This window comes from Micromonospora sp. NPDC051196 (assembly GCF_040682415.1).
Lineage (GTDB): Bacteria > Actinomycetota > Actinomycetes > Mycobacteriales > Micromonosporaceae > Micromonospora.
In genome coordinates this window covers 115344-172656 of the sequence record NZ_JBFBAY010000008.1, presented here as the reverse complement: position 1 = coordinate 172656, position 57313 = coordinate 115344, and the positions used below count along the sequence as shown (strand labels likewise).

At 71.4% G+C, this 57313-nt stretch carries 52 protein-coding genes (1 of these 52 running past the window's edge); 17 read left to right on the top strand and 35 right to left on the bottom strand.

What is annotated here, in order from left to right; translation table 11 throughout:
• Window positions 1-92: 92 nt before the first annotated feature.
• The 9 genes from AB0M35_RS17680 to AB0M35_RS17640 all read right to left on the bottom strand — a co-directional run bounded on the left by AB0M35_RS17680 (window position 93) and on the right by AB0M35_RS17640 (window position 9143).
• The gene (locus tag AB0M35_RS17680) at window positions 93-443 is read right to left on the bottom strand and encodes an Lsr2 family protein (protein ID WP_363746468.1); all 351 of its coding nucleotides are present in this window, start codon (window positions 441-443) and stop codon (window positions 93-95) included.
• 115 nt (window positions 444-558) lie between these two features.
• Entirely contained in the window at window positions 559-2067 is a 1509-nt protein-coding gene (gene lysS, locus AB0M35_RS17675; protein ID WP_363746466.1) for a lysine--tRNA ligase, read from the bottom strand.
• A 275-nt stretch (window positions 2068-2342) separates the two neighbouring features.
• Entirely contained in the window at window positions 2343-3101 is a 759-nt protein-coding gene (locus AB0M35_RS17670) for a type III pantothenate kinase (RefSeq protein ID WP_203223101.1), read from the bottom strand.
• Window positions 3102-3111: 10 nt separating this feature from the next.
• Window positions 3112-4032: a carboxylating nicotinate-nucleotide diphosphorylase gene (gene nadC, locus AB0M35_RS17665; protein ID WP_363746720.1), complete on the bottom strand. Its 921-nt coding sequence runs from the start codon at window positions 4030-4032 to the stop codon at window positions 3112-3114.
• A gap of 26 nt (window positions 4033-4058) precedes the next feature.
• Window positions 4059-5753, bottom strand: a complete 1695-nt coding sequence (locus AB0M35_RS17660) for an L-aspartate oxidase (protein ID WP_363746464.1) — start codon at window positions 5751-5753, stop codon at window positions 4059-4061.
• A gap of 61 nt (window positions 5754-5814) precedes the next feature.
• Window positions 5815-6711 (bottom strand): septum formation family protein, encoded by an 897-nt coding sequence (locus AB0M35_RS17655; RefSeq protein WP_363746462.1) that lies wholly within the window; start codon window positions 6709-6711, stop codon window positions 5815-5817.
• Between the two features lie 157 nt (window positions 6712-6868).
• Entirely contained in the window at window positions 6869-7288 is a 420-nt protein-coding gene (gene panD, locus AB0M35_RS17650) for an aspartate 1-decarboxylase (RefSeq protein WP_363746460.1), read from the bottom strand.
• A gap of 29 nt (window positions 7289-7317) precedes the next feature.
• Window positions 7318-8166, bottom strand: a complete 849-nt coding sequence (panC, locus tag AB0M35_RS17645; RefSeq protein WP_363746458.1) for a pantoate--beta-alanine ligase — start codon at window positions 8164-8166, stop codon at window positions 7318-7320.
• A gap of 20 nt (window positions 8167-8186) precedes the next feature.
• The gene (locus AB0M35_RS17640; protein ID WP_363746456.1) at window positions 8187-9143 is read right to left on the bottom strand and encodes a Rossmann-like and DUF2520 domain-containing protein; all 957 of its coding nucleotides are present in this window, start codon (window positions 9141-9143) and stop codon (window positions 8187-8189) included.
• 138 nt (window positions 9144-9281) lie between these two features.
• Between AB0M35_RS17640 and AB0M35_RS17635 the strand changes: the two genes are divergently transcribed.
• Both AB0M35_RS17635 and AB0M35_RS17630 read left to right on the top strand, forming a co-directional pair.
• On the top strand, window positions 9282-10574 hold the full coding sequence (locus tag AB0M35_RS17635) for an SAM-dependent methyltransferase (RefSeq protein WP_363746454.1): 1293 nt from the start codon (window positions 9282-9284) through the stop codon (window positions 10572-10574).
• Window positions 10543-11724 (top strand): NADH-quinone oxidoreductase subunit D, encoded by a 1182-nt coding sequence (locus AB0M35_RS17630; protein WP_363746452.1) that lies wholly within the window; start codon window positions 10543-10545, stop codon window positions 11722-11724. Before AB0M35_RS17635 ends, AB0M35_RS17630 begins: the two co-directional genes overlap by 32 nt.
• 60 nt (window positions 11725-11784) lie before the next feature.
• On the opposite strand, the gene AB0M35_RS17625 is transcribed toward AB0M35_RS17630, so the two are convergent.
• The 4 genes from AB0M35_RS17625 to AB0M35_RS17610 form a co-directional block, all read right to left on the bottom strand.
• Window positions 11785-13425, bottom strand: a complete 1641-nt coding sequence (locus AB0M35_RS17625) for a hypothetical protein (RefSeq protein WP_363746450.1) — start codon at window positions 13423-13425, stop codon at window positions 11785-11787.
• A gap of 145 nt (window positions 13426-13570) precedes the next feature.
• Complete coding sequence (locus tag AB0M35_RS17620; RefSeq protein WP_363746448.1) at window positions 13571-14572, bottom strand: glycine betaine ABC transporter substrate-binding protein; 1002 nt, start codon at window positions 14570-14572, stop codon at window positions 13571-13573.
• 260 nt (window positions 14573-14832) lie between these two features.
• Window positions 14833-15555 carry an ABC transporter permease gene (locus AB0M35_RS17615; RefSeq protein WP_363746446.1) on the bottom strand — a complete coding sequence of 241 codons (723 nt, stop codon included), beginning with the start codon at window positions 15553-15555 and terminating at the stop codon, window positions 14833-14835.
• A 37-nt stretch (window positions 15556-15592) separates the two neighbouring features.
• Window positions 15593-16279, bottom strand: a complete 687-nt coding sequence (locus tag AB0M35_RS17610) for an ABC transporter permease (RefSeq protein WP_363746444.1) — start codon at window positions 16277-16279, stop codon at window positions 15593-15595.
• A 2-nt stretch (window positions 16280-16281) separates the two neighbouring features.
• Here AB0M35_RS17610 and AB0M35_RS17605 point away from each other — a divergent pair, with 2 nt between their 5' ends.
• Entirely contained in the window at window positions 16282-17277 is a 996-nt protein-coding gene (locus tag AB0M35_RS17605) for an ATP-binding cassette domain-containing protein (RefSeq protein WP_363746442.1), read from the top strand.
• A 56-nt stretch (window positions 17278-17333) separates the two neighbouring features.
• Here the strand turns inward: AB0M35_RS17605 and AB0M35_RS17600 are convergent, their stop codons facing one another.
• The 7 genes from AB0M35_RS17600 to folP form a co-directional block, all read right to left on the bottom strand.
• Window positions 17334-17825 (bottom strand): hypothetical protein, encoded by a 492-nt coding sequence (locus AB0M35_RS17600; protein WP_102655978.1) that lies wholly within the window; start codon window positions 17823-17825, stop codon window positions 17334-17336.
• A 128-nt stretch (window positions 17826-17953) separates the two neighbouring features.
• A complete protein-coding gene (locus tag AB0M35_RS17595; RefSeq protein ID WP_363746440.1) occupies window positions 17954-18259 on the bottom strand; it encodes a hypothetical protein in 306 nt (101 codons plus the stop codon).
• Window positions 18260-18319: 60 nt separating this feature from the next.
• Window positions 18320-19537, bottom strand: coding sequence for an ABC transporter permease (locus AB0M35_RS17590; protein ID WP_363746438.1), 1218 nt, complete (start codon window positions 19535-19537; stop codon window positions 18320-18322).
• Between the two features lie 131 nt (window positions 19538-19668).
• Entirely contained in the window at window positions 19669-20187 is a 519-nt protein-coding gene (locus AB0M35_RS17585) for a DUF3180 domain-containing protein (protein WP_363746436.1), read from the bottom strand.
• 73 nt (window positions 20188-20260) lie between these two features.
• The gene (gene folK, locus AB0M35_RS17580; protein ID WP_363746434.1) at window positions 20261-20788 is read right to left on the bottom strand and encodes a 2-amino-4-hydroxy-6-hydroxymethyldihydropteridine diphosphokinase; all 528 of its coding nucleotides are present in this window, start codon (window positions 20786-20788) and stop codon (window positions 20261-20263) included.
• Complete coding sequence (folB, locus tag AB0M35_RS17575) at window positions 20785-21144, bottom strand: dihydroneopterin aldolase (protein ID WP_363746432.1); 360 nt, start codon at window positions 21142-21144, stop codon at window positions 20785-20787. Before folB ends, folK begins: the two co-directional genes overlap by 4 nt.
• Entirely contained in the window at window positions 21141-22058 is a 918-nt protein-coding gene (gene folP, locus AB0M35_RS17570; RefSeq protein WP_363746430.1) for a dihydropteroate synthase, read from the bottom strand. The genes folB and folP overlap by 4 nt, the downstream gene beginning before the upstream one ends.
• A gap of 343 nt (window positions 22059-22401) precedes the next feature.
• Between folP and AB0M35_RS17565 the strand changes: the two genes are divergently transcribed.
• The 7 genes from AB0M35_RS17565 to AB0M35_RS17535 all read left to right on the top strand — a co-directional run bounded on the left by AB0M35_RS17565 (window position 22402) and on the right by AB0M35_RS17535 (window position 30794).
• A complete protein-coding gene (locus tag AB0M35_RS17565; RefSeq protein WP_327023762.1) occupies window positions 22402-22719 on the top strand; it encodes a hypothetical protein in 318 nt (105 codons plus the stop codon).
• Window positions 22720-22732: 13 nt separating this feature from the next.
• Window positions 22733-23095: a hypothetical protein gene (locus AB0M35_RS17560; protein ID WP_013736278.1), complete on the top strand. Its 363-nt coding sequence runs from the start codon at window positions 22733-22735 to the stop codon at window positions 23093-23095.
• Window positions 23096-23216: 121 nt separating this feature from the next.
• A complete protein-coding gene (locus AB0M35_RS17555) occupies window positions 23217-26510 on the top strand; it encodes an ATP-binding protein (protein ID WP_363746428.1) in 3294 nt (1097 codons plus the stop codon).
• A 1-nt stretch (window position 26511) separates the two neighbouring features.
• Window positions 26512-28464 (top strand): MFS transporter, encoded by a 1953-nt coding sequence (locus AB0M35_RS17550; protein ID WP_363746426.1) that lies wholly within the window; start codon window positions 26512-26514, stop codon window positions 28462-28464.
• The gene (locus AB0M35_RS17545; protein ID WP_363746424.1) at window positions 28461-29018 is read left to right on the top strand and encodes a hypothetical protein; all 558 of its coding nucleotides are present in this window, start codon (window positions 28461-28463) and stop codon (window positions 29016-29018) included. Before AB0M35_RS17550 ends, AB0M35_RS17545 begins: the two co-directional genes overlap by 4 nt.
• Entirely contained in the window at window positions 29015-30184 is a 1170-nt protein-coding gene (locus AB0M35_RS17540) for a M23 family metallopeptidase (protein ID WP_363746422.1), read from the top strand. The genes AB0M35_RS17545 and AB0M35_RS17540 overlap by 4 nt, the downstream gene beginning before the upstream one ends.
• Before the next feature lie 13 nt (window positions 30185-30197).
• Window positions 30198-30794 carry a hypothetical protein gene (locus AB0M35_RS17535; protein WP_363746420.1) on the top strand — a complete coding sequence of 199 codons (597 nt, stop codon included), beginning with the start codon at window positions 30198-30200 and terminating at the stop codon, window positions 30792-30794.
• A 1-nt stretch (window position 30795) separates the two neighbouring features.
• Here AB0M35_RS17535 and AB0M35_RS17530 read toward each other — a convergent pair whose 3' ends face one another.
• Window positions 30796-31353, bottom strand: a complete 558-nt coding sequence (locus tag AB0M35_RS17530; protein ID WP_363746719.1) for a hypothetical protein — start codon at window positions 31351-31353, stop codon at window positions 30796-30798.
• Between the two features lie 199 nt (window positions 31354-31552).
• Between AB0M35_RS17530 and AB0M35_RS17525 the strand changes: the two genes are divergently transcribed.
• Both AB0M35_RS17525 and AB0M35_RS17520 read left to right on the top strand, forming a co-directional pair.
• Window positions 31553-34108 (top strand): FtsK/SpoIIIE domain-containing protein, encoded by a 2556-nt coding sequence (locus tag AB0M35_RS17525; protein ID WP_363746418.1) that lies wholly within the window; start codon window positions 31553-31555, stop codon window positions 34106-34108.
• Entirely contained in the window at window positions 34105-34824 is a 720-nt protein-coding gene (locus AB0M35_RS17520) for a hypothetical protein (RefSeq protein WP_363746417.1), read from the top strand. The genes AB0M35_RS17525 and AB0M35_RS17520 overlap by 4 nt, the downstream gene beginning before the upstream one ends.
• A 54-nt stretch (window positions 34825-34878) precedes the next feature.
• Here the strand turns inward: AB0M35_RS17520 and folE are convergent, their stop codons facing one another.
• The 4 genes from folE to AB0M35_RS17500 all read right to left on the bottom strand — a co-directional run bounded on the left by folE (window position 34879) and on the right by AB0M35_RS17500 (window position 38749).
• Window positions 34879-35538 (bottom strand): GTP cyclohydrolase I FolE, encoded by a 660-nt coding sequence (gene folE / locus AB0M35_RS17515; protein ID WP_363746718.1) that lies wholly within the window; start codon window positions 35536-35538, stop codon window positions 34879-34881.
• A 38-nt stretch (window positions 35539-35576) separates the two neighbouring features.
• The gene (gene ftsH / locus AB0M35_RS17510; RefSeq protein ID WP_363746415.1) at window positions 35577-37592 is read right to left on the bottom strand and encodes an ATP-dependent zinc metalloprotease FtsH; all 2016 of its coding nucleotides are present in this window, start codon (window positions 37590-37592) and stop codon (window positions 35577-35579) included.
• A gap of 344 nt (window positions 37593-37936) precedes the next feature.
• Window positions 37937-38512 carry a hypoxanthine phosphoribosyltransferase gene (hpt, locus tag AB0M35_RS17505; RefSeq protein WP_363746413.1) on the bottom strand — a complete coding sequence of 192 codons (576 nt, stop codon included), beginning with the start codon at window positions 38510-38512 and terminating at the stop codon, window positions 37937-37939.
• Window positions 38513-38611: 99 nt separating this feature from the next.
• A complete protein-coding gene (locus AB0M35_RS17500) occupies window positions 38612-38749 on the bottom strand; it encodes a hypothetical protein (protein WP_363746411.1) in 138 nt (45 codons plus the stop codon).
• Window positions 38750-38901: 152 nt separating this feature from the next.
• On the opposite strand from AB0M35_RS17500, the gene AB0M35_RS17495 reads away from it, so the two are divergent.
• Entirely contained in the window at window positions 38902-39864 is a 963-nt protein-coding gene (locus AB0M35_RS17495) for a helix-turn-helix domain-containing protein (RefSeq protein WP_363746409.1), read from the top strand.
• Between the two features lie 2 nt (window positions 39865-39866).
• Here the strand turns inward: AB0M35_RS17495 and tilS are convergent, their stop codons facing one another.
• Genes tilS through dacB form a run of 3 tightly spaced genes read right to left on the bottom strand, consistent with a single transcriptional unit; the run spans window position 39867 to window position 43724 of the window.
• Window positions 39867-40856, bottom strand: coding sequence for a tRNA lysidine(34) synthetase TilS (gene tilS, locus AB0M35_RS17490; protein WP_363746407.1), 990 nt, complete (start codon window positions 40854-40856; stop codon window positions 39867-39869).
• 10 nt (window positions 40857-40866) lie between these two features.
• Window positions 40867-41934 (bottom strand): zinc-dependent metalloprotease, encoded by a 1068-nt coding sequence (locus AB0M35_RS17485; RefSeq protein WP_363746405.1) that lies wholly within the window; start codon window positions 41932-41934, stop codon window positions 40867-40869.
• Between the two features lie 56 nt (window positions 41935-41990).
• The gene (gene dacB, locus AB0M35_RS17480) at window positions 41991-43724 is read right to left on the bottom strand and encodes a D-alanyl-D-alanine carboxypeptidase/D-alanyl-D-alanine-endopeptidase (protein ID WP_363746403.1); all 1734 of its coding nucleotides are present in this window, start codon (window positions 43722-43724) and stop codon (window positions 41991-41993) included.
• A gap of 152 nt (window positions 43725-43876) precedes the next feature.
• On the opposite strand from dacB, the gene AB0M35_RS17475 reads away from it, so the two are divergent.
• The gene (locus AB0M35_RS17475; RefSeq protein ID WP_013736295.1) at window positions 43877-44383 is read left to right on the top strand and encodes an inorganic diphosphatase; all 507 of its coding nucleotides are present in this window, start codon (window positions 43877-43879) and stop codon (window positions 44381-44383) included.
• A gap of 28 nt (window positions 44384-44411) precedes the next feature.
• Here AB0M35_RS17475 and eccD read toward each other — a convergent pair whose 3' ends face one another.
• Window positions 44412-45809, bottom strand: a complete 1398-nt coding sequence (eccD, locus tag AB0M35_RS17470) for a type VII secretion integral membrane protein EccD (RefSeq protein ID WP_363746401.1) — start codon at window positions 45807-45809, stop codon at window positions 44412-44414.
• A gap of 100 nt (window positions 45810-45909) precedes the next feature.
• Between eccD and eccCa the strand changes: the two genes are divergently transcribed.
• The 3 genes from eccCa (at window position 45910) to AB0M35_RS17455 (ending at window position 52087) form a co-directional block, all read left to right on the top strand.
• Entirely contained in the window at window positions 45910-49860 is a 3951-nt protein-coding gene (gene eccCa / locus AB0M35_RS17465) for a type VII secretion protein EccCa (RefSeq protein ID WP_363746399.1), read from the top strand.
• Between the two features lie 142 nt (window positions 49861-50002).
• A complete protein-coding gene (mycP, locus tag AB0M35_RS17460; protein ID WP_363746716.1) occupies window positions 50003-51256 on the top strand; it encodes a type VII secretion-associated serine protease mycosin in 1254 nt (417 codons plus the stop codon).
• A gap of 144 nt (window positions 51257-51400) precedes the next feature.
• Window positions 51401-52087 (top strand): phosphatase PAP2 family protein, encoded by a 687-nt coding sequence (locus AB0M35_RS17455; protein ID WP_363746714.1) that lies wholly within the window; start codon window positions 51401-51403, stop codon window positions 52085-52087.
• A gap of 3 nt (window positions 52088-52090) precedes the next feature.
• Here AB0M35_RS17455 and AB0M35_RS17450 read toward each other — a convergent pair whose 3' ends face one another.
• From AB0M35_RS17450 to AB0M35_RS17425, 6 genes are all read right to left on the bottom strand, one after another.
• Entirely contained in the window at window positions 52091-53269 is a 1179-nt protein-coding gene (locus tag AB0M35_RS17450) for a MarP family serine protease (RefSeq protein ID WP_363746397.1), read from the bottom strand.
• A 63-nt stretch (window positions 53270-53332) separates the two neighbouring features.
• Window positions 53333-54049, bottom strand: coding sequence for a CoA pyrophosphatase (locus AB0M35_RS17445; protein WP_363746395.1), 717 nt, complete (start codon window positions 54047-54049; stop codon window positions 53333-53335).
• Window positions 54050-54062: 13 nt separating this feature from the next.
• A complete protein-coding gene (locus tag AB0M35_RS17440) occupies window positions 54063-54698 on the bottom strand; it encodes a TlpA disulfide reductase family protein (protein WP_363746393.1) in 636 nt (211 codons plus the stop codon).
• Window positions 54695-55504: an endonuclease III gene (nth, locus tag AB0M35_RS17435; protein ID WP_363746713.1), complete on the bottom strand. Its 810-nt coding sequence runs from the start codon at window positions 55502-55504 to the stop codon at window positions 54695-54697. Before nth ends, AB0M35_RS17440 begins: the two co-directional genes overlap by 4 nt.
• Window positions 55505-55532: 28 nt before the next feature.
• Window positions 55533-56681 (bottom strand): CapA family protein, encoded by a 1149-nt coding sequence (locus AB0M35_RS17430; protein WP_363746391.1) that lies wholly within the window; start codon window positions 56679-56681, stop codon window positions 55533-55535.
• A gap of 58 nt (window positions 56682-56739) precedes the next feature.
• Window positions 56740-57313, bottom strand: partial view of an adenosylcobinamide amidohydrolase gene (locus AB0M35_RS17425; protein WP_363746389.1) — the 3' portion only. It continues 89 nt past the right edge of the window; only the last 574 of its 663 coding nucleotides appear in the window; its start codon lies beyond the right edge, outside the window — the gene reads right to left on this strand; it ends in the stop codon at window positions 56740-56742.

The following is a 57313-nucleotide window of genomic DNA, read 5'->3' as shown; positions in this document are numbered from 1 at the left end:
CACAGCGACCGGCAGCACCCGCCTGAAGACGCCGACGCCGGCCCGGAGGCTTCTCCGGGCCGGCGTCGGCCGATGACCTTCGCAGGGTCGTCTCAGTGCCCCGCCTTGGCGTGGTACTCGTCGACGATCTCCTGCGGGATCCGACCCCGGTCGGAGATGTCCTTGCCGGCCTTGCGAGCCCAGGCCCGGATGGCCTTGTTCTGCTCGCGGTCGGCGGTCGCGCCACCCCGACCACGGGCGGCACGCCCACCGACGACCACACCGCCACGACCCACCTTGGTGCCGTGGGCGATGTACTGCGAGAATGCATCACGCAATTTGTCGGCGTTGGAACTCGACAGGTCGATCTCGTACTGAACACCGTCGAGCGCGAACTTGACGGTCTCGTCCGCGTCCCCGCCGTCCAGGTCATCGACCAGCTTGTGAATGATCTGCTTGGCCACGTCCCACATTCCTTTCGAGCAGGGCTGATACTGCCATCTGCGAGAGCAACAATAACCCGTGAGATGCTTGTCGCGTCAATAGGATGCGGTAACGAGTCGGCGAGTTTCGAAGTGACTACTCGGGGCGAACCAACGGGAACAGGATGGTTTCCCGAATTCCCAGGCCGGTCAGCGCCATCAGGAGCCGATCGATTCCCATTCCCATGCCGCCGGCCGGTGGCATTCCGTACTCCATCGCCCGGAGAAAGTCCTCGTCCAGCCGCATCGCCTCGTCGTCCCCCCGAGCGGCCAGTTGCGCCTGGGCGAGCAGTCGTTCCCGCTGCACCACCGGGTCCACCAACTCCGAGTAAGCGGTGGCCAACTCGAACCCGAACACATACAGGTCCCACTTCTCCGCGACGCCCGGCTCACTGCGGTGTCCCCGGGTGAGCGGGCTGGTCTCCTCCGGGTAGTCGCGCACGAAGGTGGGCGCCTGAAGCCCCGGCACGACCAGTTCCTCGAACAGCTCCTCGGCCAACTTGCCGGGCCCCCACTTGGGGTCGACGCTCACGCCGACCTTGTCCGCATACTCGACGAGACGGGCTCGTTCGGTGCGGACGGTAACCTCCTCGCCGAGCGCCTCGGAAAGCACACCGAAGAGACTTACCGAACGCCACTCGCCGCCGAGGTCGAACTCCTGACCGTCGGCGTGCGTCACCACGGTCGAGCCGGTCGCCGTGACCGCTGCCTGCTGTACGAGATTTCGGGTCAACTCGGCCATCGTGTTGTAGTCGCCGTACGCCTGGTACGCCTCGAGCATCGCGAACTCCGGCGAGTGCGAAGAGTCGATGCCCTCATTACGGAAGTTACGGTTGATCTCGAACACTCGCTCGACACCACCCACCACGGCGCGCTTGAGAAACAGTTCCGGCGCGATTCGTAGATACAGGTCGGTGTCTAGCGCATTGCTGTGGGTCACGAAAGGCCGGGCTGCCGCACCACCGTGCAGCAACTGCAGCATCGGCGTCTCCACCTCGATGAATCCCTGACCGTGCAGGAAATCCCGCAGGCTACGCACGGCGGCCGCCCGGGTACGCACCATCTGGCGTGCCTGGGGACGGACGATCAGGTCGACGTAACGCTGCCGAACCCGGGCTTCCTCGCTGAGCGGCTTGTGTGCCACCGGCAGTGGGCGCAGCGCCTTGGCGGTGACCGCCCACTGCTCGGCGAGCACCGAAAGCTCACCCCGGCGGCTGGTGATCACCTCGCCGGTGATGCCCACGAGGTCACCGAGGTCGATCAGGCGCTTCCAGTCGTCCAGTCGCTCCGCACCGACCCGGTCCAGCGACAGCATGGCCTGCAGTTCCGTGCCATCCCCGTCCCGCAGGGTGGCGAAGCAGAGCTTGCCCGTGTTCCGTACGAAAATCACCCGGCCGGTGACCGAGACCCGGTCGCCGGTCGCGGTGTCGGTGGGCAGTTCCGCGTAGCGCTCCCGCACCTCGGCCAGCGTGCTGGTACGCGGGAAGCTGACCGGGTACGGCTCGACGCCGTCGGCGAGCATCCGCTCCCGCTTCTCCCGGCGGACCTTCATTTGCTCGGGAAGGTCGTCGGCGGGGTCGACTGGTACGGGGCTCTGCTGGGTCACGGCACGCTTCCTCAGAGGGAGAATTCGGGCGGGGTCAAGCCCAGAGCGTACTCAAGCCCCCGATCGCCCGTTACCGGATAGCCCGCCCCCATGACCCACCCCACCAGCACCCCCAAGACCCCAACACGCAAGGAACGGACGAACCGCCCTCACGACGGGTTTCCGGGCAGCCCGACCGGCGCAGGGATCAAGCCTGACCGCCCGGAGCCGGTCGGGCTGCCCGGAAACCCCACCGCGACAACCTCCCCGGAAACCCCCAAGCGCAACCAAACGAATCAGACGTTCCGCTCATAAACCATGCGCAACCCCATCAACGTGATCATCGGCTCGTGATGCGTGATCGTCCGGCACTCGTTGAGCACCAGCGGCGCCAGCCCACCCGTGGCGATGACCGCCTTCAGCTCGCCCATCTCCTCGGCCATCCGCTCGACGATCCGGTCCACCTGACCGGCGAAGCCGAAGTAGAGCCCCGCCTGGAGGCATTCCACGGTGTTCTTGCCGATCACCGAGCGCGGTTTGGTCGCCTCGACCTTGCGTAGCTGGGCGGCGCGGGCCGCCAGCGCGTCGAAGGAGATCTCGATGCCGGGCGCGAACGCGCCGCCGAGGAATTCCCCGCGACCACTGATCACGTCGAAGTTGGTGGTGGTACCGAAGTCGACCACGATCGACGGGCCACCGTAGAGGCTGTACGCGGCCAGCGTGTTGACCACCCGGTCGGAGCCGACCTCCTTCGGGTTGTCGATGGCCAGTTGCACGCCGGTGCGCACCCCCGGCTCCACGATCACGCTCGGCAGCTCCCCGTAGTAGCGGGTCAGCATGGTCCGCAGCGAGCGCAGCGCGGCCGGTACGGTCGAGCAGGCCGCCACACCGGTGATCTCCACGGCGTCCCCGGCGAGCAGTCCCCGGAACATCAGGCCCAGCTCGTCGGCGGTCGAGCGGGCGTCGGTCTTGATCCGCCAGGAGTGCACCAACTGGTCGCCGTCGAAGGTCGCCAGCACGGTGTTGGTGTTCCCGATGTCGATGCAGAGCAGCACGCCACGCAGCCTAGACGGCCGTCCCCGCCGGGCTCACTTTCGTACGCAGGTCCAGGGCGATGTCCAGGATCGGCGAGGAGTGGGTGAGCGCACCGACGGAGAGGAAGTCCACGCCGGTCGCCCCGACCTCGGCGGCGTCGGCGAGGGTCAGTCCGCCGGTCGCCTCCAGCTCGGCCCGGTCACCGACAACCGCCACCACCTCGGTGAGCAGCTGCGGGGACATGTTGTCCAGCAGCAGGAAGCGCGCACCGGCCTCGATCGCCTCCACCGCCTCGGCGAGGGTGTCCACCTCCACCTGCACCGGTACGTCCGGGAAGGCCTCGCGTACCCGCCGGTAGGCGGCGGTGATCCCGCCGGCGGCGTACTTGTGGTTGTCCTTGATCATGGCGACGTCGTGCAGGCCCATCCGCTTGTTCGTGCCGCCGCCGGCGCGGACCGCGTACTTCTCCAGGACCCGCAGGCCAGGCGTGGTCTTGCGGGTGTCGAGGACCATCGCCTTGCTGCCGGCCAGCGCGTCCGCCCAGGCTCGGGTGTGGGTGGCCACCCCGGACATCCGGCTGAGCAAGTTGAGTGCGGTGCGTTCGCCGGTGAGCAGCACCCGGGTGGGGCCGGTCACCGTGGCCAGCACGTCGCCGCGGGCCACCCGCGCACCGTCGCGGGCCACCACCGACACCTCGACGGTACGGCCGGCGCCGGTCAGTTCTGCGGCCAGCTCGAAGACGGCGGCGGCCACGGCCAGCCCGGCCACCACTCCGTCGGCCCGAGCCACCACGTCGGCAGTGTCGGTCTGCGTCGCCGGGATGGTCGCCACGCTGGTGACGTCGAGCAGGTCCGGCCCGAGGTCCTCGACCAGCGCGGTCTCGACGATCCTGCGCACCTGATCCGGCTCCAGCCCGGCCGCGCGCAGCAATCCCTCGGTCGCGGTGCTCATGCCGGCCCGTCCCGCCGTCAACTCGCTCATCGCGTTTCCTCCCACCGCATGGTCAACTGGTTCTCCGCTGCGATCGCGCCGACCAGGTGGCCGTGCCACCGCTCGTCGGCCACCGGATGGTCCTCCCGCCAGTGACAGCCCCGCGTCTCCTGCCGGGCGTACGCGGCGGCGACCAGCATGGTCGCCACCGTGAGCAGGTTCGTCGCCTCCCAGTCGGCGGTACGGGGCGTACCGCGACCCACGCCCAGCTCGACCAGTTCGGCAGCGGTCCCGGCGAGCGTGGCGGACGAGCGGAGCACGCCCGCGCCCCGGGTCATCGCCCGTTGCAGGACGGGTGTGGCCGCAGCCGGCAGCACCCAGCCGGCGCCCCCGCGCCAGGCCCCGGTGTCGGCCGGTCGGGCCTGCTCGGGCAGTCCGGCGGCGATGTGGTCGGCGATCCGCCGGGAGAAGACCAGCCCTTCCAGCAGAGAGTTGCTGGCCAGCCGATTCGCGCCGTGCACACCGGTGCAGGCGACCTCGCCGCAGGCGTACAGGCCGGGGATCGAGGTGCGGCCGTGCAGATCGGTACGGACCCCGCCGGAAGCGTAGTGCGCGGCCGGCGCCACCGGGATCAGGTCGTTGCCCGGGTCCACCCCGATGGCCCGGCACGACGCCACGATGGTGGGGAACCGGCGGGCCAGGAAGTCGCCACCGAGATGGCGGGCATCGAGGTAGACGTGGTCGTCACCGGTGGCCAGCAGCACCCGGTGGATGCCCTTGGCGACCACGTCCCGGGGGGCCAGCTCCGCCAGTTCGTGCTGACCGAGCATGAACCGCTTGCCGTCGGCGTCCACCAGATGCGCCCCCTCGCCCCGCAGCGCCTCGGAGACCAGCGGCTGCTGGGCGTGGCCTGCGCCGGGCATCCGAGCGTGCTCCGGCACGATCAGCGCGGTCGGGTGGAACTGGACGAACTCCACGTCGGTGACGGCGGCACCGGCCCGCATCGCCAGGGCCACTCCGTCACCGGTGGAGACCGCAGGGTTGGTGGTCGCCGCGAAAACCTGGCCCAGCCCGCCGGTGGCCAGCACCACGGCCCGGCTCAGGATGGCGCCCACGCCGTCCTCACTGCCCTCACCGAGCACGTGCAGGGTGATGCCGCACGCCCTACCGAGCTCGTCGGAGCCGTCACCGGGGGCGCGGAGCAGATCCAACACCAGCGCGTGCTCGACCAGCCGGATCCACGGGTCACGACGGACGGCCTCGTGCAGGGCCCGCTGGACCTCGGCGCCGGTCGCGTCGCCGCCGGCGTGCACGATGCGGTCCGCCCGGTGCCCGCCTTCCCGGGTGAGCATCAACGAGCCGTCCGGGTTGCGGTCGAACGCGGCGCCGATCCGCATGAGTTCCCGCAGCCGAGTCGGCCCCTCCTCCACCAGTACTCGCACCGCCGCCGGATCGCACAGCTCCACGCCAGCGATCTCGGTGTCGGAGGCGTGCATCGCCGGGGTGTCCGCCGGGTCGAGCACCGCCGCGATGCCGCCCTGGGCCCAGCGCGTCGAGCCCTCGTCGATGTTCACCTTGGTGACCACGGTGACGTGCAGGCCGGCCTCGCGCAGGTGCAGCGCGGCGGTCAGCCCGGCCACCCCGGAGCCGACCACGATCACGTCGGTGGTCTCCACCCAGCCCGGCGCCGGAGCGGACAGCAGGCGGGGCAGGGCCGGCAGGCCGACGGTCGGTAACTCCATGCCCTCAGTCAACCCGAACGTCACTCGGCTCGGGCGGCGGGGGCGCGACGAGTGGTTCCCGCTACTTCGTCCGAACCGGTAGGCCCGCCGGGCCGACCCCCTTGAGCGAGCCGGTCACCTTCCGGTCGCTCAGCCAGAGATAGCAACGCACGCCCCGGTCGCCGACCCGCCACCGCCCGGCGCTGGGCGGGCGAACCACCAGGTCACTGCGGAAGACCAGGTCGCTGTCGTCCGGTAGACCGGTGTACCGGGCGAGCACCGTACGGCAGCCGGCGTAGAACGGCGCCCACTGCGCGCTGCGCGTCGGGTACGGGCGATCGGGTGCCTGCCACACCCCGGCGAACTCGGCGTCGTGGCGCTCGGCACAGTCCACCGGCACCAGAGCCTGCACCACCCCGGACCGGTCGGTACGCGCCTGCTGACAGCCCAACCAGAGCGGTGACGGTGGCCGCAGGGCGTTGCGCAGCGAGCCGCTGCGGGTCACCACCTTGGCTCCCGCCTCGGCGGTGGTCACCTCCATCAGGTCGCAGCGGTACCAACGCGACCCGGCGGCCCAGCCCGCCCCGGAGGGGACCGCGACCGCCAGCCGTAGCCGGCCGGCCCGCCAGTTCTCCCCGACGTAACCCGTGGTCCGTTGGTCGCAGTCGGCGAAGGCGGTACGCAACTCGGGTGAGGCGATCGGCGGTGGCTCACTGCGTCCGCCGGGAAAGGCGCCGACGTGCACGGTCTCCACCCGGTGCGGCTCGGCGCAGTCCACCGGTGCGTACGCCGCCAACGGGACCGCGTCGGCGAAGTCCGCCTCGTGGCAGACCTCGGCGGCCGGTGTGAACGCGCCGGGCGCGGCCAGAGCCGCCCAGTCGTCGGTCAGGTCACCGTCGAGCCCGTGCGGCGCGCCGCAGCCCACCAGCAACACCGCGACGGCGAAGGCCGCGGTAAGGGTTCTCGTCGCACGCTGCATGACGCCGCCTCCCCCAGCCAGCGGCCGTCCCCCGACGGCGCCAACAGCGTAACCAGAAATGACCTTCCGGTGACAGACCGGATTCCAGGCGTAGTCGGGCGTCAGGTGTCAACAGGGGGCCCTTTTACCTCACGAGGCGATAAGAAGGGGCCCTTCCTTACACCGACAGCGGGTTGGGGACGGGGGTGCCGGCGGTGCCGGGGGCGGCGGTCGACGGGTCGGCGCCCAGGTCGACGACCTTGTTGTCGGCGTCCACGTGCACCACCCGGGGGCGGTACGTGCGAGCCTCGGCGTCGTCCAACTGCCCGTACGAGATCAGGATGACCAGGTCACCCGGGTGCACCAGGTGTGCTGCGGCGCCGTTGATGCCGATCACGCCGCTGCCCCGCCGACCCGGGATCACGTACGTCTCCAGCCGGGCGCCGTTGGTGATGTCCACGATCGCCACCTGTTCGCCGGGCAGCAGGTCGGCGGCGTCCAGAAGATCCTCGTCGACGGTCACCGACCCGACGTAGTGCAGATCCGCCTGGGTCACCGTGGCCCGGTGGATCTTGGACTTGAGCATGGTGCGGTACATCGGTACGCCTTTCGCGCAGATGTGTCTGGTCAGGACGCCGGGTGCAGCAGGACGGGCGCGTTGTCGATCAGCCGGGTCTGGCCCACCCAGGCGGCGACGAGCAGCCGGGCCGGTCCCTGGACCGGCCCCGGCTCCAGTTCGGGGTCGGTGAGGACCAGGTAGTCAAGCCGGGCACCGGGTTCACCGGCACCGAAGGCAGCGTGCGCGGCGGTCAGCACCTCCCCGGCGTCGCGGCCCGCCTCGGCGGCCTCGGCACCGGCCCGCAGCGCCCGCGACAGATTGAGCGCCACCTGCCGATCGGTGGTGGAGAGGTAACGATTGCGGCTGGACAGCGCCAACCCGTCGGGCTCCCGGACGGTGGGTACGCCGACCACCTCGACCGGTACGTCCAGGTCCCGGCACATCCGCCGGACCAGCGTCAACTGCTGGTAGTCCTTCTCACCGAAGAAGGTCAGGTGCGGGCGGGTGAGCTGGAGCAGCTTCAGCACCACGGTGAGCACGCCGTGGAAGAAGCCCGGCCGGCTCAACCCCTCCAGGTCCTCGCCGAGTGGGCCCGGACTGACCCGCACCTGCGACGCGCCGCCGGGATACATGTCCGGTACCGCCGGGGCGAAGACCAGGTCGGCGCCGGCCCGTCGGCACACCTCAAGATCAGCATCGAGGGTCCGGGGATAGCGGTCGAAGTCCTCGTTCGGGCCGAACTGCAACGGGTTCACGAAGATCGTCACGATCACGTGATCGGCGCGCTCCCGGGCCGCCCGCAGCAGCGACTCGTGCCCCTCGTGCAGCGCACCCATGGTCATCACCACCCCCACCGTTCCGGTGAGGTCGGCTCGGGCCTCGGCCAACTCGGCGCGGGTGTGCACAAGCTTCGTCACGTGATCCATCGTCGTCCCACTCACGCCGCCACCCCACTCTGATCCCGGTCGAGTACCCCGAGCAGCGGCTCGGCATCCACCGGCCGCAGTCGGCCGGCGGCCATCGCCCGGTCGGCGGTACGCCGGGCCAGCGCCAGGTAGGCGGCGACCGACTCGGGTGCGGTGGCCGCCAACTGCGCCAGATGCCGGGCGACCGTGCCCGCGTCGCCCCGGGCCACCGGCCCGGTCAGCGCGTCGTCCCCCAGTCGCAGGGCGTTCTCCAGCGCAGCCCGCAGCAGCGGGGCGAGCACCTTCTCGGGCTGGGCCACACCGGCGTCACGCAGCCGGTCGGCCGCCTCGTTGACCAGTGTCACCAGGTGGTTCGCGCCGTGCGCCAGCGCCGCGTGATAGAGCGGCCGGTCGGACTCGCCGATCCACTCGGGTACCCCGCCGAGATCCGCCACCAGCCGGGCGGCCAGCGGGCGCAACTCGGTCGGCGCCGTCACCCCGTACGAGATGCCCGGCAGCCGGCCGAGGTCGTCGGGCGCACCCGTGAAGGTCATCGCCGGGTGCAGCGCCAACGGGTGGGCGCCGGCTGCGGCGGCCGGCGCCAGCACCCCCAGGCCGTGCGCGCCGGAGGTGTGCGCGACCACCTGGCCGGCCCGCAACACACCCTCGGCGGCGAGGCCGGCGACCACCCCGGCCAGGGCATCATCGGGTACGGCGATCAACAGCAGGTCGGTGGCCGCCCGGGCGACCTCGGCGGCCCGGCGGCGGGAGACGGTGGGGAGCAACAACGCCACCCGGGCTCGGGAGGCCCCGGAGCTACCGGTGGTGGCGACCACCCGATGGCCGGCGGCGGCGAGCGCGGCGCCCAGCGTGGCGCCGACCCGTCCGGCGCCGATCACGCCGACGGTGAGCACAGCAGGGGTGGTGACGAACGGCACGGTCGCGGGCTGCCGACGGGCAGCCGGGCGCGTGCGCAGCGGTGCGCTCATGTCACGATCCAGTCCTCGAGATGGGTACCGGTCGAGGCAAGTATGCGTCGCGGACACGGATCCGAAACAAGGATGTGTGAAATCGTTCACCGCCGTTGAATCGGTGCGGTGGGAACGCCGAAAGCGAGGACCGAGCTGATGGCAATGCGCTGGCATCAGGCCATGGAGCAGGCGCTCTACGGCGCGGACGGCTTCTTCGTCTCCGGTGCCGGTCCGGCGGCGCACTTCCGCACCAGCGTGCACGCCTCCCCGGTCTTCACTGACGCGCTGCTCCGGTTGATCCACCACCTCGACGGGGTTCTCGGATTCCCTGATCGCTTCGACGTGGTGGACGTGGGAGCGGGGCGGGGGGAGTTGGTTCGGGCGCTGTCCGTGGGGGTTTCCGGGGAGCCCGCCCGCTCCGGGCGGTCAGGCTTGATCCCTGCGCGGGCGGGCTCCCCGGAAACCCCGACCACCACGGCCACCGACCGGCCGTCGCCCGTCAACCCGTTGAAGATCACGACGGGGTACGGCGGCGACAGCTGCGCGTCGGGTCTCACCGTGGGTGGGTCGGTGCCGTTGGCCGAGCGAGTACGGTTCACTGCCGTCGAGTTGGCTCCGCGCCCCGACGACCTTCCCGAACAGATCACCTGGACCGACCGGATTCCTTCCGGCCTCACGGGTCTGCTCCTGGCCACCGAGTGGCTCGACAACGTTCCGCTGGACCTTGCCGTGCACACCGGAAACGGCTGGCACTACCTTCTCGTCGACCCCACCTCCGGCGAGGAGACGATCGGCACTCCGCTCAGCCGAGCGGACCTCGACTGGCTGTCCACCTGGTGGCCCAGTCCTCTCGACAGCTCGACCGGGTCGGGTTTCCGGGCAACCTCCACGGACCGCACCCCAACTGCACGAGCGGAGATCGGCAGGACCAGGGATGAAGCCTGGGCGGACGCGGTCAGCCACGTCGAACGAGGGCTGGCGTTGGCGGTGGACTACGGGCATCTACGGGCGGGGCGACCCGTCGACGGGACGTTGACCGGGTACCGGGGTGGGCGGCAGGTGCCGCCGGTGCCGGACGGTTCCTGCGATGTCACCGCACACGTGGCCATGGACTCGGTCGCCTCCGCCGGTGAGCGGGTCGCCCGGTGTGCGTACCTCCTGGGGTCGCAGCGCGACGGGCTGCGAGCGCTCGGGGCCGACGGCGGGCGACCACCGTTGAGCCTGGCCGCCAGCGACCCGGCCGGGTACGTGCGGGCGTTGGCCACGGCGTCGGCGGCGGCCGAGCTGACCGATCCGGCCGGGCTCGGCGGGCACTGGTGGCTGTGGCAGCCGGTCGGCCTGCCCGCCGACCGCCTGCCCCGGCCCGGGCCTGAACGATCGACGGGCTGCGCCATCGCGACCGGTCGGTCATGGCACGATGGCGGGCATGACCACGGGCGACCTGCGTGAGCTGACCGTCGGCACCGGCGCCGGGCTGGTGGCGGGCACCGGCGGGGAGCAGCTCGGCACGGACATGGTGCTCAACATCGGGCCACAGCACCCGTCCACGCACGGCGTTCTGCGGCTGAAGCTGGTCCTGGACGGCGAGCGGGTGGTCGCCGCAGAGCCGATCGTCGGGTACATGCACCGGGGTGCCGAGAAGCTGTTCGAGGTACGCGACTACCGACAGATCATCGTGCTGGCCAACCGGCACGACTGGCTCTCGGCGTTCGCCAACGAGCTGGGCGTGGTGCTGGCCGTGGAACGGCTGATGGGCATGGAGGTGCCGGAGCGGGCGACCTGGCTGCGGATGGCCCTGGCCGAGCTGAACCGGGTGCTCAACCACCTGATGTTCCTCGGCTCGTACCCGTTGGAGATCGGCGCGATCACGCCGATGTTCTACGCCTTCCGGGAGCGGGAGACGTTGCAGGCCGTGATGGAGGAGGTTTCCGGCGGGCGGATCCACTACATGTTCAACCGGGTCGGTGGGTTGAAGGAGGAGGTCCCGTCCGGGTGGACCGGCCGGGCCCGCGCCGCCATCGGTGAGGTACGCCGCCGGATGCCCGACCTGGACAATCTGATCCGACGCAACGAGATCTTCCTGGCCCGTACGGTCGGTGTCGGGGTGCTCTCCGCCGCCGACGCCGCCGCCTTCGGCGCCTCCGGCCCGGTCGCCCGAGCCTCCGGTCTGGACCTGGACCTGCGCCGCGACGAGCCGTACCTCGCCTATGACCAGCTCGACGTGCCGGTGGTCACCCGCACCACCGGCGACTGTCACGCCCGCTTCGAGGTGCTGCTCGACCAGGTGTACGCCTCACTGGAACTGGCCGAGCAGTGCCTGGACCGGGTCGACCGGCTCACCGGGCCGATCAACACCCGGCTGCCGAAGGTGCTCAAGGCGCCCGAGGGGCACACGTACGCCTGGACGGAGAACCCGCTCGGCATCAACGGCTACTACCTGGTGTCCCGGGGTGAGAAGACCCCCTGGCGGCTCAAGCTGCGCACCGCGTCGTACGCGAACGTGCAGGCGCTGGCCACCCTGCTGCCCGGCTGTCTGGTGCCGGATCTGATCGCCATCCTCGGCTCGATGTTCTTCGTGGTCGGCGACATCGACAAGTGATCCGGCCGTTGTGACCTCCCGCCCTGCCCGGCGGTCATGCCGGATGGCGTGGAGACCCGATCAGCGCCAGCGGTTGTTCGGGTCCTGGACCGGCTGACCGTAGCCGGTGTCCTCGGCCCGGTGGCGTCGGCCGTACGGCTCCGGCTCGGGTTGGTGACCGTGAGCCGGCTGCGGCTGATATCCCCGAGCCGGCTCGGGCTGGTATCCGCGAGCGGGCTCGGGCTGGTATCCGCGAACCGCCTCGGGTGGGTATCCGCGGACGGGCTCGGGTTGGTGTTCGCGCTGTCGCGGTGGTCGCCATTCCTCTGGCATCGGCACGCCGCCAGCAGGCAGGGCCGTGCGTCCCTCCGAGTCGCCCCGGCCTTCCCGCCATCCCTCGTCACCGCCCGCTGCACGACGTGGCTCGTCGCGGCGCACACTGGCCCAGCGGTCCGCCATCCGGTACTCGGTGCCGGAGTGGTCCGCGTTCACCTCGGCGTGCCGTTCACCGACCCGCAACTCGCGTCCCCGGTCGTCGTCGCGTACGGCGGCCCAGCGGTCTCCGGCACGCAACTGCGCCCAGTACTCGCCAGTGTCGTCCGCTCGCTGCGACCGGCCGGGTGTCACCTCGGCGGAGGATTCCCACTGCTGTCCACCGTCACCCCAACTCCGCTCGTCGCGCGACGCCCCCCAGTCGCGCTCGTCCCGGCGCCCCGGACGCTCGTCCCGGTATCCGGAACCGTCGTCGCGGTACCCGGATCCGTCACGGTAGGCGGAACGGTCGTCACGGTAGGCGGGCGGCTCCTCACGCGGCGCGGGCCGATCATCGCGGTCTCCGCCACGCGGTCGTTCCCCCTGATGCGCCGACCATGGCGCGGCATAGCCGCCATAGCGGGGTCCGGACTCGCCCACCCCACCACCGTCCACGATGGTGTGTCGGGTGGTGACGTGCACGGTTTCGGTGTGGCGGACCACCCCGAGCGGCCGGGAAGCCTCCTGGTCGGGACGGGCAGCAGCACCGCCGTAGACCCCGGCGGAGCCCGCCGCCGGACGTTCGGGGTACGCGCCAGCAGACCGTTCAACGGGGTACGCGCCAGCCGGTCGCTCGGCGGGGTACGCACCAGCCGGTCGCTCGGTGCCGTAACCGGTACCTGCCTCGTCCTCATCGGACCAGCCGGCCGATCCGACGCCGTGGCTTGCCGGCTGGGCCGAGCCGTAGACCCCGCCGGGACCGGCGGACCGCTCTTCCGGGGAAGCCGGGGCGGGCCGTTCCCCGATCGGGGCTCGTGCCTCGGGTTCCGCCGCCGCCACCCGGGCCCGGCCGCCGCCGACCGGTTCCCCACCACCGACTGAGGCACCCGCAGCGTCCGCCGTCCGGCGCAACCCGGCCAGCGCCTGCTGGACCCGTTGGACCTCGTTCAGTGCCTGGTTGCCACGCTGCGCGGCGGCCACGATCTCGGTACGCAGTTCCCGCCGCAGTTCGTCGATCTCCGCGCGCAGTTCCTCGGCGTGCTGCTGACCATCACCCTCGGTGCGTAGCGTGATGGAGAGCCCGATCAGGACCACCGCCAGGATGGCCAGCACCGCGGCGAACCGCAGTGGACCGTTGCCGTCGGCAACCAGCAGGATCAGCGCCGCGACCGGGGCCAGCGCCACCCCACCCCAGAAAAGGGCGGTGAGTAGTTGCTTGCTGCGCGGATCGGTGGGCACCGGGGCGGGCATGGGTCCGCAGCCTACCGAGAGTTGCGTTACCTGGGAACGGCGCAGTGGAAGCTGTTGATGGTCAAGTTCGGCGGCAGTCACCGGCTGCCCCGGGACCAGCAACGACATGGCGCCCCCGGCCAGTTCGGCCGAGGGCGCCGTCGACTCAGTTCGTCGCGTAGGCCGCGTCGGTGGAGAAGACCAGGCCGACACTGATGGTGCCGTTGCGCAACCCGGTCTTGGTCAGCGGTCCGCCCTGGTCCAGAGAGGAGAACGAGCCGACCGAAAGACCGTAGGTCTGCTCCAGACCCGGCTTGCAGAACGGACGCTCCTGGCACTCCGGCGGGCCACCCAGCACCGTGGCGGTACCCGAGCACTTCTCGGCGAACTCGGACAGCGTCCGTACGCCGTACTTCTCGGCGAATTCCTTGGTCACCGCGAAGGCGTTCTGGTTCTGCGCCTGTGCCGGCTGACCGAAGCTGAGCCCCACCTGCTCGCCCAGACCGCGCAGGGCGGTGACGGTCTTCTCCACGTCGGGCGAGGAGACGGGCTCGCTGCCACCGCCGGTCTTGCCCTTGAGGAACTCGGCCATCGTCGCCGCGTACTCCGGGACGACCTGGATCTCACCCTTTTCCAGCGCCGGCTCGTACAGTTCCCGGTTGCCGATCTGCTGGACGGTCACCTGGTAACCGGCCGCAGTCAACTGGATCTTGTAGAGCTCGGCGATGATCTCGCTTTCGGTGAAGTTGCCCGCGCCCACCGTGACCCGCCCGCCCGGGCCCTTCTCGACACCGTCGGCGAGCCCGTTGGCGGAACTGAACTCCTGCGCCGCCGCCTGCGCGCTCTTGCGGTCCACGTCGACCGCCTTGTTGAGCTGCACCAGTTTCGGGGTGTCGAGCACCGCCGAGACCTTGTCGAGCGCCGCGACGAGTTGCGGGGTGGCCACCTTGGTGTTGATCGCGGGGATGATGTTGTCGGCGTTCTGCAGGGCCTTGTCGTCCGTCAGCGCGATCAACTGCTCCCCGGCGACCGGGGCGCAACCCTCGCTGGCGGCCGACTGCTGCGGCGCCTCGGTGCCGGACGAGCCGGCCTCGCCGCAGCCCGCCAGCACACCTGCCGCAGCGACGGCACCGATGACGGCGATGGACAGTCTTCTACCTGCGCGCATGAACCCGCCTTCCGTGTCCCGGCGCGGCCCGATCGGGCCGGCCGCGTGTCCGACGGGCGGCGATCTGGCGGCGGGTCATCCCGCCGATCCCGCCCTCCGGCCGCCCGCTGATCCACCCAACATCGTGCCGAGCGCCACCGACAACTTCTGCGCGTGTTCGTCACCGGAACGTCACCATCGGTCGGCAGTGCGGCGGCACCGTGCCACCCGCGGCACCGTCGAGACGCGCTGCCGGCCCGGCCGACACTGCGCAGACCAGTTCAGGAACCGGTCACCGCGTCCGCGGCCCGGCGCGCCGCACCGCGCCGGGCGCGGCGCAACGGACGTGGGGTGACCAGCCGCTCGACGAGCCCGAAGATCAGCTCCACGCTGACCGCGAGCCCGGCGACCAGCAGGCCACCGGCAAGGATCTGGCCGCCGCCCACCGCGATGCTGAGCCCGAATCCCAGTCGGATGATCTCGCCCAGCCCGCCGCCGTTTACGAAGGTCGCCAGGGCTGCCGTGGCGACCACCTGGACTGCGGCGGTCCGGAAGCCGGCGGCCAGGTACGGGATCGCCAGTGGTAGTTCCACCTGGCGCAGCACCTGCGACCCGGTCATCCCCATCCCCTGGGCCGCCTCCCGGGTCTGCGGATCGACCTGCCGGACCCCGGTGTACGCGTTGGCCAGCAGCGGTGGCACCGCGAACACCGCCAGGGCGACGACCACGGCCGGCTGGCCGAAGCCGAGGAAGGTCAGCGGGAGGATGGTCAGCAGGGCCAGCGTGGGCACCGCCAGGGTCAGGTTGGACACGAGTACGACCAGCCCGCCACCCCGTCCGGTGTGGCCCAGCCACAGCCCCAGCGGCCAGGCCACCAGGCAGCCCAGCAGCACCGCGGCGGCGGAGATGGTGACGTGCTCGCCGAGCCGGTCCAGGATGCCACCCGGATTCGTCCAGTTCAGCGGATCGTTGAGCCAGACCACCGCCTGCTGTACGGGGTTCATCGGCACCTCCGGTCGAGCAGGCCACCGACCCAGGCCCTCATCCGGCCCGCCCGCGCAGCCATGGGGTGAGCAACCGGCCGAGGCCGACGAGAAGCAGGTCGAGCACCAGTGCCAGCAGTACGCAGAGCAGCGTCCCGGTCATGATCTGCGCCTTGTAGAAGTTGTTGTTGAACCCGGCGAAGATGATCTGCCCGAGCCCGCCCCGCCCGATCACCACACCGACGGTGATCAGGGCGACCGTGGAGACCGTGGCCAACCGCAGGCCGGTGAGGATGCCGGGCAGGGCCAACGGCAACTCGACCCGCAACAGCCGGCCCCAGCGGCCGTACCCCATGCCCTTGGCAGCCTCCCGCACCTCCGCCGGCACCTGATTGAGTCCGGCGACCGTGTTGCGGACGATCACCAGCAGCGCGTACAGCACCACCACGCTGAGCACCGTCGCGACGCCGATGCCCAGATAGGGCGCGATGAACGCGAACAGGGCCAGCGACGGGACGGTGTAGAGCACCCCGGTGAGTGCGAGAATCGGCCCGGTGAGCGGCCGGAACCAGTACGCCACCACAGCTAGCGGGACGGCGATCAGCGTGGCGATCAACACCGCTCGTAGGGTGAGGGTGGTGTGGTCACGCAGAGCGGCCAGCACCGTGTCAGAGTTGTCCCGCACGTACTGCCAGGAGAACCACGGGTTACCCGGGTCGGCCCGGTAGCTCAGGCGGAAGGACATACGTGGACGGTACTCCGGCCGCCGACGACGGCCAGCGCGCGGCGTCGATCACTCTCGACGGCATCGGCAAGCGTTATCCGGACGGCACCGAGGCGGTCCGCGACCTCAGCCTGCACGTCGACGCGGGCGAACTGGTGGTGCTGATCGGCCCGTCGGGTTGCGGCAAGTCGACCGTGCTGCGGATGATCAACCGGCTGATCGAGCCGACCAGCGGGCGGATAATGCTCGGTGACTCCGACGTCACCCGGACCGATCCGGTGCGGTTGCGCCGACGGATCGGCTACGTGATCCAGAACGTCGGGCTGTTCCCCCACCAGACGGTGGCGGCGAACGTGGCCACGGTGCCCCGGCTGCTCGGCTGGGCCAAGGACCGCGCCCGGCGGCGGGTCGACGAGTTGCTGGAGTTGGTCGGGCTCGACCCGGCGCAGTTCGGTCGGCGCTATCCGCACGAGCTTTCCGGTGGTCAGCGACAGCGGGTGGGTGTGGCCCGGGCACTCGCCGCCGACCCGGTGGTCCTGCTGATGGACGAGCCGTTCTCCGCTGTCGACCCGATCGTGCGTACCCGGCTTCAGGAGGAGTTCCTGCGGTTGCAGGCCGAGGTACGCAAGACCATCGTCCTGGTGACCCACGATCTGGACGAGGCCGTCCGACTCGGCGACCGGATCGCGGTGCTCTCCGAGGGGGGCCGGCTGGAGCAGTACGACACTCCGGCGACGTTGCTCGGTGCACCCGCCACCCCGTTCGTCCGCGAGTTCGTCGGCGCTGATCGGGGCATCCGCCGGCTGGTGGTCACCCCGGTCACCCGGGAGGTGCTCGCACCGCTGCCCAGCGACGGTGTGGCGGACCTGCCGGCGCTGGCACTGGGCGGCTCGGCGTACGACGCGCTGGCCGTGCTGCTCACCTCGGCCGGCGGGCAGGCCGTGGTGACCGAGCAGGGCAGGCCGGTCGGACTGCTCAGCCGGGAACGCGTCCTGGCGCTGGCGGAGCCGACCGGCTGAGGCACTGGACCGCAGGCCGGCCACGGAAAACCAGGGTCACCGGGCCGGCCACGGCGTCAGCGACGGCCCCGCCAGCCACCCAGCGTGGCGATTCCGATGATCCAGCCCGTGAACAGCCCGTACTCCGCACCGTCGCCGGCGGCCTGCAACGCGCCGAGCAGCGAGGGGTTGGACCGGATCAGCGCGGTGAGCAGCGCCGCCAGGGCGGCGGCGAAGACGTACGCCGCCCAGCCGGCGAAGAACTGGCTGAGCGTGCCCCGAGCGCGGGCCAACTGGGAACCCGGGAGCAGGTAGAGGAAGACGAAGGTCAGGACGACCAGCAGGATCGCCTTCAGGTCCGCCGCGATGATCTCCTGAATGGAGTCGGACGAGTCGAACCGCCAGGCGGGCCAGGCGAGCAGTCTGAGGAACCATCCGCCGGCGCTGTCGGGATCGGTGTTGTCTCTGGCCCAGTCGGCGTACCAGGGGCTGCCGAAGACCAGGACGAGCAGGAGCGCGGCGAGCGTGCCGGCCCCAGGCGCGGACTTGTATCGATTGGTGAGAGCCATGGCCCGCTAGTTCCCAGCGGATCGACATGAGCAAACGCACGGCGCGCTTTATGGTGGTATGCCGGGACCGGCCGGCCGCCGGATGTCGCCCGGTTCGGAACGCGGGCGTCGCGTTCAGCCGGCTCCGGTCAGTGCTTCATCAGGTAGTCGATGAAGGCGGCGCGCAGCAACGGGGCGGACTCCTCGTAGCCGTGGCCGGTCATCTCCCGCCACAGGGCCACCGCCTCGTCGACCGTCGGCCCGACCGAGTTCGGGGCGCCGTCGAGCGCGGCAGCTTCGTCGGCGTTCGGCAGGTGCCGGAGCACCGACCAGAAGAACTTCACGTCCCGGCGCTCCCGAGCCAACGCGAACGCCTGTTCACGCAGCTCTTCGGTGGTGAGGACGTCCAACTCCTCGAACGACCGGCCGCCGGAGCTCGATGATGTGTCGGTCATGCGCCGAGCCTAACCGCCGAGATCACATTCGGCTCGCCGACAACACGCGAGAACCGCCGCTCACCGGTCGTCGGCCTGCCAGATCGGCGAGTTGGTCTCCCACCGGCGCGGGCCCCACGGATCGGTGGGGTTGCCGGTCGACTGAGCCGGCAGGGCGGGCGGCCAGTCGCCGACCGGCTCCGGCTGTGACATCGCCCAGCCGCCGGCCCCCGCCGGATCCCCGGTCGGCGGCGGTGACACCGGGCGGGCCGGTTCGGCCGCCGGCCGACCGTACCGCTCGACCAGCCGGGTCACCACCAGCCCGACCGCCAGCGCTGCCCCACCGACCGCCCACCGGCTGACCGTCCAGCCGCGCTCCTGCGCGTACGCGAAGAACAGGCCGGCTGCGCCGACCGCCAGCAGTGTGCCGAACACCCCGCCACGCAGACCGAAGGCGCTGGTGCCGGCCAGCAGCACCGCACCGACGGCCAGCACGGTCCAGTCCAGCCCAGCCGTCGGCGTGACCGTGCCGTCGCTCGAAGCGACCAGGGCGCCCGCGAGCATCGCCAGCACTGTGGAGCAGACGTACCCGCCGGTGGTGACGATGGCCGCCGCCACGCCGCGCCGTCGCGCCGGGTCCGCGACCGGACGGAACCGGCCGACCAGCCGGCGGATCGGTCCGACCGCGCCGAGCAGCCCGCCGATCACGGTGACCGCGGCAAAGCCCACGAAAAGCTGTCCGGCGATACCGCGCGGGTCGTAGTCTCCTTGAACCAGCACCGGCGCGGCGCGCTGCTCGATGTAGACGACGACGCCGGCCGCCCCGCCCAGGCTGGCGGCCCAGCCGGGGACGTGCAGTACCACGACCACCAGTCCCAGCAGCAGGCCACCGACCGCAGCCACCGCGGCGGGGGTGCCCACGGCACCGAGCAGGCCCCGGTCGCCCTGCTCGGCGAAGTGCAACCCGGCCGCGACCGCCACCGGCCCGATCGCGAGGTTGACCGCGGCGGTGCGCAGACTCAGCCCGGCGGCCAACGCCAGCAGGCCGAGAGCGACCACGTCGACGATGAGGGCGCGCAGTCCGCTGCCGCGCAGTGCGGCCGGGTTCTCCTGCCAGAGCAGGTAGACCAGGGCACCGAAACCGAGCAGCAGGAGCGTCTCCCAGAGCACGTAGACCCCGAACCGGTCACGGCCCGGCTCCCCGTTCTGGAGGTCGTCGGCGACGGTTTCCACGCCGACGCCGGGGGCGGCCAGGGTCGGCTCCGACTGCCCACTCCGGCCTGGTTCGTCGTACGCCATGATGCCTGCCTTCCAGCGGCCGCCCGGACTACTTCGACGAGAGGGCATATTGGTGGTGACCGCTTGCCCTGCGGTCGCAGGCACCGTACCCGCGACCGCAGCCGGACGTAACCCCCGTGCGGCAGGTGGGTCTAGCGTCGGCCCGGGCGCGACTCCCAGTCGTCGGGCTCGTGTTCGTCGTCCGGCCGCTCCGGCACCCGGCAGGACCGCTCCAGCCAGAGCGCCGCCGCCACCAGGGCGACCGAGGCCACCAGCCCGGCGATGCCGGCCGGCCGGTCGTCAGCCGCGGCCCGCGTCGGCTGGATCAGCAACCAGCCGACCAGCCCCGCGTAGAAACCCGCGAAGATCGCGCCGACCAGGGCAGAGGCCTTGGCGAGTACGACGAACCGGGCGACCATCAGTGGGTTGACCGGGTCGCGGCCCGGTCGCCGCTCGATCCGACCCCGGGTGTTGATCGCGGCGTACGCCTCCAGGACGGCGAGCCCGGCCAGGGTGACCACCGGCAGCCACGGCAGCGGCGGCAGCCGGTCGTAGTAGATGCTGCTGATCAGCAGCCAGGCGACCGCCGCAGCGGCCAGGGCGGCCACCACCAGGGTGGAGATGCGGGTGGGACGCATCCGCGACCCGTCGGGCGGTGGGGCCTGCGTCATACCGGCCACCTGCACTGCGTGCCGTCACGACGCGCCACGGCATCGCGTTGATCACTCGCTCGCTGCCGCTCGCTCATGTCGTCGACTCTAACGCCAGATCCGGCCGGGGACGCAGTTCCGCGACCTCGGCCGCCGCCGGTCCGGAGGTCAGCAGATCGGTCAACCAGCCGTGTCCGGGAAGCTGGCCGTAGGGCTGGATGTCGATCCACGGTCGCAGCACGAAGGCGCGCAGATGCGCCCGGGGGTGGGGCAGGGTCAGCTCAGGATCGGCGCTGAACACCGGCTCGTCGTCGTCGCCCCAGACCGCGATCACGTCGACGTCGAGCGTGCGGGGCCCGAACCGGCGTTGCGGGTCGCGGACCCGGTCGGCCGCGCGTTCCGCGGCCCGCGCCCGGCTCAACCAGTCGTGCGGGCCGGCGTCCGGGTCGGCCACCAGCAGCACGGCGTTCAGGTACGCCGGCTGGTCGGCGTCCCCCCACGGTGGGGTCTCGTACACCCCGGACGCCATCAGCACGTGGTCGCCGAGGACCGCGACGGCGGTGCGCAGGTGCGCGATCCGGTCGCCGAGGTTGCTGCCGAGGGAGAGTACGGCGCGGCTCATCGGGCCCGACGCATCGTGACGGCCACGTCGGTGAAGGTGTGCGGGATCGGCGCCTCGGGTTTGTGCACGGTGATCGTCACTGCGCGAACGCGTGGGTCGGCCAGACAGACCGTGATCAGCCGGTCGGCGAGGGTCTCGATCAGGTTGACCGGCTCGCCGGTGATCACCGCAACCAGCCGCTCGGCCAGTTCGCCGTAGTGCACGGTGTCGGTCACCTCGTCGGACCGGGCGGCCGGCGCGAGATCCAACTCCAGGACCGCGTCGACGACGAACTCCTGCCCGCCGACGCGTTCGAAGTCGTACACCCCGTGCCGCCCGTGTGCCCGCAGCCCGGTCAACTGGATCCGGTCGGTCATCGTCGTACCCCCTGCGGGTCGCCGACGTGAGCGAGATCCGCTCCGGCGGTGTCGGGCCGCGAGTTGCCGCAGGCCTGCGCGAGTCGTGGGCGACCGGTCGCCTGCCAGACCGCGAGGGCGTCCACAGTGGCGCGGACGTCGTGCACGCGTACCCCCCAGGCGCCGGCGGCGACCGCCAACAGGCTGGTGGCGACGGTGGCCGACTCGCGACCACCGGTGGGCCGTGGCACGCCGTCGGGTCCGGCCAGCAGCAGACCAAGGTACGACTTGCGACTCGCGCCGAACAGCAACGGATAGCCGAGTTCCAGCAACTCGGGCAGCCGGGCGCTGAGTTGCCAGTTGTGTGCGGCCGTCTTGGCGAACCCGAGCCCCGGATCGATCACGATGCGATCGGGTGCCACCCCGGCGGCGAGCGCGGCCTCCACCCGCTGGCCGAGTTCGACGCGTACGTCGGTGACCACGTCGCCGTAGCGGGCCAGTTCGGTCATCTGCCGGGAGTGGCCTCGCCAGTGCATCAGCACCCACGGACAGCCGGCGTCGGCGACGACCCGGGCCATGTCGGGATCGGCGAGCCCACCCGAGACGTCGTTGACCACCACCGCACCGGCCGCGAGGGCGGCTTCGGCGACCCGAGCACGGGTGGTGTCGATGCTGACCGGTACGCCGGCACCGGCCAACTCCCGGATGACCGGCACCACGCGGCCCGCCTCGGTCTCGGCGTCGACGCGTTCGGCGCCGGGTCGGGTCGACTCGCCACCGACATCCACCAACCCGGCGCCCTCGTCACGCAGCCGGACGCCGTGTGCGACAGCGGCCCCCACGTCGGCGTAGCGTCCGCCGTCGGAGAACGAATCGGGCGTGACGTTCAGGACGCCCACCACCACCGGGGCCGGGGCCCGTACCAGATCGGTCACGACTAGACGGTACCGGTCGTCGGAGCCGCCGTGAGCAGCCCGGGTCCAGGGCACTGACATGCCAATTGAAACATGTGTACGATCGGTCGTCCGGGTCGGATCGGGCAGACTCTTCGCGGCTTGTCGCAAAGGGGGGCGGCCCGTACGCTGTGGAATTGCCCAGCATCGAGATGGCGACGCTTGGAGGGAGGGCCAAAGCGGGGTAATCCGCCCAAAAATCGCCACCTACCGTGGCGAGCTATGCACGCAGGGTCTCGGGCGCTGCGCAGAGTAAGCACCGATCCCGCAAGGCTTGCCTACTGCACCACCGCGGCGCCGCCGGCCGCGACTTGGGGAGGTTCCAGTGATCGCCATCGAGCTGATGGAATCGGCGTCGAGCAACGCCGCCCACCTGCTCTCCGCCCTGGCGTCGTCGATCCCGCTCGCGGCCGAGGAGCCGAAGGGGATCAACACCGAGGGCGTCGTCACCTTCTTCGCCAGCAAGATCGCGCCGATCCTGCTCGCCGTGCTGGGCGTCATCTTCATCGGCCGAGCCAGCCGGGGCGAGATTTCGAAGGTGCTGACCAGCTCGGCCATCGCGATCGTCGGACTGGCCTTCATCGCCGGAGCCGCCACCCTCTTCTTCATCGGCGACTTCCTGATCAACCTGATCTTCGAATAGGCGCGGGCACGAGATGCGGCTGCGCACCGACGACGACATCTACCGGGCCCGCCTGGTCTATCTCGGGCCGCCCGGCTACACCCTTCCGGTCCACCTGCCGTACGCCCAGTACGGACTGTTCATGCTGCTCGTCCCCCTCTACATGTTCATCCACTGGCTGTTCACGTTGCAGGTCGAACTCTTCCCCGCGTGGGAGATCGCCCTCGCCATCGTGACCACCTCGTTCGTCTTCCGGTACGTCGATCCGGACCGGCCGGCGCGCATGGTGATCCGCACCGCGCTGACCGACTGGCGACGCACCCGGGAGCCGGCCGCCGAGCAGCGCGACCCGCGACTGGTCGGCAGCGGGATCAGGATCCGGGAGGAACTGGCATGACCGGCTGCACGCCGTACCGGCCGTCGGAGGATTTGCCGGTCATTCCGGCGGCGAGCGAGGCGGAGCCGCAGCCGCCATGCGACCAACGGACGACCGCTGCGGGCACGGGCAGGGCGATCGCATGAGCCGCTCCTCCACGCCGGGCTCCCCGGCCGGGCCTTCGGCCGCACCGCACGGTAACCGTGCGCGATCATTCGACTACCCGCAATCCGCGGATCCCGAGGACGCCTCGCTGGATCCGGCGCTCGCCACCACACCGGGGCACGGCGGCGTCGGGGTCTTCCAGGCGCCCCGCCCGCCGCAACGCCGGGCGGCACCGGCCGAGCCCTTGCCGACCGTGCCCGCCACCCGCGACGGCGCCGACATCGACTCACCCTTCCTGGACCTGTTCGGCGGCACCTACGCCCGACCAGGTTCCGCCCAACGGGGCAACGGCCATCCGGCCCGGGCCCTGCCGCAGCAGGCCACCCCCGTCGCACCGGCGCCGGTGACCCGCCGTCCGGCGCCGCCACCGCTGCCCGCGCCGCCCCCGCAACCCGCCGAACCGGCGCCGGTCGCAGCACCGGATCGCCCCGTCGACGTTCCTCCCCCGGCGGCCAGCCCAGCAATCGCGCCTCCCGCGCCGATTCCTCCACCGCCGCACGTACCGGCCGCCACCCCAGCCGGCGACCGGTTGCCGAACGCCCGGCCCCCTGCCGACGACCATCCACACCGTGACGGTGGTCCACCGGCCGCCGCCACGACCGGCCGCCGCGCCACCGCGCCGGCCACGCGCGCCACCACCCCACCCCGGCAGCGCTCGGGTGACCGTCGGGACCGACCGATCAAGCCCGTCCGGGTCCGCGCTCCGAAGATCAAGTTCGGTGATCGCGACCCGGCGGTGGAGTTGGCGATCACCGAGATCGCCGGTCACCTGACCTTCACCCCCAACACCGTCACCGCCTGGTACTGGCTGCCCGAGGTGCGCTGGGCCTTTCGCCCCGACGCGGAACGCGAGGCACTGCTCTCGGCTATCTCCGAGCAGTACGCCGGCCTGGCCGGGTTCCGGCTGCACCTGCGTCGCACCACCCGTCCCTTCCCCGCCGACGAGTGGGCCCGCACCATCGACGCCCACACCGTCTCGCCGCTGCCAGACGTGCCCGGCACGGCCGGCTGGGCAGATCATCTGGTGGCCGCCCAACGGCACCTGCTCTCGGTCAACCACGCCGAAGGCCAGACCTACCTCGGCGTCACCTTCGCCCGCCGCTCGCTCGGCGACTCGCTCACCGAACGGCTGCTACGCACCTTCGGGCGTGGCGTGGCCGAAGGCGAACGGCGCAAGCTGGGCCGTACCGTCGAGCAGTTCGACGAGGTGCTCGGCGCGTTCGGCATGCGTGGCCGACGGGTCACCGCCCAGGAACTGGAATGGCTGCTCTACCGCTCGGTGGCGCTCTGCATGGCACCCCCGGGTGCGCTCTCGCCGATCACCGACGGGCGTTGGGAGCGCGGTGACCTGCTCGCCCTGACCGAGCAGGTGGAACGCTACCGCACCCCGTACGGCTCGACGGTCAAGCTGGTCAACCGGATGACCGGCGAGGAACGGCACGTTGCCGTGCTCGCGGTGGGTCGAATGGAGCCGCTGGAGATTCCCGAACGGCACGAGCCCTGGCTGCACTTCCACGAGCGGCTGCCGTGGCCGATGGAGCTGTCCACCCGGGTCGACATCCTCGGCTCAGGCGACTCCTTCCGGAACCTGGAACACCGGCTACGGATGATCCGGTCGCAGCAGCTCGACTACGCCGAGCACGGCATCGACGCTCCACCGGAGTTGGAACGGCTGGCCAAGCGGGCACTGGTGATCGGTGACGAGATGACCACCGGACTGCCGGTGGACTCCGCTCGGGCACACGGCTGGCACCGGCTCGCGGTGGGCGGACGCACCCGCGAGGAATGCTTGGAACGGGCCCGCCGCCTGATCCAGCTCTACTCCCGGGAACTGCGCATCTCGCTGCAACACCCGAAGAACCAGGACTGGCTGGCCCGGGAGTTCATTCCCGGCGAGCCGATCGCCAACACCGGCTACGTCCGGCGGATGCCGGTGCACCTGCTGGCGGCGGCGCTGCCGCAGGCCGCGTCGACGGTCGGCGATCGTCGCGGCGACCTGATCGGGCGAACCGCCGGCACCTGCCGCCGACCCGTCTTCCTCGACCTGCATTTCCCGATGGAGGTACGGGAACGCTCCGGCCTCGCGGTCTTCGTGGCCGAACCGGGTGGTGGCAAGTCGACCCTGCTCGGTGCGCTGGGCTACCTGGCTGCCCGGCGCGGCGTGCAGGTGACCCTGCTCGACCCGTCCGGCCCGCTGGCCCGGCTCTGCGCGATGCCGGAACTGCGACCGTACTCCCGGGTGCTCAACCTGACCGGCTCCGAGCACGGCACCTTGGCGCCTTACTCGCTGATCCCGACGCCGCTGCGCAGCGAGTTCGGTGCCGGAGCCGCCGGGGACCGCGAGTTCGAGATCGCGGTCTCCAACGCCCGCGCCGAACGCCGGATGCTGGTGCAGGACATCTGCATGATGCTGGTGCCGCCCCAGGTGGCCCGCGAGGCGTCCACCGCGACCCTGTTCCGCCATGCCGTACGCCAGGTGCCGGCCGAGGAGACCTCCACCCTGGACGACGTGGTCACCTGCCTCGGCCAGCTCGATGACGACGCCGGCCGGGAACTGGCCAACCTGTTGCTGGACACCGCCGAGATGCCGCTGGCCATGCTCTTCTTCGGCCGGCCACCGGACGGACTGCTCGGCCCGGACGCGGCACTAACCGTGATCACCATGGCCGGCCTGCGGCTGCCCGATCTCAAGATCGAGCGGGAGTACTGGTCGGCCGAGGAGGCGCTGGCTCTGCCGATGCTGCACACCGCGCACCGGTTGGCGGTCCGTCGCTGCTACGGCGGCTCGATGTCGTCACGCAAGCTGGTGGGCCTGGACGAGGCGCACTTCATGGAGGGCTGGCGGTCCGGCCGCTCCTTCCTCGTCCGACTCGCCCGCGACTCCCGGAAGTGGAACCTCGCCGCGCTGGTCGCCTCACAGAACCCCCGAGACATCCTCGGCCTCGACGTACAGAACCTCGTCTCCACCGTCTTCGTCGGCCGGATCGCCGAGGACGCAGAGATCGCCTCGGAGGCGCTGCGCCTGCTGCGGGTCCCGGTCGACGACGGGTACGAGGCGACCCTCGCCTCGCTCTCCACCGCCGACGCGACCTCCGCTCACCGGCTCGGCTTCCGCGAATTCGTGATGCGCGACGTCGACGGCCGGGTGCAGAAGGTCCGAGTCGACGTGTCCTATGTGGATGGACTCTTGGAGCACCTCGACACCACCCCCGCCGCCATCGCTGCCGCCGCCGGGGTACTGCCGACCGTGCTGCCTGACCTGGAGGCGTGACATGGCGAGGGCCCGGGCACGGATCACGGCGCTGCTCCTGGCACTCGGCGTACTCGCCGCGGCCACGATCAGTTGGCCCGGGCTCACCGCCACACCCGCGTACGCCTCACCCGTCGCGTACCAGGCCCCCACCAACCTGTGCACCACGGAGGAATGGCAGGCCGACTTCCGCGCCTGCGTCGCCAAGCTTCAGCAGGTGGCGGAGAGCGAGGCGACCTGCCTGAGCCCGCCGACACCAACCGCACCGGACTCCGGCATCGCCGGCTGGTTCGCCTCCCGACCCGAGGCCTCCAAGCTACCCGGCCCCAAGGGCTACTACAGCGATTACGGCTATGCCGGGTACAGCTACACCACCTACAAGATCGAGACTGGTTGCGCGACCACGTTGCTGCACCCGGACTACAAGTTCACCAACACCATCGCGAACGGCGAATTCATGATCGCCACGGCGATCGTCGGTGCCTCGAACGCGCTGCGCGAACGCGCCTGGGACCCGGGCACGATGTGGGGTTGGGCGGACCCGCTGGTGGACCAGGCCACCAAGGCGATCTACCAGAAGGTGTTCAGCGTCTTCGGCATCGTCACGCTCTGCGTGGTCGGCCTCTACCTGCTCTGGCGCTCTCGGCAGTCCGACATGAGCAGCGCGATGACCACGGCCGGATGGGCGCTCGTGGTGATGGTGGCGATCACCGCGCTGGCGGCCTGGCCGGTCAAGTCCGCCAATCTCGCCGACGGCGCACTCATCTCCACACTCGGCGTCGTACACGACGCCGTCGGCCCGGCCTCGAAGGACGTGCCACCCGACCGGTGCGCAATGCCCAACCCGGATGCCTGCACCGACAAGCGCCCGCCGGCGGTAAGGGCGAGCGACACCGCCACGGAGGGCATGCTCTACCGGAACTGGCTGCGCGGCGTGCTCGGCTCGGCCGACAGCGAGACCGCCCGCAAGTACGGCGCCGCGCTCTACGATGCCAAGTCACTTTCCTGGGAAGAGGCGGAGAAGATCCGAGCCAATCCTCGGACCCGCGAAGCCACCATCAACGCGAAGAAGCAGCAGTGGATGACGGTGGCCGCGCAGATCGAGCGGGAGGACCCGGAGGCGTACGAGTACCTGCAGGGTGTTCGGGACATGGACCGGGTCGGCGCGGGCTTCATCGCGGTGCTGGCCGCACTGCTCTTCGCGATGTTCGACCTGACCGCCTCGGTGCTCGTACTGCTGGGCTTCCTGATCTTCCGATGGGCGGTGATCGCCGCGCCTATCCTGGGCACGATCGGCCTGCTCCGGCCGGCCAGCGCCGGCCTGCGCCGGCTCGGCAACGCAGTGGTGGCTGCCCTCTTCAACATCGCGATCTTCGGGACCGGCGCGGCGATCTACCTCTTCGCGGTGGACCTGATCATGAGCACACCCACCCTGCCCGGCTGGCTACAGGTGGTGCTGGTCTGGCTCTGCGGTGTAGTGGGCTGGTTGCTGTTGCGTCCGTACCGGCGAATCACTCAGCTCGGCGGCAAGGACAGCAGCGAGGCGGTCAGCTCGGCCGGTTCCTGGCATCGGCGGTTCTTCCGCGACATGCGTACCGCGGCTCGGCTCGACGTCGCTGAGCCGGGCGGCACCAGCGAGCCCAGCATGGGGCGGCGTCGCACAATGGTGGCGGAACAGCCGAAGGTGCGGCCGGAGGCCCGCCCGGACCCGGTGCCGAGCGGCGCATCTCCTGCCCCGGAACGTCCGGACGGCCGTAAGGCCAACGACGTCCAGGGATCGAGGCACGGCCGAGAGGAAAGGGAGCAGCGGCCCGAGACCCGGCCCGTCGCGCCCCGGCCTCGGCGGCGACAACCCGCCTCCTGGGCCGAGCCGGATGTACCCGATGAGAATCCGTCCTTCGTCATCTACCGTCCGGGATCGGCCGAGCGGGCGCCCGAGAAGCCCGCGCCCCGGATCCGCTCCGAGGCTCGGTGACCGTAGTGCGGCGGGCCATCGAATTCCTGGTCACCCGGCTTTTCCGCTCCCGGCTCGGGGTGGCCCTCGGCATCGCGGTGCTGGTGCTCGGCGTGGTCGGAGCGGCCAGGCTGGTCGCCGATCCCGGCGACCAGACGGTCGGCTTGAGCAACCGGCCGACCGAGCCGATCACCACGGTGCATCCGACCACGGGCGACGACGGTGCGATCTCGACCACCACCACACCAACACCGGTGACCAGTCCCGGCGAGGCGAAACCGGAACAGGTCGCGGAACAATTCGTCGTGGCGTGGCTCGGTCGCCCTGGTCTGACCGCCGAAAACTGGCACGAGGGTCTGCGTCCGCTCTCCACCGCTGCCCTGATGGACAAACTCGTCGGCGTCGACCCGGCCAGCGTACCGACGGGTGAGATGACGGACGGGGTGACCGTACGGCCGCGCAGCGAGACCTTCGTGGAGGCGCTGATCGCGCTCGACACCGGGCGGCTTCGGCTCGAACTGGTGGCGCCGCAGGGGCGGTGGCTGGTGGACGCTGTGGACTGGGAGCGGTCATGACCGACGCGAATACTTCCCGCCGCCAACCGGTACGGGTCGGCGCTCTCGCCGCCGCACTCACCGCGACGCTGGCGTTCCTTTGTTGCACCGGTGGCGCCGGGGCCTTCTTCCTGACCGAGTTGGGCGGCGACGCGGCCGAGCAGATCACACCGGCGAGCCTGGAGTGCACCGGAGACTTCGCGGTAGACGTCACCGGCAACATGCCCCGGATTCCGCAGTACGGGGAACGCCAGCTCCGCAACGCCGCAGTGATCATCAAGGTCGGCCAGGAGATGGAGGTGCCGGCGCGCGGGTGGGTGATCGCGGTGGCAACGGCTATGCAGGAGTCCCGGCTGCTCAACCTGGCCAACCGCACGGTCGCCGAGTCTCAGGACATCCCGCACGAGGGTGTCGGCGCTGACCACGACTCGGTCGGGCTGTTCCAGCAACGCGCGTCGTGGGGCACCGTCGCGCAGCGGATGAATCCCGAGTACGCCTCTCGGAAGTTCTACGAGAAGCTGGTGGACCTGCCCGACTGGCAGAAACTGCCGCTCACGGTGGCCGCCCAACGCGTGCAGATCAGCGCCTTTCCCGACGCGTACGCCAAGCACGAGGAACTCGCCGCCCGGATCGTCGACGCATTGGCGGGTGGCGCGGCCCGGACCGCCCTGATCGCCGGGCAGGAGATGTGTGACGCGGCCGCGTCGGGTGAAATCGCCGCCTCCGGCTGGACCGCCCCCATTCCGGGTGGCGTCGGCTCCGGTTTCCGCACGGCGAGCCGGCCCGGTCACAACGGGGTGGACATCGCCGCACCGAAGGGCACCCTCATCCGGGTCGCGGCCACTGGTCGAGTCCTGGTCTCCCGCTGCGACCCGGACTGGCGAGGCAGGCACAGCTGCGACGTGGACGGCTGGCCGAACAAGGGTGGCTGCGGTTGGTTCGTTGACGTCCTGCACGCTCAGGGCATCGTCACCCGCTACTGCCACATGGTGAGTCGTCCTCGGGTCGCCGTAGGGGAGACCGTGCAGGCTGGTCAGGTGATCGGCGAGGTGGGCAGCAGCGGCAACTCGTCCGGTCCGCACCTGCACTTCGAGGTCCACACCGACGGTGACCGCAGCAGCCGCAGCGCCATCGACCCGGTGCCGTTCATGCGCTCGAAGGGCGCGCCGCTCAAGGGCGCCGAGTGAGCTTTCCTCCATCATGACCGAGCCACTACCGGATCCGTTCGCCGACCAGCCGGACTGGGCACCACAACCGCCCCGGCCCATCGAGATCGTCCCGGCTGCCGGCCGAGTGGACCTACGCGGGCAACGGGTGCTGGTCGGGCTGCCGGGTCTCGGCTGGCGGAGTGACCTGCGGGCCGATGAGAAGGTGGTCCAGAACAGCCGCACCTACGTGCCGGTCATTCCGGAACATGAGTGGTATCGCGCCGAATCCGACCAGGTGGAGGTCTTCGCCCCGCTGGTGCCTGTCGAGCGGGTCTGGGTCGAGACAGTCGGCGCACCGATCAGCACGTCGACGGCAGACGGCGGCCTCCGGCTCGTCTCACTGGACGCACCGGCACACCGGCCGCCGACACCGGTCTTCGAGGCGGACTCGGTGGTCGGGCGCCGCGTCGTACACGTGGTGGGCTCCGTTGAGCAGCGCGATCTACGCGCGGTCACGGAGACCTACTCGGGTGCCGAGGGGGACATCTGCGTACGGGTCGCACCCGAGGTGGAGTGGTACCGCTGGGCCTGGCGCGGCCAGTCACCAACCACGTTGGAGGTCCCTGTCCATCTGTTGTGGCTGGAGTAAATCAGTCGACCCTTGTCCCGGAACACACCAGCCAGCCTTCGCTCAACCGTGTTGTGAACCGCCAGGCTTGCCGGTCTGTCTGCCGGTTGCCATCAACCAGAGCCGAGAACGTGAGATCGACATTGACAACCGCTTCTTTGCCGGCCTGAGCTTCCTGAAGCGGTCCCCAAGTGACTGCCAAATTAGTATCGAATTGCTCTTCACGCGTTATCAAATCAGCTCTTAGCTGCCGCATCTCACCTAGATCTGGAGTTTCGTCACATGTAAGAAGGTTGGCGCGTACGTCGTTGCGGTCTACGAGGAACGCGCGCAGGTAGTTGTCCACCACGACGTCGGGTGCGCTGCGGTCGGGGGTGGTTGCGCGGTCGTAGACGAGGTAGCCGACGACGCCGCCGCCCAGACACAGCGCCGCGAGCACCCCGGCGACCACTGTCAACACCGTTCGGACCCGTCGGCGTGGCCGCTGCGGCGCTGGCACGACCGTAGGCGGTGCCAGTTCCTCTGGCGGGGTCCGTTGCGCCGGTACGCGGGAGACCTGGGAACCGGCGGGGGGCGGCACTGATTCCACCCCCTGAGGCTATCGGCTGGAGCCTGTGGACCCAATGCCCCAGATTCAGCAGATCGTGACGGACCCCTGCCGACCGGTGAGATTCACGACAAATGCCGGCGCAGCACCGCCACGCGTCCCAGGGGTCCGGCGGTCGCTGGGATACCGTCGTGTCTGCTCGACGAGTGGGTGCCGACCTCGGGCGGAGGAGGTGGTCACGGTGGGCGGTCCAAAGGCACGGGCAGTCCGCGCCGCCGCGTTGCACCGGCGAGCCGCCGCGACGGTCGCAGCCGCCGCCGCGAGCCTCGACGACACCCGCCCGGCCCCAGCGGACCAGCGCCGTCAGTACGCGCTGGCCGAAAGGTTGCGTACCGCAGCCGCCGTGCTCGCGCCGGGCTGGGCGGGCAGCGCGCTGGACGGCATCGAGCCGACGACCCGCGCCGGGGAGGTCCCGCCGCCCTTCGTCCGGGTTGGCACCGCCGCGCCGCTGGACGACGCCCGCTTCCCCGCCCTGGTGCCGTTGCTCGGCACCGGTCACCTGACGGTGGACGCCGACGCGCACGATCCGCGGGTGGCCGGGCTGCTGCGGGCGATGGTGCTGCGGCTGGTGGCGGCGACACCGGCAGGGACACTGCTGGTACGGGCTGTGGACGTGACCGGGGACGTGCTGGCGCCGTTCGGGGCGCTCGGTGATGCCGGGTTGCTGTCCCCGCCCACCACGGACGTCACCGGGCTACGGGCCGTGCTCGACGAGGCGGAGCGATGGGTGGCGCCGGGCTCGTCCGGCCCGCGCCGGCATGACCGGTTGCTGCTGCTGGTGCTCGCCGGATTGCCCGAGCGGACCGGGGGCGGTGAGCTGGCGCGGATCGAGTCCCTTGCCGAGCAGGGGCCGGCCACCGGGCTGCATCTGGTGGTGGCGGGATGGCCGGTTGAGGATCGTGCTCCGCTGCCCCGGGCCACCCCGCTGGCGATGCGCACCGCTTACGCGCTGCTCGGCGATGCGCCCGGTGCCGCCTTTGCCGCCCCAGGCTCCGACGGCGGGTTGAACTCGCCGGTGTTCGTCGAACCGGACCCACCGGCCGAGCTGGTGGAGGTCGTCTGCCGCCGGCTCGCCGCGCAGGTCGAGGCCGGCACCCGGTTGCCCCTGGCCAGCCTGTTGCCACCGGTCGAGGACGAGTTGTGGCAGGCGGACGCAACCGAGGGGATGAGCACCACGGTCGGTGACGCCGGCGGTCGACCGGTGTCCCTCGGCTTCACCGAGTTGACGCCGCACTGGTTGGTCAGCGGCCGGTCGCGGGCCTGCCGGTCAACCTTCCTGACCACCACGCTACTCGGTCTCACCGCCCGGTACGGCCCGGACGAGTTGTCGTTGTATCTGGTCGATCTCGGCGAGGGCGAGTCCTTCGCGGAGTTCTTGCAGACCGAGCGCGACCGGTCCTGGGTTCCGCACGTACGCGCGGCAGCGATGGCCGCCGACCGGGAGTATGTGCTCGACCTGTTCGATCAGCTGACGGTCGAGGTCCAGCGACGCGCCGAGGCCTCCGCCCGCACGGGTGGGCAGCGTTTCGCGGAACTACGGCAGCACCGTCCGCTGCCCCGGATCGTGTGCGTGGTGGACAATCTGCCGTTGCTCTTCACCGAGCGGGATCGGCTGGCCGCCGACGTCGCCGCCCGGTTGGACGTGCTGACCAGGACCGGTCGCCTGCACGGCGTGCATCTGGTCCTCGCTGGTGAGGCTGACCTGGGTCTGGGCGTACGGAGCGAGGGCGGGCAGCGGGATCCGCTGCTCGGCCAGTTCCCGGTCCGGGTGGCTTTGCCCGGGGGCGGGGCGGTACTGGAACCGACCAACGACTCGGCTGCCGGGCTGCCAGCCGGCAGCGCGGTGGTCAACACCGCCGGTGGCCTGGGTGGGCCTCGGGGTGCGATCCGGGGCCATGAGCGGATGGTCCGGTTCCCCGATCCGCACGATGAGCCGGAGGTCGTGGAGGGGCTCCGTCACCGGCTCTGGTCGGCCCGTACGCAGGGCGCCGCTCCACCGGTGGTCTTCGCCGGTTATGCCCGTCCGCTGCTGGGCAACGATCCCCGTTACCGGTCGGCTCTTGCCGGGCGGGCGTTGGCGCCGGCGGCGCTGTTGGGGCGGGCGCTGGATGTCGCGCGTACCACCGCGACGGTGCCGCTCGGGCCGGCTGCCGGGCGTAATCTCGCGGTGTTGGGTCCGCGACCGGAGGGCAGCCGGCTGCTGACCATGGCCGCCCGGAGTACCGCAGCCCACCACCCGCCAGGTACGGCCCGGTTCGTGATCGCCGCACCGGACGCCGAGGCCCGGCCGATGGCCGACGCGCTGGCCACCGAGTTGGCCGCGCGGCATCCGGTCGAGACAGTCGACCTGGCCGGGCTGGTCGATGTGCTGGACGCCGGGGCTGCGGCCTATCTGGTGGTGTTCGGGCTGGATGTGGCACCGCCGGAGCACCTGCCACCGGCTCGACTGCGGATGTTGCTGTGCGAGGGACCGCCGGCCGGGCAGCACCTGCTGGGCTGGTGGCGTACGGTGCCGTCGTTCGCGGCGCTGATCGCTGCGGAGGAGACGGTCGACAAGTTGACCGCCGTGGCGGTGGCGGGCGTACCGGGCGCTCAGCTCACGCCGGTCTTCGGGCGGCCGGTGGAGTGGCGGCCTCGCCCTGATCGGGTGCTGCTCTGGGACGGCCCGGGTGAGCGGGGGGTCGTGTTGGTGCCGTACGACGTGCCGGAGGACGGGGAGCAGGCATGACGATCAGCCAGGCAGGGAGCACGGCGATCCGCCCCGGTCGGCAGCGGACGGCCGCACCGCCGCCCGCGGCCGAGGGTGCCGTGCCGGCCGTGTGGTCGGACTATCTGGCCGCCGCCCGCCAACTGGACGGGGTACGCCGCGACGCGGCGACCGCCGCGAGTGAACAGGCGCGTACCGTCCAGGCGGCTCGGGACGAGTTGGTCGCGGTGCGCACCCGGTTGGCGGCACAGGAGGCGCGGCTGTGTGAGCTGGGCGTACCGCCGATCTCGCTGGCGCCGACGCCACCGGAGTTGTCGGAGGCGACCCGGTCGATGTCCGGCGGTCCGGCGGCGGTGCTTGCCGCGTTGCGGGAGGCCCGACGCTGGGCGTACGGGGTCGACGACGTCCTCGCCGCGCGTGGCCTGTCCCGGGTGGCGCACTGGTCGCCTCGACCACGCAACCTGCTGGTGTACGGTCCGCTGGCGCTGCTGGTTCCGCTGCTTCTGATCGCGGTGTATCTGACTGCCGGCACCGGCCCGGTGACGATCCTGGCCCTGGTGGTGGGGCTGCCGGGGCCGGCGGTCGCGTTCGGTGTGGGTTGGCTGGCGGTGGCCCGGCTGTTTCCGGCCCAGCCCGGGGAACGGGTGGACCGGACTCCCCGGTTCGGCGCCCTGGCCTGCCTGATTCCGGCGGTGGTCGTCACCGCCGGAATCGTGCTGGGCATGCTGGCCGCCTGACCTGCTCGGCTGGACGGCAGACCGCAGACCGGCGGGGGGCCGCCGGAGGTGCGGTCAGCGGTGGTGGATGAGTGCCATCGCCTCGGCCCGGGACTTGGCGTCCCGCTGGAGGGTGCCCCGTACCGCCGAGGTGATCGTCTTGGCGCCGGATTTCTGGATGCCGCGCATGGCCATGCACATGTGCTCGCATTCCAGTACGACCACCACCCCGCGCGGTGCCAGCCGGTCCATCAGCAGGTCGGCGATCTGCGAGGTGAGCCGTTCCTGCACCTGCGGCCGGCGGGCGTAGACCTCGACCAGGCGGGCCAGCTTGGACAGGCCGGTGATCCGCCCGTCCGGGCCGGGGATGTAGCCGATGTGCGCGCTGCCCCGGAACGGCAGGAGGTGGTGCTCGCAGAGGCTCATCACGTCGATGTCCCGGACCAGCACGAGTTCCTCGTGGTTGGCCTCGAAGGTAGTGGTGAGCACCGTGGCCGGGTCGACCCGCAGGCCGGCGAAGAGTTCGGCGTAGGCGCGGGCCACCCGGGCCGGAGTCTGCTGGAGTCCGTCCCGGTCGGGGTTCTCGCCGACCGCGATGAGGATCTCGCGGACCGCCTTCTCGATCCGGGCGAGGTCGACGATCTCCTCGACCGGTCGCCCGGTCAGCCGACCGTTGATCAACCGCGCGGCGATGTAGTCGAGGGTGTCGTCGGGTTCTGTGGATGAGGCGGCCAGCCCCCGCTGCGGGGGGCTGGCCGCTGGGTCGTTGGTGCTCAGTGCGGGCCGTCCGAGTTGTTGGAGTTCGGGCTGCCGACGGTGGCCTGCGCCCCGTCGGCCTCGGCCTGCACCTTGAGCGCCTCCTTCTCGGCCGGGGTGAGTACCGGCGGCTCGGTGGAGGGCTGACGCTTGCCGAAGCCGTTGTACGGGGCCATCGGCGGCCGCTTGACCACCCGGGCGCAGATCCGGGCCATGTCGGCGGTGGAGAGGGTTTCCTTCTCCATCAGCTCGAGCACGATGTTGTCCAGGACGTCCCGGTACTCGACCAGGATCTCCCAGGCCTCGTCGTGGGCCCGCTCGATCAGGGCCCGCATCTCGCCGTCGATCTCGGCGGCTACGACGTCGGAGTAGTCCCGCTCGTGGCCCATGTTGCGGCCGAGGAACGGCTCGTCGCCGCTGGTGCCGTACTTGATCGCACCGAGCTTGGAGCTCATGCCGTACTGCGTGATCATCGCGCGGGCCAGTGCGGTGGCCTTCTCGATGTCGTTGCCGGCACCGGTGGTGGGCTCGTGGAAGACGAGTTCCTCGGCGGCCCGCCCGCCCAGCGCGTACGCCAGGGTGTCGATCATCTCGGCGCGGGTCTGGGTGTACTTGTCCTCCGTGGGCAGCACCAGGGTGTGCCCCAGGGATCGACCGCGCGAGAGGATCGTCACCTTGTGCACCGGCGCGGCGTGCGGCAGCGCCCAGGCGACCAGCGCGTGTCCACCCTCGTGGTACGCGGTGATCTTCTTCTCCTGGTCGCTCATCACCCGGGTACGCCGCTGCGGGCCGGCGATCACCCGGTCGATCGACTCCTCCAGCGATTCGTTGCTGATCGCCCGCTGGTCCTTCCGGGCGGTCAGCAGGGCCGCCTCGTTGATCACGTTGGCCAGGTCGGCGCCGCTGAAGCCCGGCGTCCGCTTGGCCACCGAGTCGAGGTCGACGTCCGGGGTGAACGGCTTGCCCTTGGCGTGCACCCGGAGGATGGCCTTGCGGCCCTCCATGTCGGGGGCGTCGACCGGGATCTGCCGGTCGAACCGGCCCGGGCGCAGCAGCGCCGGGTCGAGGATGTCCGGCCGGTTGGTGGCGGCGATCAGGATGACGCCGCCCTTGACGTCGAAGCCGTCCATCTCGACGAGCAGCTGGTTGAGGGTCTGCTCGCGTTCGTCGTGGCCGCCGCCCATGCCGGCGCCACGGTGCCGACCGACGGCGTCGATCTCGTCGACGAAGACGATCGCCGGGGCGTTCGCCTTGGCCTGCTCGAACAGGTCGCGGACCCGGCTGGCACCGACACCGACGAACATCTCCACGAAGTCGGAACCGGAGATCGAGTAGAACGGCACCCCGGCCTCGCCGGCGACCGCCCGGGCGAGCAGCGTCTTACCGGTACCGGGCGGGCCGAACAGGAGTACGCCCTTCGGGATCTTCGCGCCGAGCGCCTGGTACTTGCCCGGGTTCTGCAGGAAGTCCTTGATCTCGTGCAGTTCCTCGACGGCTTCCTCGGCACCGGCCACGTCGGCGAAGGTGGTCTTCGGCGTGTCCTTGGTGATCATCTTCGCCTTGGACTTGCCGAAGTTGAGCACCCGGGAGCCGCCGCCCTGCATCTGCGACATGAAGAACAGCAGCAGCAGCACGAGCAGCACGATGGGCAGCAGGTTGACCAGCAGGCTGACCCAGATGCTGTCGGACGACACCTCGGTGTCGGCCGGCCCGGTGACCCGGTTGTTCGCCTTGGCATCGAGGATCTGGTTCCAGACCTCGTTGCCGACCTCGTACGGGAACTGGGCCTCGATCAGCTTGGTGGTGGTCTTGCCGAACTCGGCCTCCTGAGCGAGCTCGAGCTGGATCGTCTGTTCCTTGTCCTGGAACACGACCTTCTCGATGCCGCCCTTGTTGAGCTGGTCGAGCGCGACTGACGTGTCCACCCGGTGGTAGCTGGGACCAGAGGTGAACAACTGACTGAGCACGACAGCGCCGAGGATGACCAGGATGACCCAGAACACCGGTCGGCGGAAGAAACGCGTACGTTCCATGCTTTTGTCGAGCGCCGAGACGCCCGCATCCTCCTGATCGACGTCCTGACCGACTGTTGGGTGTCGCCGCCGGGGCGGCTGCCGTAGCCGCCGTGCGGGCCGGCCTCGACCCCGAGGCGCGAATTGCCGCGCCACGGTCATTCGACGGTACACCGTGCGAGACGGATGTGAGCTGGCGAGCCCAGCACTTACGCGCACGGCGAACCTGGGAGTCGACCGGCGTGGCCGGGAGCGGAGCTCCCCACCACCGTGCTCAACGGTAGCCCGAACAGCTGAAAGCCGGCTGTACGTCGTACGGGGTGGCGACCGGGCCGGGCCGGAGCACCGGACCAGCCGCAGGCCGGTCAGGAGCGGGCGTACACCTCTGGCTTGAGTACGCCGACGTACGGCAGCTCGCGGTACCGCTCGCCGAAGTCGAGACCGTATCCGACGACGAACTCGGTCGGGATGTCGAAGCCGACGTACTTGACCGGCACCGTCACCTTGACCGCGTCCGGCTTGCGGAACAGCGCGACCACCTCGACGCTGGCCGCCGAGCGGGACTCCAGGTAACGCAGCAACCAGGAGAGGGTCAGCCCGGAGTCGACGATGTCCTCCACGACGACGACGTGCCGGCCCGCGATGTCCCGGTCGAGGTCCTTGAGGATGCGCACCACGCCGGAGGAGGTGGTGCCCTGCCCGTACGAGGAGATGGCCATGAAGTCCAACTCCGCGGGCGGACCCTGTCGGCCGAGCGCCCGGGCGAAGTCGGCCATGAACATGACCGCCCCCTTGAGCACGCAGACGAGCAGCAGCCCGTCGGTGACGTGGGCGTGGTCCGCGGAGACCTGCTTGGCCAGTTCCGCGGTCTTCTCGCGGATCTGTGCCTCGGAAATGATCACGTGGTCGATGTCGGCGTCGTACCAGGAGCCGTCAGCCATGACCCTAGCCTGCCGTACGCCCTGGGTGGGTTGTCGGCGGGGCCGCCCCTTTGTGGGGCGACCCCGGCCGGGGTTTTCCGACGAAGCCGACCAATCACCTCAGCAGGGGCGGGATCGCCATCGACGACCTCCGTCCGACGGCTTCCAGTCGGCCGAGTCGCGGCTGTCGGTGGTCAGGCCGGCGGCCGAGGCTGCGGCGAGGGAGAGCAGGAGGAACAGCACGAAAAGGAACTCCATGGCGGCGCTCGCTTTCACAGGATTGCTGGTGGTTTGTCGCCGCCGGTGCGCACCGGACATCCATCAGTCTGCGCGTCACACCACAGGTCGAACAGTGGCAGCAATGCCACCCATCCTCGATTTTCCGCCACCGGCCGGGTTACCCTCGTCACATGCTGCACTCGGTGGCCGTACTCGTGCTGGATGGCGTCGCTCCGTTCGAGCTGGGTGTACTGGCCGAGGTGTTCGGCACCGACCGCACCGCCGACGGCCTGCCCGGCTACCGGTTCGACGTGTGCAGCCCGCAGGGCGTCGCCGTGCGGACCTCCGCCGGCTTCCAGCTGGTGCCGAACGCCGACCTCGCACCGGTCGAGGAGGCGGACCTGGTGGCGGTCCCTGCCCACCACGGCGACACCGCCGCGCCCCGCGCGGTGCATGACGCGCTGCGCCGGGCCGCCGAGCGCGGGGCGTACCTGTTCAGCGTGTGTACGGGGGCATACCTGCTGGGCGAGGCGGGCCTGCTCGACGGCCGGGAGTGCACGACCCACTGGCGGCACGTCGACGAACTGCAACGCCGGCATCCGAGTGCGCGGGTCCGCTGCAACTCGCTCTACGTCCAGGACGGCCGGCTGATCACCAGCGCGGGCACCGCGGCCGGCATCGACGCCTGCCTGCATCTGGTACGCCAGGAGCACGGCTCGGCCACCGCCACCCGGCTGGCCCGGCGGATGGTGGTGCCACCGCACCGCGACGGCGGACAGTCCCAGTACGTCGAGGCGCCGATCGCGAAGGCACCGGAGGCCCCGACCCTGGAGCCGGTGCTGGAGTGGCTGATCGGTCGGCTGGACCAGCAGCTCACGGTCGACGAGCTGGCCGCCCGGGCCGGCATGGCGCCGCGCACGTTCGCCCGCCGGTTCCGCGCCGAGACGGGCACCACCCCGCACGACTGGCTGACCAACCAGCGGATCCTGCTGGCCCGGCGGCTGCTGGAGGAGACCGGGCTGACCGTGGACGAGGTCGCCGACCGGGCCGGCTTCGGTAACGCCGCCGCCCTACGCCACCACTTCACCCGCCGGGTCGGTGCCACCCCGAACGCCTACCGGGTCACCTTCCGCGATCGCGTCCCCACCGGCTGACCTCAGCGGGGCGCCGACAGCAGGCGGTCGGCCTGGCGTACCACCCGCACTCCGCCCGGCAGGTACGCCGCGCCCTGGCCCCGCCAGGCGGTGACCAGGGCGTCGAGCGCGGCGATGTGCCGGTGGGAAAGCGCGGCCGGCGACGCGCCCAACTCGTGGGCCCAGGTGCGCAGCACCCGGCCGCGTACCGCGCCGGCCAGGTCGGCCAGGGTCTTGGTGGCCAGCCCACCGTCGGGATGCCGTGCCGCGAGCAGCGCCTCGGTCGCCAACTCGTCCAGCACGGCGTTGTCCGCCGCCGCCAGTCGGGCGGTGCGGGCCAGGTTGTCGAGGACACCGGGGCCGAGGGCCTGGACCAACGCCGGTAACACCTCGGCCCGAACCCGGGAACGGGCGTACGCGGGGTCGAGGTTGTGCGGGTCCTCCCACGGCGTCAGGCGCAGCGCCGCGCACGCCGCCCGGGTCTGCCCACGGCTGATCTCCAGCAGTGGCCGCACCAGGGACACTCCGTCCAGATCCCGGCGCGGCGGCATTCCCGCCAGCCCGCGCGGGCCGGCGCCCCGGGCCAGCGCGAGCAGCACCGTCTCGGCCTGGTCGTCGCGGGTGTGACCGGTTAGCAGGGCGGTGGCGCGATGCCGCCGGGCCACTTCGACCAGCGCCTGGTAGCGGGCCTCGCGGGCCGCCGCCTCGGGACCCCCGCCCCGGCCGGCGACCTCGACCCGGACCACCTCCACGGGGGTCAGACCGGCCTGTTCCGCCCAGCGGGCCACCGTCTCGGCCCGCTCGGCCGACCCGGTCTGCAAACCGTGGTCGACCGTCACCAGACCGGCGGCTCGGCCTGCTCGGGGCGCCACGAACGCGACGGCGGCAGCCAAGGCGAGCGAGTCGGCGCCTCCGGAACAGGCGACCAACACCGGCCCGTCCGCCGACAGTTCGGCCAGCGCGCGGCGAACCGCGACCCGGATCGCGGCGACCGGCGGGGAGATCGCGGCCATCGGCGCCGCCTCAGTCTGCGGGCGGTACCGGCCCGACCGGGCCGTGAACCCGCGCCACCCAGGCGTCCGGTTCGCTCAACTCGGTCAGGCGGGGCAGGGTCAGCGGCGATTCGAAGATCCGGTTGAAGCCGGCCATGCCGACCCGGTCGACCACCGCGTGCACGAACTTGCGGCCCTCGGCGTACTGCCGCATCTTGACGTCGATGCCGATCAACCGGCGGACGGTCTTCTCGACCGGGTTGCCGGCCTCCCGGCGCCGGTTGAACCCGGCCCGGATCCGCTCGACGCTCGGAATGACCTGCGGGCCGACGCCGTCCATCACGAACTCGGCGTGCCCCTCCAGCAGGGTCATCAACGCGGTCAACCGGTCCAGCACCGCCCGCTGCCCGGGGGTCTGCACGATGTCCAGCACACTGGACCGGCTCTGCGGGTTGCGAACCACGTCGGCGAGGGTGCCGACACCCCGGCGCAGCCGGTCGAGCAGGTGCTCCCCGCCCTGCGCGGCGTCCACGAACGCCTGCACCTCACCGAGGAAGTAGCCCCGCATCCACGGCACGGCAGTGAACTGCGTCCGGTGGGTCACCTCGTGCAGACAGACCCAGAGCCGGAAGTCGCGGGGGTCGGCCTGCAACTTGCGCTCCACCTCGACGATGTTCGGCGCGACGAGCAGCAACTGGCCCGGGTCGGCCGAGAAGACCTCGTACTGGCCGAGCACCCGGCCGGACAGGTACGCCAGCACGGTGCCCGCCTGAACCCCGGTGACCCGGGACCCGATCGCCTCGGTCAGTGCACCTGGTTGCTTGTCCGGCGCCAGCCGACCGACCAGCGGTGTGATCACCTCGCGCAGGCCGGCGATGTTGGTGGCGGCCCAGTCCCGCCGGTCGACCACCCGCACCGGCGGATGGGCCACCTGCGACGTGAGACCGGTGTAGTCGGCGACGTGCCCGGCCGCCTCGTCGGTCAACCGGCGCAGGTCGGCAACCACCTCGGTGGCCTCGTCGTACGACACCCGGGGGCCCGTCTTGCCCAGAGCCCCCGCGGTCGCGACGGCCAGATCCCAGTCCACGAACTGCGCCATGCCACCCACCGTACCCGCGCCGGAACACCCGTCCACGCCCTCGGCGGCGGTACGGGTCAGCGGCAGCCGCAGGTGGCCAGGGCGGCGGCGATCCGGTCGAGTGCCCCGCGAGCCGGTTCCATCCCGTCCGCCGGCACCCGGTCGGTGAGCACGGCGAAGGTGAGCGGCCGGCCCTCAGCCGTCGTCACCACCCCCGCGATGGCATGCACCCCGGTCAACGTGCCGGTCTTGGCGCGGACCGTCCCGGCCCCGGCGGCGGTGCCGGGCACCGAGCCGTAACGGTCCCGCAGGGTGCCCGACCAGCCGCCGACCGGGAGTCCACCGAAGATGCCGCCGAGTTCGGGGCGGTCCGGACTGGCCGCAAGGGCCAGCAGTTCGGTCAGCAAGGTGGGGCTGATCAGATTCCGCCGGGACAGGCCACTGCCGTCGGCGAGGGCCAGGCCCCCGGTCGGCAGGCCCAGGTCGGACAGCACGTCGGTCATCGCCGAGGCGGCACCGGCGAACGAGGCCGGACGGCCGCGCGTCAGGGCGACCTGGCGGGCCAGTGCCTCGCCGACGATGTTGTCGCTTTCGCTGATCATGATGTCGACCAACCGGATCAGGGGCGGCGACTGCACCATCCCCAGTTCGGCACCGGGGCCGGTGGTGGTGCCGGCCGGCGCACCGGTGGCCTCGGTCGGCGGCGCCGGAGCGGTGCCGCCGCGCACCGCGCTCTCCGGTACGCCGAGCAGCCGGGCGAACGTTCGGCCGGCGGTGAGGTCCGGCTGGGTGACCCGCTCGGCCCAACCCTGGCCGGCCTTCGGGTCCTTGCGCGCACCGTCGAGCATCAGCGCGGTAATCGGGGCGCCGTATCCGCCGGTGGGGATGTCGTCGTCCCAGCCCGGCTCCAACTCGGGACCGGAATAGAGCGAGGAGTCGACGACGACCCGGGTCGGCGCGGTCCCGCCCATCGCGGTACGTACCTGCTCGGCGAGGTCTTTCAGGCTGGCGGCGCCGGGATAGAAGCCCTTGGCGTCCGCCGCCAACGTCGGGTCCCCGCCGCCGACGAGCACCACCTCACCCGGTTGCATGCCGGAAACGGCTTTTGTCGGGATCCGATAGCCGGGGCCCCGGGCGGTGAGTACGGTCACCGCGGTCAACAGCTTCGTCACCGACGCCGGCACGGTGCCCGCCCCGCCACCCCGCTCGAACAACTGCTGCCCGGTCAGCGCGTCGGTCACCGCCACGTTGACCCGGCCGCCGAGCGCGGTGTCGGCGATCAGCGGATCTAGCACGGCTCGCAGCCCATCGGTGTCGGGCATCGGCGCGGCGATGTCGGTGCCGGCCAGCACAGCGACCGGCGACGGCTCCGCCGGTTCGGCGCTGGGTGCGGCGGGGTCGTCGGCCAGCCACCGCTCGACCGGACCGGGACGCACCACGACCAGCCCCACCACGGCCAGCACCAGGACCAGCACGGCGGCGAGGAGTATCGGCAGCCGGCGGCGCGGCGCCGGCTGGGGCGGCTCCGGGGGTACGCCGGACGGAGCGTTCGGCGTACTTCCGATGGGCCCGCTCGACGGCGGGCCGGCCGCCATGGTCGGGCCCGCGGCGGCGCCGACCGTCAAGGGCTGGGTCCGTTCCGCCGGATCCAGCCCGGACCCGGCGGCGGGACTGGTCGGGGTGGCCGGCTGCGGCCGGAGGATCTGCGCTTCCGGCACCGGCACCCGCCCGGCCGCCGGCTTGGTGGGCGGTTGGCGGGAAACGCCGTCACCTGCACCGTCGGGTCGATAGTGTGAATCTTCCCTCCCCACGACCCCCTCCTCCCCCACCCGGATCCGGCCTGGGTGACACTACTTCGGTCCGAAGACTATGCGGCGGCCGGAGTCGGCGGGCGGGTATTCGCCTGTCCGGGGTGCGGCCGCCGGTTCCGTCAAGCCAGCGTGGGCGAACGAGGAGCGTGCAGATGGATTTCGACGTCACGGTTGAGATCCCGAAAGGTCACCGCAACAAGTACGAGGTGGACCACGTGACCGGCCGCATCAGGCTGGACCGCACCCTCTTCACCTCCACGCAGTACCCGGCCGACTACGGCTTCATCGAGGGCACCCTGGGCGAGGACGGCGACCCACTGGACGCGCTGGTGCTGGTTCCCGAGCCGACCTTCCCGGGCTGCCTGATCCGCTGCCGCACCATCGGCATGTTCCGGATGACCGACGAAAAGGGCGGCGACGACAAGGTCCTCTGCGTGCCGTACGAGGACCCGCGCCAGGAGCACCTGCGCGACATCCACCACCTCGGCGAGTTCGACCGGCTGGAGATCCAGCACTTCTTCGAGGTGTACAAGGACCTGGAGCCGGGCAAGTCGGTCGAGGGCGCGACCTGGGTGGGGCGTACCGAGGCCGAGGCCGAGATCCAGGCGTCGTACCGGCGGGCCCGGGAGGCCGCCGAGCGCGGCGAGTCCACGCACTGACGGACGCATCCGACAGCCCGGGTCCTGCTCAGCCGAGCAGGCCCCGGGCTTGTTCGTAGAGGCCGAGCACGGCGCAGGCGATCGGCACCACGGAGACCACCAACGCGGTGTCGGTGAGGTCGGCGAGCCGACCGAGGTACGGGGACACCGGGCGACGGGCGTACGTGGTGCCACCGGCCACGACCAACAGGGCGACCAGCAGGCCGCCGGCTGCCAGGACCAGCTGACCGCGCTCCCCCGCCCCGCCGGCCAGGTCCGCGCCGAGGAGCACGTACCCGGCCAGGCCGGCGAGCACGGGTGGCACCCGGTGGCGTACGGCCACGAACAGACGGGCGCGCAGCAGCAGCACCGCCGCGCTCACCGCGACGAGCAGCCGGCCGGCCGTACCGGAGCCGCTGAGCACCAACGCGGCGACCCCCGCCAGCAGGCCGTGCCCGATCAGCATCCCGGTCAGCATCTCCTCGGTGCGTGCCACCGCCGCGTACACCCGGCTGCGGTCCGGGAGGTCCCGCACCCCGTCCGGGTCGTCCGGCGCACCGGTGGGCAGGGTGATCGGCGGCAACGGAACCTTGCCCAACCGGATGGCCAGCAGGGGGATGGCCCCGATCCCGAAGGCCAGCACGCAGAGCAACACGGCCGCGATACCGGCCGGGGTGAGCCACAGCCCGCCGAGCGCGACCGGCACGCCGACTGCGCCGACCACCACCCCTGCCACGAAGATCCGCAACCGGGAGGCCACCCCGAACAACCCGAGCACCGAGGCCAGCAGCAGCGCCACCGAGGCGGCCAACAGCTCCGGGGCGCCGATCCAGCGCAGCGGGCCGAACGGACCGACCGAATCGCCCGAGCCGACGGCGAGGGCGCCGGCCGCCGCCGCGAACGGCAGCGCGTACCCGCCGAGGATGGCCCCGGCCTGGCCGTCTCCCTGCGCCCGGGACAGCACCGTGCCCGCCAACACGAGCAGCGCCGCCATCAGGCTCGCCGCGAGCCAACCGGCCGGATGACCCGGGCCGCCCGCGAGGAGGGCGCGCAGGCCGACAGCGAGCGGAACGGCCGCTGCGCCCAACGCGGCAGCCCGGGTGGCGGCGGGCGACCAGGCACCACCGCGACGTCGGGCACCGTCGGCGATCGCCTCGACCACGTCGTCGTACTCCAGTTCCGGCCACTGCACGCTGGCCGGCACCAGGTGCAGCACCTCCCCGTCGCGGACGCTCTGGGCGAGCAGGGCCTGCCCGGCTGTCAGCACCGTGCCGTCGGCCCGTCGCAGCAGCCATCCGCCGTGGCGCTCCCCGTCGTCGGCCAAACCTTCGCCCGCGTGGCGTAGCACTTCCGGCAGCAGTTCGGCGAGCGGCACCTGCTCCGGCAGGGCCACGTCGACCCGCCGTTGGGGCGCGCTGACGGTGATCCGGGTCAGCCCGACTGTCATCGACCGACCTCCATGATGAGCGGGGCGACGGCTGCGCGAACGTGAGGACTTTACCTACGATGAGCCAGCTTCGGGTTACCGAGCGCGGTCAGGAGGTCGAGTGTCCACTGTCGTCATCCGGCGGCCACCCCGGCGTCCGGCACCGCAGATCCCGGTGGGCGAGCTGCCGGTGGAGGCGCCACCGGAGATCCCCGCCGGCACCGGTGGACGCTGGCACCAGATGTTGATGGTGCTGCCGATGCTGGGCGGCACCGTCGCCATGGCGATGATGTTCGGCCGGGGCGGCGGCGCCTACTCGTACGTGGTGGGCGCCATGTTCGGGCTCTCCTCGCTGGCCATGCTGGTCACCTCCTGGGGCAGCGCCTCGGGCAGCCCGAGGAAGTCCGAGATGATGGCGGCCCGCCGGGAGTACCTGCGACACCTGGCGACGTTGCGGCGCCAGGTGCGGCAGGCCTCGGCACGGCAGCGGGCCGGGCTCTGTTACCGCCACCCGGACCCGGGGCTGCTCTGGTCGACGGTGGACAGCCACCGGGTGTGGGAGCGGCGACCCGTCGACCCGGATTTCGCCGTGGTACGGGTCGCGGTCGGGCCGCAGACCCTGGCCACGCCGCTGGTCCCGCCGGTGACCCGTCCGTTGGAGGAGCTGGAACCGATGACGGCCGGCGCGCTACGCCGGTTCCTCGACGCGTACTCGGTGGTGCCCGACCTGCCGGTGGCGCTGTCGCTGCGCAGTTTCGCCCGGGTGTTCGTCCGCGGCACACCGGCCGCGAACACCGGTTCGCCCACCGCGCAGGCCCTGGTCCGGGCGATGCTCACCCAGCTCGCGGTGTTCCACGCCCCGGACGAACTTCTCATCGCCGTCTGTGCCGGGCCGGAACGGCGCAACCTCTGGGAGTGGACCAAGTGGCTGCCACACGTCCAGCACCCGACGCGCAGCGACGCCCTCGGCCCGGTACGACTGGTGACCAGTTCGGCGGTGGAGTTGGAGCGACTGCTCGACGAGGTGCTGGCCAGCCGCTCCCGGTTCAGCCCGGCCGGGCCCGCCACCGACGGGCCGCACCTGGTCGTCGTGCTGGACGGCGGCGACCTCACCGGCGCCACCGAGTTGGCGGGTGACGGCGGCATCGACGCGGTCACCCTGATCGATCTGGACACTCCGCCACCCCGACTGCTGGACCGGTTCGCGCTGCTGCTGCAGATGCGCGGCGGCCGGCTGTATTCACACTCGGCGGACGAGGCCGCCGAGGTCGGCACCGCCGACACCCTGAGCATCGCCGAGGCCGAGGCGGTGGCCCGCCGGCTGGCGCCGTTACGCCTGGCCGCCGTCACGGGCGGCAAGGACGCGGTACCCGGTGTCGAGCCGGGGCTGCCGGAGCTGCTCGGCATCGGCGACCCGACGGGCTTCACCGCCGAGCAGGGCTGGATCCCCCGGTCGGCACGTGAGCGCCTGCGGGTGCCGATCGGTGTCGGCGTCGACGGCGGCGCGATCGAGCTGGACCTGAAGGAGTCGGCGCAGGACGGCATGGGTCCGCACGGGCTGCTCATCGGTGCCACCGGCTCCGGCAAGTCCGAGTTGCTGCGTACGTTGGTGCTCGGGCTCGCCGCCACCCACTCCTCGGAGCAGCTCAACTTCGTGCTGGTCGACTTCAAGGGCGGAGCGACGTTCGCCTCCTTCGACCGGCTGCCGCACACCGCAGCCGTGATCACCAACCTGGCTGACGCGCTGCCACTGGTCGACCGCATGGTCGATGCGATCAACGGCGAGTTGGTACGCCGGCAGGAGCTGCTGCGCCGGGCCGGCAATTTCGCCAGTCTGCGCGACTACGAACGGGCCCGAGCGGCCGGCAGCCCGCTGGCCCCACTGCCGTCCCTGCTGTTGATCTGTGACGAGTTCTCCGAACTGCTCTCGGCCAAGCCCGATTTCATCGACCTCTTCGTCCAGATCGGCCGGCTGGGCCGGTCCCTCGGCGTGCACCTGCTGCTCGCGAGCCAGCGTCTGGAGGAGGGGCGGCTGCGGGGTCTCGACACCCACCTGTCGTACCGGATCGGTCTGCGTACCTTCTCCTCGCTGGAGTCCCGCACCGTGCTCGGGGTGCCGGACGCCCACGAACTGCCCCGCTCGCCGGGGCACGGCTACCTGCGCTTCGGCACCGAGCCGTTGCTGCGTTTCAAGGCCGCGTACGTCTCCGGGCCGGTTCGTCGACGGGGAGCGGCGGCTTCGTCGGCCAGCCCGGAACGGCCCCGGCTGATCGCCTTCTCCACCCACTTCACACCCGCTCCGCAGCCACCCGTACCGGCCGTCACCGCCGAGCCGGACGAGGAGAACGGCCAGACCCTGCTCGACCTGCTGGTCGGCCGGCTCGCCGGGCAGGGGCCGCCGGCCCATCAGGTGTGGCTGCCGCCGCTGGACGGCGCACCTGCCCTGGACGAGTTGGTCGGACCGCTCACGACCGATCCCGACCGGGGCCTGACGTTCGGCAATCCGGAACTGCACGGCGCCCTCCAGGTGCCGGTGGCGGTGGTCGACAAGCCGTACGAGCAGCGCCGCGACCTGCTCTGGCTCGCACTGGACGGCGCCGCCGGCCACGTGGCGGTGGTCGGCGGTACGCAGAGCGGCAAGTCAACCGCCCTTCGTACGCTGATCTGTGCACTGGCGCTCACCCACACTCCGGCCGAGGTGCAGGTCTACTGTCTCGATTTCGGCGGCGGCGGGTTGGCTGCGGTGCGCGACCTGCCGCACGTCGGTGGGGTGGTCGGGCGGGCCGATCCGACCGGCGTACGTCGGACGGTGGGTGAGATGGCCACCCTGCTGGCGGACCGGGAACGCGCCTTCGCCGAGTCCGGGGTCGAGTCGATGGCCGCCTGGCGGCAGCGACGTGCGGCCCAACTCGCCGCCGGTGCGCCCGGCGACGATCCGTTCGGTGACGTCTTCCTCGTCGTCGACGGCTGGGCGACCTTGCGGGGCGAGTACGACGACCTGGAACCGCTGATCACCGATCTCGCCACCCGTGGCCTGTCGTACGGCCTGCATGTGGTGGCGACCGCGGTGCGCTGGTTGGACTTCCGCCCGGCCATCCGAGACCTGTTCGGCTCCCGGTTGGAGCTGCGCCTCGGCGATCCGTCCGATTCGCTGGTCGCCCGGCGGGCTGCGGCGGACGTGCCGGAGCAGAACCCGGGTCGGGGCGTCACCGCCGCGAGTCTGCACTTCCTCACCGCGCTGCCACAGTCCACCGGTTCGGACACCGCCGCACTGGTGAAAGAGGTCAACGGGGCCTGGTCCGGCCCGGCCGCACCCCGGGTGCGGCTGCTGCCGGCGGTGCTGCCGTACGCCGACCTGGATTTCGACGCCGCCACCGGGTTGCGCATCCCGGTCGGGATCGCCGAGGCGGACCTGCGCCCGGTCGTCCTCGACTTCACCACCGAGCCGCACTTCGTGGTCTACGGCGACGCCGAGTGCGGCAAGTCGTCGTTCCTGCGCGCCCTGGCCACCACGATCATCACCCGGTTCACCCCGGAACAGGCCCGGGTGATCCTGGTCGACTACCGGCGCAGCCTGCTCGGCGTCATCGAGACACCGCATCTGATCGGGTACGGCACCGCCGCCGCGCACACCGCCGAAGTGGTCGAGTCCGCCGCCGGCTACATGCAGGGCCGCATCCCCGGCCCCGAGGTCAGCCCGGCCCAACTGCGCGACCGGTCGTGGTGGTCCGGCCCGGAGCTGTTCGTCCTGGTCGACGACTACGACCTGGTGGCCAGTGGCCCGGCGAATCCACTGCGGTCACTTGAAGAGCATCTGCCGCACGCCCGGGACGTGGGGCTGCACCTGGTGCTGGTCCGCCGTTCCGGTGGCGCCGGCCGGGCCCAGTACGAGCCGGTCGTCCAGCGGCTGCGCGAACTGTCCACCTCGGGCCTGGTGATGTCGGGCAGCCCGGACGAAGGCGCCCTGGTGGGGCCGGTCCGACCCGGTCCGCTACCGGCCGGACGCGGCCGGCTGTTCACCCGTCGGGAGGGCATCCGCCTGGTCCAACTCGCGTACTTGCCGCCACAGTGACGTGGAGTCCACCGAACGTCCCTGGAAACGGGACGGAACCGGTAATCTCCGATCGTCATGTCTGCTGCGACGAACGGCTGAGAATGTGACCAGGGTGCGGCACAGCGGCCCGCCGGGGCCCCGGCGGTTGGCCGGTCGGGCGATGCTCGCCACGGCGGCCACTGCGGTGTCGGCTGTCGTCGCGGTGGTGCCGGCCGCCGCCGTGCCGGTCAGCCCGGCCCTCGCCGTGCCGGTGGCGTACGCGCCCGGGGACGTGACCGACCGCGCCGACCAGATCCGCGACGAACAGTGGCAGCTCGACAGACTCGGCGCGCAGATCGCGTGGCGCACGTCGACCGGCCGGGGTGTGACCGTGGCGGTCATCGATTCCGGGGTGGACGGTTCCCATCCGGATCTGATCGGGCGGGTGCTGCCCGGGATCGACCTGGTCTCGCCGGACGGGGCGGTTGAGCCGGATCCGGTCGGGCACGGCACGACCGTGGCGGGGCTCATCGCCGGGCGCAACGACGATCGTCAGGGCGTGGTGGGGCTGGCCCCGGACGCCCGGATCCTGCCGGTACGGGTCCTCGACGAGGAGAACCGCTACGACGACGCCCTGATCGTCGCCCAGGGCGTACGGTGGGCGGTCGACAACGGCGCCCAGGTGATCAACCTGTCGCTCGGTGGCAGCGGGGACAGCCCGGCGCTGGCCGCCGCCATCGACTACGCCTTCGCCCGGGACGTGGTGGTCGTCGCCTGTACCGGCAATCTGGCCACCTCACCGGACGCAAAGGTGTGGTATCCGGCCCGCGAGCCGGGCGTGATCGCGGTCTCCGGCCTGGAGCGGGCCAGCAACAACCTGTGGAGCGGCGCGATCACCGGCCGGGCCACCGTCCTGACCGCGCCCGCCAGCGGCCTCGTCGGCGCTCGTCCCCCCACCGGGTACTGGCGGGTGCAGGGCACCAGCTTCGCGGCACCACTGGTCGCCGCCACCGCCGCCCTGGTCCGGTCCCGCTATCCGCAGATGTCCGCCGGCGACGTGGTGAACCGGCTGCTGGTCACCGCGAAGGACATCGGCCCCACCGGTCGTGACGACCGCTTCGGTTACGGGCTGGTCGACCCGATCGCGGCATTGACCGCGGACGTGCCGTTGGTGCAGCACAATCCGCTGGACGACAACGAGGCGCCGGGGGTCACCGGTTTCGGCCCGGCACCGGGCTCGGTCCCGACGGACGATCCGGACGCCGACCAACTCAGCCTCACCGGGCCGCAGCAGGAGACCCGCTGGCGGGCCCGGGCCGCCGGCGCGCAGGATGACGCCGGGTCGGAGCGACTCTGGACCGGGTCGGCGATCCTCGTCGCCCTGCTGACCGGGGCCCTGCTCATGGTGCGCCGCTTCCGGCAGTCGCACCGCTGACCGTCGACGAATCCGTCCGATGCCCGGTACCCGCCTCCGCTTACGGGTACAACCATCGCCGTGGACAGCAATCGGCGCAGCGCCCCGTCGCCCTCGTGGCGGGACCTGAGCCTGCCGCCGGTTCCCGGGTCGCGGCCGAGCCGCATCCCGACCGTCAGCCTGCTGCCGTTCCTGCCGTTCGCCCTGCTCGCCGGGTTGGTGCTGGGCGGTTGGCCGCCGCTGCACCGGCTCGACGTGTCGGTCACCGAACACCTGCACGGGTACGCCGTCGCCCACCCGCTCTGGGTCCGGGTGATGAGCGTGTGGACCGACGCCTTCGCGCCGATGCCGCTGCGCGCCGCAGCGTTGGCCCTGGTGCTCTGGTTGGTGCATCGAGGCGCTCGACGGCTCGCGGTCTGGGTCGTCACGACCATGGTGGTCGGCGGTCTGCTCGGGCCGCTGCTGAAGCTGCTGGTCGGCCGAGCGCGACCGGCGCTGCCGGAGCCCGTGGCGGAGGCGCCCGGACTGGCCTTCCCGTCCGGGCACGCGCTGAACGCGATGCTCGCCGCCGGGGTGCTCGTCGTGGTGTTCCTGCCTCGGCTGCCCGTCCCGGCGCGGGCCGGTCAGCCGGTGAACCGGGCCGAGCCGGTGGCCCGCGCGGCGGTCTGGCTCGGCGCACTGTCGATCGCGCTGGTCACCGGGTTCAGCCGGGTCGCCCTCGGCGTGCACTGGAGCAGTGACGTGCTGGCCGGCTGGCTGCTCGGGTTGACGGTGGTCACCGCCACCACCGCCGCTTCGGGGGTGTGGCCTCGGCCGCCGGCCGAAGGTCGACAACCGGCATCGCAGCGTTGATCGTCAGGTGCACTCGCCGGTGTCGACGCCTCGGGTCCGCTGCGCGCCTTCCAACGCCACCGGACGTGCCTCGGCGGCGGTGACCGCGAAGCCGGTGTTCGGGTCGTCCGCCGCCGCAGCGAAGATCACCCCGAGGACCAGGCCGTTCGAGGAGACCAGCGGCCCGCCGGAGTTGCCGCTGCGCACCAGCGCCCGGATCGTGTAGATCTCCCGGGTCACGTTGCCCGAGGAGTAGATGTCCGGTCCGGTGATCCGGTCGACGTCGCGGACCCGTGCCGACTGGGCGTTGTACGGCCCGTCCAGCGGGAAGCCGAGCACGATGGCATCCGCGCCGGTGGACGCGTTGCCGGCGGCGAACCGCATGGAGGGGCCGGGCAGCCCGGGAACATACAGCACGGCCAGGTCGCGGTCCGGGTCGTAGACGACGACCTCGCCCTCGTACCGGTCGCCGCGCAGCTCCACCGCCACCGAACGGGTGCCGGCGACCACGTGTGCGTTGGTCATCACCCGGTCGTCGGCGTACACGAAACCGGAACCCTCGATGCGGCGGGAGCAACTCGGGGCGGAGCCCAGCACCTTGACCACGGAACGCTGACCGCTGGCCACCACCTCGGAGCCGGCCAGCGCCGGGTCGGGGGGTTCGACCTGCCGGGCCTGAGTACGCCGCAGGCCGTCGAAGACGTCCGGGAACCCGTTCGTGTCGACGGTGTCGCGTAGCGCGGTGGAGAGCTGCTGCGCCTGGTCGGGCAACACCTGGTCGACCACGTTGAGTAGGGCACTGCTGCGTACCGAAGCAGCCAGCCAGGGCAGCGACGAGGAGCCCAGCGGCACCGCGACGAGCCAGGCGACCAGCAGCACGGCGAAGAGCGATACGAAGGCGCCGCCGACATCGTCGACCCGCCGGGCCACGTCACTGTTGATCGTGCGGCGCAGGTGCGACCCGAGCCAGCCGGCGAGCGCCTGACCGACCACGGCCAGTCCGAAGATGGCGACCAGTGAGACCAGCACCCGAGTGCCGCTGTCGACGAACTGCTGCGCGAACATCGGCCCGATCTGGAGCCCGATCAGGGCGCCCAGGAAGAACCCGGAGAACGACAGCACCCCGATGACGAAACCCTGTCGGTATCCGCTGATCGCGAACACGAGCATGAGCATGAGCAGGACGAGATCCACGGCCGACACGGCTCAAGCGTACGGGCCGAAGGCTCACGGAATGACGATCACTAGCGGAAGGTGACCGTCAGATCAGCGCACCGCACTCTCGTCGACGTCGTCCGTTCCGGCCGAGGGCGCGGGTGTCGCCCCGGTCGGCGGGAGTTCGATCACCCGGTTGCGGGGCCACGGCCGGCTCCATCCGCCCATGTCCAGCAACACGGACAACACCCCGGCGGTGAATCCCCAGACCAGCATCCCGCGTACGGAGAACGCCGGGCCGATCCAGCCGCTGGAATGGCGTACCCGAACCCGGTTCTCCGGATCGACCAGCTCGGCGATGGGCAGCCGGGCGACGTGGGCGACCTCGGCCGGTTCCCGGGGGTGCACCGGGTGCGGGGCGTGCCACCAGGCCAGCACCGGGGTCACCACGAAGTCGCTGACCGGGATCCACAGTCGGGGCAGCTCGGTCAGCAGGGTCACGCTGCTGACGTCGAGGCCGACCTCCTCGTTGGCCTCACGCAACGCGGTCGCGGCGGCGTCGGCGTCTTCCGGGTCGGCGGCCCCGCCGGGGAACGCCGGCTGGCCGGCGTGATTGCGTAGCGTCGCGGCCCGCTGTAGGACCAGCACGTCCGGGCCGGTCTCACCTTCGCCGAGCAGCACCAGCACGGCGCTTTCCCGGCCGCCGTGCTCAGGCGTGCGCAGCTGGGTGAAGTCCTCGATACGGGCGGTGCCGAGCCGGACCAGCAGCGGTTGCAGCCAGGCCGGCGCGGCACGCCGGGCGCTGGCGGTCTCCGGCGGCTGACTCATCGCGACACCTCGCTCACGCTTTGACCGCGATGTCGAGGTGCTGCTGGACGAGTTCGGTGAGGTTGGCGTCGTCCAGCGCGCCCGAGGTGTCGATGTGCCGGATCTGCCCGTCGGCGTCCAGGAACACGGTCATCGGGAAGGCGTTGCGGCGCAGCTCCCGTTGCAGCGCCTTCCCCTGGTCGACCAGCATCGGGAACCGTACGCCGAAATCCTCGCCGATGGACTGGGCGGCGGCGCGGCTGTCCTGGGTGTTCACCCCGATCACCCGCAGCTGTCCGTCGGCGCGTTGGCTCAGTCGTTGGAAGGCGGGCAGTTCCTTACGGCAGGGCGGGCACCACGAGGCCCAGATGTTGATCACTGCTGGACCGCGTACGTCCCGCAGGGCGACCGGTGCGCCGCCGGTGAAGCAGGTCAGGGACAGCTCGGGCAGTCGGCTACCGCCTGCCGGGCGGTCGTCGGCCGAGCCGTCCGGTACGCCGTCGTCACCCGCGCCGTCCGGCGCGCTGGTCAAGGTGGCGCAGTCGGCGAACGGCGACGGCCGGCTGGCGGCCGGATCCTGCCGACCGGGTGCGGGCGTCTCGGTGTCGGCAGTGCAGGCGGTGGCCACCAGCAGCAGCGGCAGGGCGAGCAGGGCGAGCCGACGGGTCATGGCGCCTCCGCCCGGACCGCCTGCACCGGCACCAGTTCCGGGTCGATCCCGGCGGCGACCGCCAGGTCACGGGCCCGGGGCCCCTTGAGCAGCTTCGCCGCGGCCGCCGGCTCGGTCGGCCCGGTGCCGTACGACGGGCAGAGCTTCGCCAACGTGCACGCCCCGCAGGCGGGCTTGCGGGCGTGGCAGACCCGCCGGCCGTGGAAGATGATCCGGTGCGACAGCATGGTCCAGTCGCGCTTGGGGAACATCGCCCCGATCGCGTGCTCGATCTTGACCGGGTCGATCTCCGAGGTGAGCCCCCAGCGGTGCACCAGCCGCTGGAAGTGCGTGTCGACGGTGATGCCGGGCACGTCGAAGGCGTTACCGAGGATGACGTTGGCGGTCTTGCGGCCGATCCCGGGCAGCGTCACCAGGTCGACCAGCCGGCCGGGCACCTGACCGTCGTAGCGTTGCACCAGCGTCTGACCGAGCTGGATCAGCGAGTTGGTCTTGTTGCGGTAGAACCCGGTGGGTCGGATCAGCTCTTCCATCTCGGCCCGATCCGCCCCGGCGTAGTCGGCGGCGCTCGGGTAGCGGGCAAAAAGCTTCGGGGTGACCTCGTTGACCTTCTTGTCCGTGCACTGCGCCGACAGGATGGTGGCGACGGCCAACTCCAGCGGGTTGTTGTGGTTGAGCTCACAGTGCGCGTCGGGGTGCGTCTCGGTCAGCACGCGGCCGATCCGTCGCGCCCGCCGGGTACGTCCGAGGTCGGTCTCGGTGGCACTTCTGGTCACGACGGCCAGCCTACGTCGCCCCGACGACACTGCCGCCGGCACGCGTACGCCGTGGGGCTCAGTCCTGGTCGGGCGGGCTGATCTTGCCGGAGTTGGTGAACTTGGCGCCGGTCTCCGGGAAGTCGAGCTTGGTCAACTCCTGGAGCAGCCCGAGGCCCCGGTCGTCGGGATCCACCACCGGCTTGCGGACTCCGTCCATGTACGTCGAGACGAACGAGCCGCCCGCCCAGGTGCCGTCCGCTTCGAGGGACACCTTCAGCACCCCGCCCCAGCCGAGTCGCCCGTTGTTGCTCAGCGAGTTGCCGCCACCGGCGAAGTTGCCCAGGCTGTACGCGATCAGCCGGCCCTTGTAGAACTCCATGCCCCGCAGCACGTGCGGGCCGTGACCGACCACCAGATCGGCACCGGAGTCGATCATGGCTCGGGAGAACTTGACCGGGTCACCCCGGTTCTCGCCGAGGAACATCTCGGTGCCCGGGCGTACCCGGGTCATCTCCGCCCCCTCGGCGCCCATGTGCACCTGCACCACCACGATGTCGGCCATCTTGGCGGCCTTGGCGATCACCTTCTTCGCAGCCGGGATGTCCACCAGACTGTTCGACCAGCGGTACGACGAGAAACCGGCCACCGCGACCTTGACGCCCTTGACCTCCACCACGGTGATCTGGTCGGGGGCGCCGGTGTGCTCCAGCCCGTGCTCCTCCAGCGCCTTCTGGGTGTTCTCGTACCCCTTCTCGCCGAAGTCGTAGCCGTGGTTGTTGGCCTGGTTGAGCAGGTCGAACCCGGCGTCGGCCAGGTGCGCAGCGTACTCCGGCGGGGCCCGGAACTGGAAGCAGCGGGTCGAGTCCGCCCCGCACTTGCCGGCACCCGTGTCCACGGTCAACGGCTCTTCGAGGTTGCCCATCACCAGGTCGGCGGCGAGCGCCTTCTTCACCGAGTCGAAGAAGCCCTTGCCGTCGTTGGGCGGCATCCGGTTGGGCGCCATCGCCATCACGATGTCACCGGTGGCCGAGAGCGAGATCTTCTTGATCTTCGGCGACGGTGACTCGACGGGTGCGCCGGTACCGCCACCACCCGCGCCCGGCTGCCAGACCGGCCCTTCGGTGGCTTCGGCGCAACCGGCGAGCAGGAGGGCGGCGAGCAGCGTGCCGAGCACGGCCAGGACGGGACGGCGTGGTCGGGACGCGAGGGGGGCGGGAGCGTACATCGTGGGCGACCCTACCGGGCAGGAAACTCGACCACGACGGCCGATCGGTCGGGGAGTTTCAGACCCGGAGCCGATCCGACCATGGCACGACTGTGCCGGTCCCGACGGCCAGCACGGCGGCGTGCACCGCCCGGGCCAGCGCCGCCCCCCACTCCGACCGTGGACCGCCGTACGCGCTGATCGCCCCGGTCGGCGGGCAGAGGACGGTCACCGCGTCGGTCGGGGTGCCGGTGCCCGGCAGTCCCAGCTCGGCGATCGCCTGCGCCTTGGCCTCGGTCGCCGTGGCCACGGCGTTGACCAGCGCGGCGTCGCCGAGCCGGGCCGGCACCCACGCCACGATGTTGACCGTGCCGACCCGCTGGGCGGCGGTCGGCGCCGCCGGCGCCGCCGCAGGGATCGGGGTACCCAGGCCGACGGTGGCCCACACCCGCACTCCGGTGTCGGTACGGGTCAGCACCTCGCCGACGTCCACCCCGGTCAGCAGGCCCACCCCGGGCCCGTCGAGGTCGAGCCGCCGGGCCAGTTCGACCAGGTGCGCGGCGGGGTCGTCCCGGTCGTACGACATCGGCACGGTCGCGTTGAGCACCCACCGCCGTACGCCGATGCCACCGCCCAGCGGGGCGCTGCTGACC

What these genes read in the sequence shown, in the direction of transcription:
- nadC (WP_363746720.1), bottom strand. Translation starts at nt 4,032, where the DNA reads ATGAGCACCGCGACCGAGGGATTGCTGCGCGCGGCCGGGCTGGAGCCG.
- AB0M35_RS17660 (WP_363746464.1), bottom strand. Translation starts at nt 5,753, where the DNA reads ATGGAGTTACCGACCGTCGGCCTGCCGGCCCTGCCCCGCCTGCTGTCC.
- AB0M35_RS17655 (WP_363746462.1), bottom strand. Translation starts at nt 6,711, where the DNA reads ATGCAGCGTGCGACGAGAACCCTTACCGCGGCCTTCGCCGTCGCGGTG.
- panD (WP_363746460.1), bottom strand. Translation starts at nt 7,288, where the DNA reads ATGTACCGCACCATGCTCAAGTCCAAGATCCACCGGGCCACGGTGACC.
- AB0M35_RS17640 (WP_363746456.1), bottom strand. Translation starts at nt 9,143, where the DNA reads ATGAGCGCACCGCTGCGCACGCGCCCGGCTGCCCGTCGGCAGCCCGCG.
- AB0M35_RS17635 (WP_363746454.1), top strand. Translation starts at nt 9,282, where the DNA reads ATGGCAATGCGCTGGCATCAGGCCATGGAGCAGGCGCTCTACGGCGCG.
- AB0M35_RS17630 (WP_363746452.1), top strand. Translation starts at nt 10,543, where the DNA reads ATGGCGGGCATGACCACGGGCGACCTGCGTGAGCTGACCGTCGGCACC.
- AB0M35_RS17625 (WP_363746450.1), bottom strand. Translation starts at nt 13,425, where the DNA reads ATGCCCGCCCCGGTGCCCACCGATCCGCGCAGCAAGCAACTACTCACC.
- AB0M35_RS17620 (WP_363746448.1), bottom strand. Translation starts at nt 14,572, where the DNA reads ATGCGCGCAGGTAGAAGACTGTCCATCGCCGTCATCGGTGCCGTCGCT.
- AB0M35_RS17615 (WP_363746446.1), bottom strand. Translation starts at nt 15,555, where the DNA reads ATGAACCCCGTACAGCAGGCGGTGGTCTGGCTCAACGATCCGCTGAAC.
- AB0M35_RS17610 (WP_363746444.1), bottom strand. Translation starts at nt 16,279, where the DNA reads ATGTCCTTCCGCCTGAGCTACCGGGCCGACCCGGGTAACCCGTGGTTC.
- AB0M35_RS17600 (WP_102655978.1), bottom strand. Translation starts at nt 17,825, where the DNA reads ATGGCTCTCACCAATCGATACAAGTCCGCGCCTGGGGCCGGCACGCTC.
- AB0M35_RS17595 (WP_363746440.1), bottom strand. Translation starts at nt 18,259, where the DNA reads ATGACCGACACATCATCGAGCTCCGGCGGCCGGTCGTTCGAGGAGTTG.
- AB0M35_RS17590 (WP_363746438.1), bottom strand. Translation starts at nt 19,537, where the DNA reads ATGGCGTACGACGAACCAGGCCGGAGTGGGCAGTCGGAGCCGACCCTG.
- AB0M35_RS17585 (WP_363746436.1), bottom strand. Translation starts at nt 20,187, where the DNA reads ATGACGCAGGCCCCACCGCCCGACGGGTCGCGGATGCGTCCCACCCGC.
- folK (WP_363746434.1), bottom strand. Translation starts at nt 20,788, where the DNA reads ATGAGCCGCGCCGTACTCTCCCTCGGCAGCAACCTCGGCGACCGGATC.
- folB (WP_363746432.1), bottom strand. Translation starts at nt 21,144, where the DNA reads ATGACCGACCGGATCCAGTTGACCGGGCTGCGGGCACACGGGCGGCAC.
- AB0M35_RS17560 (WP_013736278.1), top strand. Translation starts at nt 22,733, where the DNA reads ATGCGGCTGCGCACCGACGACGACATCTACCGGGCCCGCCTGGTCTAT.
- AB0M35_RS17555 (WP_363746428.1), top strand. Translation starts at nt 23,217, where the DNA reads ATGAGCCGCTCCTCCACGCCGGGCTCCCCGGCCGGGCCTTCGGCCGCA.
- AB0M35_RS17550 (WP_363746426.1), top strand. Translation starts at nt 26,512, where the DNA reads ATGGCGAGGGCCCGGGCACGGATCACGGCGCTGCTCCTGGCACTCGGC.
- AB0M35_RS17540 (WP_363746422.1), top strand. Translation starts at nt 29,015, where the DNA reads ATGACCGACGCGAATACTTCCCGCCGCCAACCGGTACGGGTCGGCGCT.
- AB0M35_RS17535 (WP_363746420.1), top strand. Translation starts at nt 30,198, where the DNA reads ATGACCGAGCCACTACCGGATCCGTTCGCCGACCAGCCGGACTGGGCA.
- AB0M35_RS17520 (WP_363746417.1), top strand. Translation starts at nt 34,105, where the DNA reads ATGACGATCAGCCAGGCAGGGAGCACGGCGATCCGCCCCGGTCGGCAG.
- ftsH (WP_363746415.1), bottom strand. Translation starts at nt 37,592, where the DNA reads ATGGAACGTACGCGTTTCTTCCGCCGACCGGTGTTCTGGGTCATCCTG.
- hpt (WP_363746413.1), bottom strand. Translation starts at nt 38,512, where the DNA reads ATGGCTGACGGCTCCTGGTACGACGCCGACATCGACCACGTGATCATT.
- AB0M35_RS17500 (WP_363746411.1), bottom strand. Translation starts at nt 38,749, where the DNA reads ATGGAGTTCCTTTTCGTGCTGTTCCTCCTGCTCTCCCTCGCCGCAGCC.
- AB0M35_RS17495 (WP_363746409.1), top strand. Translation starts at nt 38,902, where the DNA reads ATGCTGCACTCGGTGGCCGTACTCGTGCTGGATGGCGTCGCTCCGTTC.
- tilS (WP_363746407.1), bottom strand. Translation starts at nt 40,856, where the DNA reads ATGGCCGCGATCTCCCCGCCGGTCGCCGCGATCCGGGTCGCGGTTCGC.
- AB0M35_RS17485 (WP_363746405.1), bottom strand. Translation starts at nt 41,934, where the DNA reads ATGGCGCAGTTCGTGGACTGGGATCTGGCCGTCGCGACCGCGGGGGCT.
- AB0M35_RS17475 (WP_013736295.1), top strand. Translation starts at nt 43,877, where the DNA reads ATGGATTTCGACGTCACGGTTGAGATCCCGAAAGGTCACCGCAACAAG.
- eccD (WP_363746401.1), bottom strand. Translation starts at nt 45,809, where the DNA reads ATGACAGTCGGGCTGACCCGGATCACCGTCAGCGCGCCCCAACGGCGG.
- mycP (WP_363746716.1), top strand. Translation starts at nt 50,003, where the DNA reads ATGCTCGCCACGGCGGCCACTGCGGTGTCGGCTGTCGTCGCGGTGGTG.
- AB0M35_RS17445 (WP_363746395.1), bottom strand. Translation starts at nt 54,049, where the DNA reads ATGAGTCAGCCGCCGGAGACCGCCAGCGCCCGGCGTGCCGCGCCGGCC.
- AB0M35_RS17440 (WP_363746393.1), bottom strand. Translation starts at nt 54,698, where the DNA reads ATGACCCGTCGGCTCGCCCTGCTCGCCCTGCCGCTGCTGCTGGTGGCC.
- AB0M35_RS17430 (WP_363746391.1), bottom strand. Translation starts at nt 56,681, where the DNA reads ATGTACGCTCCCGCCCCCCTCGCGTCCCGACCACGCCGTCCCGTCCTG.